Below are 41,024 nucleotides of genomic sequence, written 5' to 3' on the forward strand. Positions count from 1 at the left end.
CCCATCGCGCCGTTTGGCGGGCATGGCCTCTCCGGCCACGGCAGAGAAGGCGGAATACAAGCCGCGCTGGATTACACCAAGGTCAAATCCGTCTGGCTGCGAACCAGCGACGACCCGATCCCAGACCCCTTCATCATGCGGTGAGGCTCGGAGGCGCTAAGTCGTGCTTAACTGCGCATCCGGATGAAATCGGGATCATAGGGCGAGGGCGCGATGACCTCTGCCTTGATCATATCGCCACAGAGGTCCAGCTCCATCTGCACGCTCTCGGCGGCAAATGCGGGATCGATAAAGGCATAAGCCAGGTTCATCCCGACCCGATGACCCCAGTCGCCGGAGGTCACCGTGCCGACAACCCGGTCACCCTGCATAAGGGACGCTCCGGCATGGGCGGGGGCATGGTTGGCATCAATGCGCAGGGTGACGAGCCGTTTGCGCGGTCCATCGATCCGGCGCTGCAACAAGGCGGTTTGGCCGACAAAGTCGATTTCCTTGTCCGGTCGGACGAACCGATCCAGCGCCGTTTCAAACGGGTCGAACTCGGTCAGCAGGTCGGCCTTCCAGTGCAGGAACCCTTTTTCCATTCGCATCGACTCCACCGCACGCGCGCCGAAGAGTTTCAGCCCATAAGCTTCGCCAGCGTGCCGCAGCGCTAGGTATGCGGCATAAAGCGAGGCGTTCGGGACATGGATTTCATAGGCAAGTTCCCCCGAAAAGCTGATGCCCATCACAACAGCCGGGGCAATCCCGACAAAACATTCGCGCGCGCTGAGCCAGGGGAAGGCCGCCGCCGACCAGTCACCGCGCGCACAGGAGGATAAGACCGCGCGCGCGTTGGGACCGGCAAGCACCAGAATGGTGTGATCGTTGGTCAGGCTGCGCAGATGAACATCGTCGTCCTCCGCGATATGGGCGCTGAGCCAGTCCATATCGTGATACTCCGCCGCCGCCGCTGAGCCGAACCAGACCCGTTCGGGGCCACGGTCGCTGGCGGGCAGGTTGGCGATGGTGGCCTCGCTTTTGATCGTGCCGTGATGGTTCAGCAGATAGCCCAGCCCGACCCGGCCCGCGCGTTTGGTCGCCGCCCCGCAAATCATCCGGTCGAGGAAGCGATGACGATCCGCACCGGTGATCTCGACCCGAGTGAAACCGTTGACCTCGCAAAGGCCGACATTGTCTTGAACGTTCTTCACCTCTGCCGCGACAAGGTCGAAGGCCTCGTCAAAATTGAAGCTGAGCGTGGGGTGAAACTCGGCGCTTGGCTTGATGTAGTCGACCCGCTCCCAGCCGTTAACAACGGTGAATTCCGCCCCTTCCGCCGCCAACACCGGGGTCAGGGGTGTGGTCTTGGCAGGTCTGCCTGCGGGGCGGTGTTCGTGGGGGAAATGAAAGCGGAACTCGTTCTGATAATCCTCGATGGCTTTGAGCGCGGTCAGTTCCACATTGGCGTGGCCCGTGAAACGGCGCGGGTCCAGAACCCAGGTGTCATAGCACGCTTCACCATGCACAATCTGCTGGGCCAGCAGCCAACCGTGCCCTCCGCCTTCGCCCAGTCCCGCACGCAACCCGATGATGCAGAAGGCGTTGCGCTTGCCCGGGATCGGGCCAACCAGAGGCGCGCCATCTATTGTGTAGGTGATTGGGCCGTTCACAACGGTGTGGATGCCCACCTCTGTCAGGGCGGGCATGCGCTCAAACGCGCCCTCCAGTACGTCGGTGATGCGGTCCAGATCATCCGGGCAGAGCGCATTGACGAAATTCGGGTCGATCCCGTCCATGCCCCAGGTCTTGCAATCCTGTTCGTAGAATCCGACCAGCAGCCCGTTCTTTTCCTGACGGCAGTAGTAATCCGAGATCGGGCAGCGGATCAGCGGCATGCGGTGACCGGCCTGTTTGATGGCGGGGATCTCTTCGGTCAGGAAGTACTGATGTTCCATCGAGGCCACGGGATGATGTACCCCCATCATCGCGCCGACCTCGTTGACCCGGTAGCCGCAGGCGTTGACGACAATATCGCAATCGATGTCACCCTGATCGGTATGTACGGTCCAGGTGTCATCCCTGTGCTGCGTCAGCGCCGTCACCGGCGTGTTGCGATAGACCTCGGCTCCGGCCTTGCGGGCCCGTCTCGCCAGCGCCTGACACAGCTGCGCCGGGTCGATATCGCCATCGAGCGGGTCCCAAAGACCGCCGAGCAGGTTGTCCGTCGAGATCAGCGGATGCCGTCGCGCACATTCTGCGGCATCGATCACCTCAAACTCCACGCCCATGCCGCGCGCCATTGAGGCGAAATGCCGATAGCCCTGCATCTGCGCGTCTGTATTGGCCAGGCGCAGGCCGCCATCGCCATGGTGGTAGTTGATCGGATAGTCCGGATCGTCTGCCAATTCCTTGTAAAGATTGATCGAATGGGTCTTCAGACCAACCATCGTCTGGGTCATGCCGAAATTCGTGACCTGAGCGGCAGAATGCCAGGTCGTGCCGCTGGTCAACTCGTTGCGCTCGACCAGCACAACATCGCTCCAGCCCTCTTGCGTCAGATGATAGAGCGTCGAACAGCCCGCGATGCCACCACCGATAACCACAACTCTTGTCCGGGATTTCATAAGTCCGCCTCCGAGGTTTGAGCCGACTCCGAAAGAGAAACGCGGCACTGGGCAACAAGATGTTCATAAATTCGATAAATCGGGAAATATATTCTGTATATTTCGAAATTAAGTTCCGGTGCATTGCTATAGCCCCGGAACTGCGGTTTTTGAGGACCAGCGCAGTCAGAGGATGCCGGAGATTAGTGGAACGCGGCAAAAGAAGCGGACGGAATGCGAGGCTGGCGCAGCGCGCAGCCAAGCCGCAGTTTGATCCCTGTCCACCGGGGCAGATCGGTGGTGCCTATCAGCCGCTGACGACCGATGAGCTTCAGCGCATCTTCGACACCGCTTTGAGCCTGCTTGACCGGCTGGGGATGGGAGAGGTCCCGCATCGCCTGCGTGATGATCTGCTGGCAGCGGGCGCAAGGGAGGGTGGCAATGATCGGGTGGTCTTTCCCCCCGATCTGGTCGGCAAGGCCATAGACAATGCCGCAAAGACCTTTGTGCTGCATGGGCGCGATGAAAGCCGGTCGATCGAAGTTGGCGGAAACCGCGTGTTTTTCGGCACTGGTGGGGCTGCCGTGCAGACGCTGGACATGGAAAGCGGCCTCTACCGCCCCTCCACGCTCAGGGATCTGCATGATTTCACGCGGTTGCAGGACACCCTGGCCAATGTCAGCTGGTTCACCCGCTGTTGTGTGGCCACCGATGTGCCTGACCCCTTCGATCTGGACGTCAACACCGCCTATGCGCTGATCAGGGGAACCACCAAGCCCACGGCCACCGCCTTTACGCTGGCCGACCACGTGGCGCCGATTGTCGAGATGCTGGACATTGCCGCAGGTGGGTTCGGCGCGTTTTCCAGGCGGCCTTTCATGAAGGCCCATATCAGCCCCGTGATTTCCCCGATGCGCTTTGGCGAGGATGCGGTCGATGTGGTCTATGAGTGTATCCGGTACAACATTCCCATCTCCTGCATCACCGCCGCCCAGGCTGGCGCCACGGCCCCTGCAACGCTCGCGGGGTTTCTGGCACAATCCCTGGCCGAAACGCTGGCCAGCCTGGTGATGGTGCATGCCATCCAACCGGGCTTTCCGATGGTGTTCTCGAACTGGCCCCTGGTCGTCGACTTGCGGACCGGCGCGTTTTCCGGCGGCAGCGGAGAGACCGCCGTGTTGAACGCGGCATCCGCCCAGATTTCCAACTGGCTGGGGCTGCCCTCGGGCGTGGCCTGTTCGATGACCGATGCCAAGGCGATCGATGCACAATACGGGATGGAAAAAGGCCTCACCTCGCTTGCGGCGGCGCTGGCAGGGGGGAACCTGATCTATGAGAGCTCGGGCATGACGGCCTCGCTGCTGGGCGCGAGTTTCGAGGCCTTTGTTCTGGATGACGAGATGCATTCCCACACCTATCGCGCCCTGCGCGGGATCGAAGTGACCGAGGAAAATCTGGGCTTTGAGGCCATCTGCGATGCGGTGCTGGGGGACGGGCATTTCCTTGGCAGTCAGCACACCTTTCAAGCGATGGAGCAGGATTATTTCTATCCCACACTCGCCGACCGCGCCGCGCCGCGCAGTTGGGCTGAGGGCGGCGCGCACGACGCCTGGTCCCGAGCAAAGGCACGGGCAAAAGACATTCTGCAAACCCACACTCCGGCCTATCTGAGCGATGAGCAGGACGCAGCCATTCGGGCGCGGTTCAGGATTTTGTGATGCCATGGTCGTCAGCTTCGCAGCACGAAATCATCCTTGAGCCAGGGCGCGATCCCGATAAGCGGGCGGATTGCGTCTTCCTCGATCAGTGACCGGGCTTTTGCGTCAATCAGGTCGACGACCGAGCGGGAACAATCCGGTGTCGTGACCAGGGCCAGTTCCCGCGCGAAGCTTTTGCCGGGGAAGGCATGCATGCTCAGCCGGGATTGAAACCGTTTGGCGCGTGCGAACAACAGCGGCGTCGTTATGGTCCAGCCGGCCTCTGCTGCGACCATGGCCATCAGGGTCTGGTTGTTGCTGCATTCAAAGGAATGCGACGCGTTGATACCGATCCGGCGCAGATGCGCCTCGATCTGGCGCGCGATGATCAGGTTGCTGGAAAACCTCAAGAACGGCAGTTTGGTGCGCCCTTCGACGATATCTCTTAGCGACCCGTCTGCCCTGCGCGGCAGCACCACAACAAACGGATCCCGCAGCAGCGGGCGCTCCAGCAAATCGGCATAGCGCTCGGACGGGCTGGCAGTGATCCCGAGGTCAAGCTGCCGGTTGCGGAGCATCTCGATCAGGGTGTGGCTGGTGTCGGTGTGATAGTGGAAATCGCAACGTGGCATCGACCGCGACAGGTACACAGCAAGTTCGGGCACAATGTCACTGTCCAGATCTTCGATGGTGCCGATCCGCAGAGAGCTTGCCTCGGTCACCCCACCCGCCGAGGCCTCGGCCTTTGCCCGGCGAATGGTCCGGAGCGCGTCATCGATATTGCGCAGAAACACCTTGCCCTTAGGGGTCAGCACCATCGGCTTGCGATTGTGGTTGAAGAGCTCGACGCCAAGATGCTCTTCAAGGCTGCGCAGGTGATGCGAAATGGTGCTGACGGCCAATCCGCTCTCATCCGCCGCGTCCTGCAGCGATCCTTTCCGGGCGCAAATCTGAAACAGTTCCAGCCCTTTGAGGCTCAGATCCTTTCGAGTCGAATTTGGACGCATCAGAGTGTTCCGGTCAGTTGAGCGAGAGGGGGGCGGGTTCATCCGGTATCGTCAACGATCAGTGTCTTTTCTGCCTGGGATTTGTGACGAGTAGTAATAGGCGATCGCCTGAGCGCGGTTCTTGACCGACAATTTTTCATAGATGTTGGACAGGTGGAATTTCACCGTATTGGTCGAGATTTGCAGCGCTTTCGACAGGTCACGATTGGACATGCCCTTGGACAGAAAATCCAGTATCGCGCGCTCCTTGCGCGACAGGCTGTAGATCGGGTCCTGCTGCATCTGGCGCACATCGACAAAGGGAAAGACCATTTTTCCGGCAGCAACATCGGCGCAGGTATCCAGCAGCCCCTCGACGGGTCCCGAGCGGGGTGCAAATCCTGCCGCCCCGGCCTGCATGGCCAGCCTTGGCGTGTCACCGGTCGCCTCACCATAGACGACCAGACGGGGCGCTGCTTCATGCTCGCGCAGCACTTCGATCAGTTTTGCTGCCCCCAGCACCGGCAGATTCCAGTCAACCACACCAAGCTGAACCGGCACCCGCATGACGGTCCCCAAAAAGCCCTCGGCAGTGGAAGATGTCGCCACGAGAGAGAAACGCGGGTCCTTTTCGAAGATTTCGGACATGGCTGACAGGACGAGCGTGTTGTTGTCGGCGAGCATGATGTCGATGGGGGTGTTGGGTGCGCCAAGCATTTGGAATCTCTTTGTTTATTGGCATAACCTACCCATAAGGATGGGGCATTTGCTGGTATACTTTGGGATACTTACCTTTTTGGGTAGGATTTTACCTATCCATTTAGATGCCCGAAAGCAGTAGTAACTGACGTTGCGTCACGGGGCAAGCCTGGGCTTTGCTGGGGCTCGGAACGTGAACCGGGGCTGATGCCCCTGCCAAAACCGAGAGGCATCCGATGACAGTCCAGATTTTTCCCAGCCTCGACATCCCCGAGACGCTTGCGGCCGGGCCTGGACCCGGCAATACCGATCCGCGCGTGCTGCGGGCCTTCAGCGGCGCCGGTGTGGCTGATCACATGCAGCCCGATGTGCTGCGCGGGATGATCGAGTGCAAGCATATGCTGCGCGCGGTCTGGGGCACCGACAACACCTATACCTTTGCAGTGGCGGGCACCGGCTGGAGCGGTTTGGACGCGATGTTCTCGGCGGTGATGCCGGGGGACCGGGTGGTGGCATTTGCCAATGGCACGTTTTCCGGCATCGACGCGCTGACGCTGCGGATCAAGGCGGCCACCCCGGCCGAGCATGCAGCGGATCCGCTGGACCCGCAGGCCGCCAGTGTGACGGTGATCGAGGTGGCGCATGGCCAGCCGGTGACCGGTGCTATGGTCGAGGCGGCGCTTGCCGAACACAAACCGAAATGGGCCTTCATGGCCCATTGGGAGACTGGTTCGGGCCGGGTCAATGATCTGCGCGGTTTCTCGGATGCCTGCGCGCGTCACGGGGTGATGGGGCTGGTGGATGCGGTGTCCTCGCTGGGTGTCGATGATTTCTCGATCGATGATTATCCGGGCGTCGCGGGCTGGGCCTCCTGTCCCCAAAAAGGCCTGTGCTGCCTGCCACTGACATATGCGCCGGTCAGCTTCAGTGATGACTATATAGCGGCGCTACAGGCCGGCGGCACCTATAGCTATGTGCACAATCCGATCTTCGAGGCCCGCCATTGGGGCATCATCGAGGGTCAGGATGTGGAAAAGGGCAGCTATCACAGGACACATTCGGGCTATGCCGTGGCCGCCTTTCACGAAGCGTTACGCCTGACCTTGCAGGAAGGGATGGCCAAGCGGGCCGCCGCCTATCGCACCCATGAGACGGTTCTGCGCGATGCGGTCACCGCGATGGGCTGCACCGTCACCTCGGACATGCCCAGCCTCGTGGTGCTGACCTTGCCGCCTGATCTGGCGGGCCGCGAGATGGAGCTGGTGCAGGCCTGCCGGGCCGCAGGCTTTGGCATCTGGCCGACGCTCAGCGCGCCGGTTCAGGTGCGGATCGGCATTCTCAATCAACTGAACCGCCAGGCCATCAGTGAGATCGTGCGCCTGTTTGCCGAGGCGCTGGCCGGGTTGGGCGGCGCGGTGGATCGCGACGCAATCGAAGCGCTGCTCGAAAGCCGCTACGGCACGTCGATCGCGGCGTGAACGGGAGGGATACAGATGGACATTCATGAATATCAGGCCAAGGAAATCCTGTCGAACTTTGGCGTCGCCGTGCCAACCGGCGCGCTGGCTTACAGCCCCGAACAGGCCGCCTATCGCGCCCGCGAACTGGGTGGCGACAAGTGGATCGTCAAGGCGCAGGTCCATGCTGGGGGCCGGGGCAAGGCGGGCGGCGTCAAGCTCTGCAATTCCGAGGGCGAGATCTATGAGGCTTGCGATGCGCTCTTCGGGCGCAAGCTGGTCACCCATCAGACCGGCCCCGAGGGCAAGGGCATCTACCGGGTCTATGTGGAATCCGCGGTGCCAATCGATCGCGAGATCTATCTGGGCTTCGTGCTGGACCGCACCAGCCAGCGGGTGATGATCGTGGCCTCCTCCGAAGGCGGCATGGAGATCGAGGATATCTCGGCGCAAAAACCCGAGAGCATCGTGCGCTCGACGGTGGAACCCGCCGTGGGCCTGCAGGAATTCCAGGCCCGCGAGATCGCCTTCCAGCTGGGGCTGGAGCCGGGGCTGGTCCAGCAGATGGTGCGCACGCTGCAGGGCTGTTACGCCGCCTTCAGCAAGCTTGATGCCACCATGGTCGAGATCAACCCGCTGGTGATCACCGGCGATAAAAGGGTGCTGGCGCTGGATGCAAAGATGAGCTTTGACGACAACGCGCTGTTCCGCCACCCGCAGGTCAGCGAGCTGCGCGACAAGTCCCAGGAAGACCCGCGCGAGGCCCGCGCCGCTGATCGCGGCCTGTCTTATGTCGGTCTTGACGGCCATATCGGCTGTATCGTGAATGGCGCCGGTCTGGCCATGGCCACGATGGACACGATCAAGCTGGCGGGCGGCGAGCCGGCGAACTTCCTCGATATCGGCGGCGGCGCCTCGCCCGAGCGGGTCGCCAAGGCGTTCCGGCTGGTGCTGTCGGATGACAATGTGCAGGCGATTCTGGTCAATATCTTCGCCGGTATCAACCGCTGCGACTGGGTCGCCGAAGGCGTGGTGCAGGCGCTGCGCGAGCTGCAGATCGACATCCCGGTGGTGGTGCGACTTGCGGGCACCAATGTCGAGGAGGGCCAGAAGATCCTGGCCAAATCCGGCCTGCCCATTATCCGCGCCACCTCGCTGATGGAGGCCGCCGAGCGCGCTGTGCGCGCCTGGCAGAACGATCTGACCCAGAACACCAAGATGAGGGCCGTCTGATGAGCATTCTTCTCGACCGTGACACCAAGGTCATCGTACAGGGCATCACCGGGCGGATGGCCCGGTTCCACACCAAGGACATGCTGAATTACGGCACCAATGTCGTGGGTGGCGTAGTTCCCGGCAAGGGCGGCGAGACCGTCGAAGGCCTGCTGGTCTTTGACACCGTCAAACAGGCGGTCGCGGCCACCGGTGCCGAGGCCAGCCTGGTCTTTGTCCCGCCTCCCTTTGCAGCGGATTCGATAATGGAGGCGGCAGATAGCGGCATCCGCTACTGCGTCTGCATCACCGATGGCATCCCGGCGCAGGACATGATCCGTGTGAAACGCTACATGTATCGCTACCCGCGCGACCGCCGCATGGTGCTGACCGGCCCGAATTGTGCTGGTACGATCAGCCCCGGCAAGGCGCTTTTGGGGATCATGCCCGGCCATATCTACCTGCAGGGGCCTGTTGGAATCATCGGGCGCTCGGGCACGCTGGGCTACGAGGCCGCAGCCCAACTGAAAGAGCGTGGCATCGGAGTCTCGACCAGTGTCGGCATCGGCGGCGATCCCATCAACGGCTCGTCCTTCCGCGATATCCTGGAACGGTTCGAACAGGATGACGAGACCAGCGTGATTGCCATGATCGGCGAAATCGGTGGCCCGCAGGAGGCCGAGGCAGCCGCCTTCATCCGCGATCACGTGAGCAAGCCGGTGGTGGCCTATGTGGCCGGTCTGACCGCCCCCAAGGGCCGCACCATGGGCCATGCGGGCGCGATCATCTCGGCCTTTGGCGAAAGCGCCTCGGAAAAGGTCGAAATCCTCTCGGCCGCCGGGGTCACCGTGGCCGAACACCCCGCCGCGATCGGCGAGACGATAGCTCATGTCATGGAAAGGGCCGCGTGATGGTCAAACCTTCCGTTCTTGTCACCCGCCGCTGGCCCGCCGCCGTCGAAGCACAGCTAATGGACCGCTATGACGCGGTCCTGAACCGGGGCGACACACCGATGACCCCTGCCGAGATCCGCGAAGCACTGAAAACCTATGATGCGGTGCTGCCGACCGTGACCGACCAACTCAGCGCCGAGGCGCTGGACGTGCCTGCTGCAAAGACAAAGATCATCGCCAATTACGGCGTCGGCTATAGCCATATCTGCGAACCCGCCGCGCGCAGCCTGGGCGTCACGGTCACCAACACGCCCGACGTGCTGTCGGAATGCACCGCCGATCTTGCGATGACGCTCCTGCTGATGGTCGCACGACGCGCCGGGGAGGGCGAACGCGAGGTCCGTTCCGGCAACTGGACCGGTTGGCGCCCGACCCATCTGGTCGGTACAAAGGTCAGCGGCAAGACACTGGGCATCGTTGGCTTTGGCCGGATCGGTCACGAGATGGCGCGGCGCGCCCATCATGGCTTTGGCATGAAGATTCTGGTGCAGAACCGCAGCCGGCTGGACCCGGCGGTGCTGGCCCGCTTCGGTGCCGAGCAGGTGGATGATCTCGACGCGCTGCTGCCGCGCTGCGACTTTGTCTCGCTGCACTGCCCCGGCGGCGCGGCGAACCGGCACCTGATTAATGGTCGCAGGCTCGAACTGATGAAGCCCGGCGCCTACCTGATCAACACCGCCCGCGGCGAGGTGATCGACGAGTTCGCCCTGATCCAGGCGCTGAGCTACGACCTGATCGGCGGTGCCGCGCTGGACGTCTTCGACGGCGAACCCAGGATCAGCCCTGACCTCATGCAGTGCGACAACCTCGTCATGCTCCCCCACCTCGGAAGCGCAACAAAAGAAGCCCGGGAAGCAATGGGAGAAAGAGTCCTTAACAACCTCAACGACTTCTTCAACGGACGCGATCCAATCGACAGAGTCATATGATGCAAGCGCTGGCCAGAGATATTGACCCCGAACAGGGGCCTATGGATTACGCGGAGGGGCTGCGATCCGAGTTGCGTGTGCTTTGGCGTAACATCTTGCTGAAGCGCGCGCCACATGTGGTTGCCTGGGCCGAGGCTTGCCCGCTCGCCTCGATTCCCTCAGGTCCTGCTGCGACACCGTATCTGCAGGCCTTGTCGATCTGGTTTCAGCTGTTGCGCATCATCGATGAAAACGCAGCGGTGCGGACCCGTCGACTAACCGAGACCAAGGATGGGGTCGATGCGGTGGAAGGCGGATTTGCCGAGGCGTTGTCGGACCTGTCCCTGAGTCCAAAGCAAACCCGGGAACTGACCCGTGAGCTTTTGGCCGGACCCACATTGACGGCGCATCCAACAGAAGCAAAGCGCGTCACCGTACTGGAGATCCACCGGCGCATTTACCGCAATCTGGTCAGCCTGGAAACCCAACGCTGGACTCCGACCGAGCGGTCCGAGCTGTTGGGCGCTCTGGAAAGTGAGATTGACCTTTTGTGGCTGACAGGGGAATTGCGCCTGTCCCGCCCCAGCCTGCATGATGAGATCGAATGGGGCTTGCAGCTCTTCCGCGATGCGATCTTTGGCGCCGTGCCTCAGGTGATGGACCGGTTCGATCAGGCCTGTCTGCACGTTCTGCGCCAGACCCTGAATGTGACTCCCAACATTCGTTTCCATAGCTGGATCGGTGGCGACCGGGATGGCAACCCCAACGTCACCACCGAGATGACCTCGCTCGCTCTGAAGCGCGGGCGCGAGACGGCTATTGATCTTTACCTCCAGGCGATCGAACAGGCCGCCAGCAGGTTGAGCATCAATGCCTTGATCCTGCCGCTGCCCGAGCCCCATGCCACGCGGTTGAAGACGATCATCGCCCGAGCGCCAATGAGCGAGCGCAACCCCAATGAACCCTTCCGCCGGGCACTCAGCGCCATTGCTCATCGATTGGCCGAGGATCATTACGGTCACATCTCGCAATTCGTGAGGGATCTTGACGCGCTTGACTCGGCGCTCTGTGCGATCAATGCCGAACTGCTGGCGCGACAGCATGTCCGCCCACTGCGCCGGGCCGCATCCGTGTTCGGGTTCCGTACAGCGACGCTGGACATTCGACAGAACTCGACTGTGACGACAAGTGTGTTGGCAGAACTCTGGGCGTTGTCCGGGCCGGTCCCCGATTTCGGCTCGCCTGAATGGTCCAGACGTCTGCGCACAGAGCTGGCAGATCAGAACCTGAAATGCCCTGCCAAGGACCAGTTGAGTGATCAGGCAAAGGAACTACTGGCGCTGCTCGCGCTGATGCATTCCGTGTGCAACGGGCCTGATCCCAAGGCAATGGGCCCTTTCATCCTGTCAATGACCCGGTCGGCGGATGACATTCTGGGGGTTTACCTGCTCGCGCGCTATGCGGGCTTTGGTGCAGAGACGCTGGATATCTCGGTGGTGCCGCTGTTTGAGACCATCGCCGACCTGCGCAATGCGCCTGCGATTTTGCAGGAGGTCCTGAAGGTCCCCCTTGCCCGGCGCAGCCTTAAGACCGGGGGCAACCTGATCGAGATCATGCTGGGCTATTCCGATAGCGGCAAGGATGGCGGGTATTTCTGCTCGACCTGGGAGCTGGACCGTGCGCAGCGCCGAATTGTCTCAGCATTGGCATCGCAAGGTTTTAGCGCTGCATTTTTTCACGGCCGCGGCGGCTCGGTCAGCCGGGGCGGTGCCCCCACCGGCCGCGCCATCGCCGCGCAGCCCGGTGGAACGATCTCGGGTCAGTTGCGCCTGACCGAACAGGGCGAGGTCGTCTCGGCCAAATATGCCAATCGGGGCACGGCGGCGGCGCATCTGGAACTGCTGCTGTCCAGCACCCTGCGCCACACAGCCGACCAGAACGAAACCCGGGCCCGTCCAGAGTTTGATGACGCGCTGGACGCGCTATCCGAACTGTCCCAAACAACCTATGTGTCCCTGCTCGAAATGCCCGGGTTTCTGACCTACTTCCAAGACGCAAGCCCGGTCGAGGAACTGGCCCGCCTGAAAATCGGCTCCCGCCCGGCCCGTCGATTTGGCGCGGCCAGTCTGGACGATCTGCGCGCCATTCCATGGGTGTTCGCCTGGTCTCAAAACCGCCATCTTATCGCCGGGTGGTACGGATTCGGCGCGGCGATGAGCAGTTTCCGCCGTTTTCGGGGCGCGCGGGGCGATGAGGTGCTTCAAGATCTCTTCCGGCAGTCCCGGCTGTTCCGACTTGCCGTCGATGAGATGGAAAAATCACTGTATCAAACCGACATGGCAGTGGCCTCGCAATATGCCGAACTGGTCCGCGACCCCGAGACCCGCCAGCGCATCTTCGGGGCGATTACAGCCGAATACGCCAGTGCCTGCGACGCGGTGAAGTTTCTGACCGGCGGGCGGGCGATCGGAGATCGGTTCCCCCGACTGTGCGAGCGCTTTGAACGCAAACGGGCCGAATTGGGCCGCATTCACACGCTTCAGGTGGATCTGTTGCGCCAATCTCGTGACAAGACCCGAACCGGTGCTGCTGCCGTGCCGCTCCTTCAATCCATGAATGCCATCTCTGCCGGGTTGGGCTGGACTGGTTGAACCTCGTGAGGATTATTGACATGAACGCCCCCCATCGTAGTGACGGTTTTTTCACCCAATCCCTTGCCGACCGCGATCCTGAGCTGTTTGGCTCGATCACGTCCGAGCTGGGGCGCCAGCGCGATGAGATCGAGCTGATCGCGTCCGAGAACATTGTCAGCGCCGCCGTGATGGAGGCGCAGGGCTCGGTGATGACCAACAAATATGCCGAAGGCTATCCGGGGCGGCGCTATTATGGCGGCTGCCAGTTTGTCGATATCGCCGAGAACCTCGCCATCGACCGCGCCAAGCAGCTCTTTGGCTGTGGCTTTGCCAATGTGCAGCCCAATTCCGGCAGCCAGGCCAACCAGGGCGTGTTCCAGGCGCTGATCAAGCCCGGCGACACCATCCTGGGCATGAGCCTGGATGCCGGTGGCCACCTGACCCACGGCGCGCGCCCGAACCAGTCGGGCAAGTGGTTCAACGCCGTGCAATACGGCGTGCGCCAGCAGGACAACATGCTGGACTATGATCAGGTCGAGGCGCTGGCGAAAGAACACCAGCCCAAGCTGATCATCGCAGGTGGTTCGGCCATCCCGCGCCAGATCGACTTTGCCCGCATGCGCGAGATCGCCGACATGGTCGGCGCCTATCTGCACGTGGACATGGCGCATTTCGCCGGTCTGGTGGCCGCAGGCGAACATCCCAGCCCCTTCCCGCATGCGCATGTGGCGACCACCACCACCCACAAGACCCTGCGCGGTCCGCGTGGGGGCATGATCCTGACCAATGATGAAGATATCGCTAAGAAAGTGAATTCAGCGATCTTTCCCGGCATTCAGGGCGGCCCGCTGATGCATGTGATCGCCGCCAAGGCGGTCGCCTTTGGCGAGGCGCTGCGGCCCGAGTTCAAGGGCTATATCAAACAGGTCGTGACCAACGCGCAGGCGCTTAGCGATCAACTGATCAAGGGTGGTCTGGACACCGTCACCCACGGCACCGACACCCATGTGGTGCTGGTCTATCTGCGCCCCAAAGGGGTCAAGGGCAACGCCACCGAGAAGGCTCTGGGCCGGGCGCATATCACATGCAACAAGAATGGCGTGCCGTTTGACCCGGAAAAGCCGACGATCACCTCCGGCATTCGCCTCGGCAGCCCCGCCGGCACCACCCGCGGCTTTGGCGAGGCCGAGTTCCGCCAGATCGCCGACTGGATCATCGAGGTGGTCGACGGCCTCGCTGCCAATGGCGAGGACGGCAACGGCGAGGTCGAGGCCAAGGTCAAAGCCCAGGTCGCCGACCTCTGCGCAAAATTCCCAATCTATCCGAACCTGTAAGACGAAGGACCACCAAACCATGAGCTTTCATCCCATCGAACAAGCCCCCCCACGTCTCAATCGCAGCGAGTTGGCTGTGCCCGGAAGCCAGCCGGCCATGTTTGAAAAGGCCGCGCAGTCGGATGTTGATGTCATCTTCCTGGACCTCGAAGACGCAGTGGCGCCAGACGAGAAAGAACAGGCGCGCAGGAACATCATTCAGGCGCTTAACGAGATCGACTGGGGCGACAAAACTATGTCGGTGCGCATTAACGGGTTGGACACTCATTACATGTATCGCGACGTGGTCAATGTGGTTGAACAGGCAGGCGAGCGGCTGGACCTGATCATGATCCCCAAAGTGGGCACCGCTGCGGATGTTTACGCGGTTGATATGCTGGTGACCCAGATCGAAGACGCCAAGGGTCTGAAAAAGCGGATCGGGTTCGAACATATCATCGAAACCGCGTTGGGGATGCAGAATGTGCATGAGATCGCGCAGGCCTCCAAGCGCAACGAAAGCCTGCATTTCGGGGTGGCGGACTATGCCGCTTCGACCCGGGCGCGGACCACGATCATCGGCGGGGTAAACCCGGATTATTCGGTCCTGACCGATGCCGCCGCCGATGGCGGGCGTGACACCCATTGGGGCGATATGTGGCACTATGCGCTGGCGCGCATGGTGGTCGCGGCCCGTGCCAACGGGTTACGCCCCATTGATGGTCCCTTCGGCGACTTCCAGGATCCCGACGGGTATCGCGCCGCTGCCAAACGGGCGGCGGTGCTGGGCTGCGAAGGCAAATGGGCCATTCACCCCAGCCAGATCGCATTGGCCAACGAGGTCATGTCACCGAGCGAGGCTGAGGTCACCAAGGCGCAGCGTATCCTGGTTGCGATGGCGGATGCCGAAACCGCGGGCAAGGGCGCGGTGTCGCTGGATGGGCGCCTGATCGATTACGCCTCGATCCGGCAGGCCGAGGTTATGGTGGAAAAAGCCCGCCAGATTGCCGCCGCCTGATCGGCTCGCTGATCGCATTTACCGGCCCGCAGGCGCATGCCTTGCGGGCCGAGTTTGTTTGGACTTCTGGGTCATGCCACTGCGCTGTCTTTTCATTTCACCACTACGATGTCAGGGTCGCCTCAGACCATCGCTCGTAGGCATGGCGGACCAAGGAGGGAGCGTTTCGGGGTGTTCGACTTTGTGATCATCGGCGGCGGTGTCGCGGGGTTGAGCGCGGGCGCAGTTCTGTCCGAACAGGGCAGCGTGCTGCTGCTGGAGGCCGAAAGCGCATTGGGGTACCACGCCTCGGGCCGGTCAGCCGCGATGTTTGAGCCGAATTACGGGGCCACCCCGATCAAGGCGCTAAGCCGCGTAAGCGAGGCCTATCACCGGTTCGAAAACGGCGGCTATCTGACGCCGCGCGGTCTGATGCTGGTGGCGCGGGCGGATCAGAAAGCTCAATTCGACGCGGATGTCGCGGACCTCGCAGTGCGCCCCATTCCGGTTGCGCAGGGGATGGAACGCGTGCCGATCCTGAACCCTTCGGTTCTGGCCTTTGCGGCCTATCACGACACGGCTGAGGATATTGATACAGACCGCATGCTGCAGGATTTTGCCAAGCGTATCCGCGCCAATGGCGGTCAGGTTGTCACCGGCGCGCAAGTGAGTGGGATCGCGGGGCAAGGTCCGTGGCGGGTCACGGCTGGCGAGGTCTATGAGGCGCGCCTGGTCGTCAACGCGGCAGGGGCCTGGGCGGACAAGATCGCGGCATTGGCAGGTGTCGACCCCATCGGGCTGGTCCCGCATCGCCGATCCATGGCGCGTATTCCGGCACCGGGTGGGCAGGATGTGCAGGGTTGGCCGATGCTGATGGGCGCAGGCGAGACGTGGTATGCCAAGCCGGATGCGGGGAAACTGCTGATCTCACCCGCCGACGCCGAGCCGGTCGCGCCGCAGGATGCCTATGCCGATGACATGGTTCTGGCCGAAGGGATTGCACGATACCAAGAGATGGTCACCGAACAGGTCACCCGCGTCGAAAACAACTGGGCGGGCCTGCGCAGTTTCGTCGCTGACCGGGTGCTGGTGCTTGGGCCGGACCCGGATGTGGCGGATTTCATCTGGTGCGCGGGGCAGGGGGGCTACGGGTTTCAGACCGCGCCTGCTGCGGCGCGCTTGCTGGCCGACATCGTGACCGGCGCACAGCCTGAGCTGGACCCGGAGATGGTGGCCGCGCTCAGCCCCGGAAGGTTGCGCCGATGACGCGCCGATTGCCTCCGACGGCCAGCGTTGCCACCTCGGGCGAGGGCGCGCGGATGGTTGCGCCCGCAGCAGAGCGCAACAGCGATGCGATCTGTGATCTGCTGGTGGGGGTTGCGCCCTCAACGGGTCGCGCGCTGGAGCTGGCCAGCGGCACCGGCCAGCATATGGCCGCCTTTGCGACCCGGATGCCTGGCCTGCACTGGCAACCCAGCGAAGTGGAGGATGATCGCCGCGCCAGTATCGAGGCCTATTGCAGCGCACTTGCCAATGTTGCGCCCGCCCTGCATCTGGATGCCACGCGGCCCGGCTGGGGCAAAGCTCATGTCGGGCAGGATCTGATCGTGTTGATCAACCTGTTGCATCTTATCAGCGCGGATGAGGTCGCCTGCCTGATCGGCGAGGCGGCGCAGGCCCTCGCTCCGCACGGTCGTATGCTGATCTATGGTCCCTTCATGCGTGACGGAGTTCTGACAAGCGCGGGCGATCAGCGGTTCCATGACTCGCTGACCCGTTCGGACCCGGCGATCGGGTACAAGAATGACCGCGATGTTCTGGCGCTCATGATTGCTGCGGGGCTGGTTCCTGCCGATCCGATAGACATGCCCGCAAACAATCTGGCGCTGTTGGCCGAGCAACCCGCCTGACGGGCTTACACAGGTAGGGTTGACAAGGTCGCCGCGATGCAGCATACGGGCCGCTGTTGTGTTGCCGCGTGAGCAGGCCGCGCCCGGCGGACCGGGCCAAAAGCACGATATTCCACCTGATCCCCATCACGCAGGGTTCTTTAGGCAGGATCGGACCAGTCGGGATGCGCCTGACTGGCCGAGGTTCTGCTTGACCCGCGTGCGCCACCTCAGATGTGGCGGGAAAGATACATTTTGTTCGAATTTGACACGCTTGGCCTCGCGCCGGCGCTGACCGGTGCTTTGAAAAAGTCCGGTTTTTCACAACCCACTCCCATCCAGGATCAAGCGATCCCGCTTGCGCTGGAGGGGCATGACGTCCTGGGTCTGGCCCAAACCGGCACCGGCAAGACGCTGGCCTTTGGCCTGCCGCTGATCCATCGCCTGCTGGAGGCACCGGGCAAACCCGCGCCCAAGACGGCCAAGGCGCTGATCCTGGCGCCCACCCGCGAGTTGGTGAACCAGATTGCCGATAGCCTGCGCAACCTGACCAGCGATACAAAGCTGCGCGTGACCATCGTGGTTGGTGGCCAGTCCCTGAACCGTCAGATCAGCACGTTGGCGCGTGGCACCGATATTCTGGTGGCGACGCCGGGCCGCCTGATCGACCTGATGGAGCGCCGCGCCGTTGACCTGAGCACGGTCCGGCACCTGGTGCTGGATGAGGCCGATCAGATGTTGGACATGGGCTTCATCCATGCGCTGCGCAAAATCGCGCCCGCGCTGGGAACGCCGCGCCAGACCATGCTGTTTTCGGCGACGATGCCGAAACAGATGGAAGAACTGAGCCGCGCCTATCTGGACAACCCGCGCCGGGTGCAGGTCTCGCCCCCGGGCAAGGCCGCTGACAAGATCACCCAGTCGGTGCATTTCGTCGAGAAGCCGCAAAAAGGTGCCAAGTTGCGCGAAATTCTGTCGCGGGACCTGGATGCCCTGACACTCGTGTTCGGCCGCACCAAGCACGGTGTTGAGAAGATGACGCGGCAGCTGGTCGCGGATGGCTATAACGCCGCCTCGATCCACGGCAACAAAAGTCAGGGTCAGCGCGACCGTGCGATCAAGGCGTTCCGTGATGGCACGGTGACCACTCTGGTCGCCACCGATGTTGCCGCGCGCGGCATCGACATTCCCGGCGTGGCCTATGTAGTCAACTACGATCTGCCGAACGTGCCCGACAATTACGTCCACCGTATCGGACGGACCGCGCGGGCCGGCCGCGAGGGGGAGGCGATCACGCTTTGTGCCGCTGATGAGGTTGATCTGCTGCTGCAGATCCAGAAGGTCATGAAGATCGAGATCCCGGTCGCCAGCGGCGAAATGCCCGAGGCCGTGGCCCCGGCCAAACCCAACAGTGGCGGCGGCAATCGCCGTGGTCGGGGAAAGCCACAGGGTGGTGCGCCCAAGGGCGGCAACGGGCAAGCCAACAAACGCCGCCGCCCGCGCCGGCGCGCGGCCTGAGGTCAAGAAAAAGGCGGGATCATCACCCCGCCTTTTTTGTTGTTAGCCGTCCTTGCGGATAACCTCGTTCTTGGGATCATAGGGGCTGTCGCATGTCACCGTCGCATCCCACAGCTTGTCTTGCATCTTGACCTTCAGCTTGGTGCCTTCATCCGCGAGGTCTGGGGTCACGTATCCCATGCCGATGGATTTCCCGAAACTCACCGAATACCCGCCTGAGGTCAGACGACCAACGCGCGTGCCTTCCGGTGTATAGAGCACCTCGCGACCCCAGGGGTCGGCATCGTCCGGCCCGTCGATCAGCAGGGTGCAGCATTTCACCCGCACGCCGGTCTCTTCCAGCTTGGCCTTGCCGTGGAAGTCCTTGGACAGATCCACAAAGCGCGGCAGATCGGCCTCCAGCGGGGTCGCGTCGCGGCCGAGTTCGGTGCCGAAGGCGCGATAGGATTTCTCCTGACGTAGCCAGTTCTGCGCGCGCGCGCCGACGAGTCTCATACCGTGCTTTTCCCCCGCCTTCTCAAGCAGGTCGAACAGATAGTTCTGCATCTCCATCGGGTGATGCAATTCCCAGCCCAACTCACCGGTATAGGCCACGCGGATCGCGTTGACCGGACACATGCCCAGTTCGATCTGACGGGCCGACAGCCACGGGAAGCGCTTGTTGGACAGGGCGGTGTCCGGATCGGCGTCCTTGATGACCTCTTTCAGAACATCACGCGATTTGGGTCCCGCGATGGCGAAAACACCCCATTGCGTCGTCACGTCCTGAATCTCGATATAGCCGAACTCCTCCATCTTGTCCTCGGCCGCCTTGCGCAGGAAGTCGGCATCGTACTCGGTCCAGGCACCGGCGGAGACGAGGTAATAGGTGTTCTCGCCATTGCGCACGATGGTGTATTCGGTGCGCGTTGTGCCATGCGCCGTCAGCGCATAGGTCAGGTTGATGCGGCCGATCTTGGGCAGTTTGTTGCAAGTGAACCAGTCCAGAAACTGCGTCGCGCCGGTGCCTTTGATGACGTGCTTGGTGAAGGCCGTTGCGTCGATCAGGCCCACGCCCTCGCGGATCGCCTTGGCCTCTTCGACGGCATATTGCCACCAATGACCGCGGCGGAAAGACCGCGCGTCGTGGTCGAAACTCTCCGGTGCATTCAACGGGCCATAATAGTTGGGCCGTTCCCAGCCGTTGACCCACCCAAACTGAGCGCCGCGCGCCTTTTGGCGGTCATAGGCCGGCGCGGTGCGCAGCGGGCGGCAGGCTGGACGTTCTTCGTCCGGGTGGTGCAGGATGTAGACGTGGTCGTAGCATTCTTCGTTCTTGCGGGCTGCGAACTCGGTGGTCATCCAGTTGCTGGAATACCGCTTGGGGTCCAGCGAGGCCATGTCGATCTCGGCCTCACCATCGACCATCATCTGCGCCAGATAGTACCCGGTGCCACCTGCAGCGGTGATGCCGAACGAGAACCCTTCAGCCAGCCACATATTGCGCAGACCCGGAGCCGGACCAACCAGAGGGTTGCCGTCGGGCGTGTAACAGATCGGGCCGTTGAAATCATCCTTCAGACCGCTTTCCTCGCAGGAGGGCATGCGGTGGATCATCGCCATGTACTGGTCTTCGATCCGTTCGAGATCCAGCGGGAACAGGTCCGCACGGAAGCTGTCCGGCACGCCATATTCAAAGCAGGCCGGGGCGTTCTTTTCATAGACGCCCAGAATCCAACCGCCACGCTCTTCGCGCACGTAGCTTTGGGCGTCGGCATCGCGGATCACCGGGTGTTCGGGGTTGCCTTCTTCGCGCCACGCCTTGAGCGATGGGTCAACATCAGTGACGATGAACTGGTGCTCGACCGGGATCGCAGGGATTTTGATGCCCAGCTTTTTCGCGGTGCGTTGAGCGTGGTTGCCACTGGCGGTCACGACATGTTCGGCGCTGATCACGACCTTTTCGTCGCTTTCCACAAGGTTGCCGCCCTTTTCCACCATTTTGGTGCAGGTGACGTCCCAATGGGTGCCGGTCCAGTGAAACTCATCCGCTTGCAGCTTGCGCACGATTTCAACGCCGCGCTGCCGAGCGCCTTTGGCCATCGCCTGGGTTACGTCAGCGGGGTTAATGTAGCCGTCGGTATGGTGATAGAGCGCCCCTTTCAGATCCTCGGTCTTGATCAGCGGCCAGCGGTACTTGATCTCGTCTGGCGTGAGCCACTGATAGGGCACACCGCAGGTCTCGGCGGTTGAGGCGTAGAGCATGTATTCGTCCATACGCTCTTGCGTCTGGGCCATGCGCAGATTGCCGACCACCGCGAATCCCGCGTTCAGGCCGGTTTCTTCCTCAAGTGTCTTGTAGAAATCGACCGAGTATTTGTGGATATGCGTCGTCGCATAGGACATGTTGAACAGCGGCAGCAGACCGGCGGCGTGCCATGTCGAACCGGACGTCAGCTCATCACGTTCGATCAGCATCACATCATCCCAGCCCGCCTTGGCCAGATGATAGGCAATTGAGGTTCCGATGGCGCCGCCACCAACGACCAATGCTTTGACTTGGGTTTTCATAACCGGGCGCCTCTCGTTGAATGCGTTTGTCCCCATATGGCGCATTTCCGGCGCGGCACGCGACATTCATCCGACCAGTGATATGAAAAAAACGACCCGCAGGCTGCCTCGGGTCGTTTTCGCGAAGTTATGGCACCTGTTCAACTGCCGCTAAGGGCGCATTTTTTGAAGGCGCCCTTGGTCGAACAGCCGCTGCTCGCGCTGGCCCCGCCCTTTGTCACTCGAATAGTCGGGGCGCTGGTGGCTTCGTCTTGGTCGGCGAATGGCACTTGCGCTTCTTTTGAGTGGTCGGTGACGGTTTCCGCCTCAGAGGCCGTCGTGTCTTGGCTCAATTCCTTGCTTTTGGCGGGCAGGGCGGCATCAACACCTGCCTCCGGGTCCGGTTGCGCCGCGTTGACGGGCTGTACTTGTTTGGCGTCCGCTTGTGTGCCCAGAACCCTGGCCTGGATCGTGCCGGCGTATTGGCGCGCGGTCAGAACGCCATCGACCTCTTTTGATTGGCTGTGATAATCAACGCCCGCAGCGGCGATGACACCCGCTGCCAGAAATCCTGCCAAAGACATTGCGCTCATCTTGATGCACCTTGTTCGAAAACATCCGGCACTCAAAAAACCTGTGTTTTTGGACGATTTGAGGGCGCAGTCGCGACGCAAATGAGAAAATGTCAGCCGGGGAGGATTTTTCCCGGATTCAGGATGTCGTCAGGATCAAGCGCCTGCTTGATCTTAGCCATGACATCGGTAGCTTCGCCAAGTTCCTTGACCAGATAGGGCCGTTTTCCCTGTCCGATCCCATGCTCGCCCGTGCAGGTTCCATCCATCGAGATCGCCAGATCGTTCAGCCAGCTCACGAATTGCCGGGCGTTGGCGACTTCAACCTCGCTGTCCATATTGACAAGGATTAGCGTGTGAAAGTTCCCGTCGCCCACATGGCCGACAATCGGGGCCATCAGTCCCAGTTCCGCCGCCTTGTCCTGTGCGGCGGTGACGCTTTCGGCCAGCCGCGAGATAGGGACGCAGATATCTGTCGAGATGCCGCGCGCGCCGGGGCGCAGTTGCAGCATGGCCCAATACATGTCGTGACGCGCCTGCCAGAGCTTGTTGCGTTCCTCGGTCGAGGTGGTGGCGGCAAAGCCCGTGCCTGCGAACTCCTCGGCGATCTCGCGAAAGGTCTCGGCCTGTTCCAAGACGCCAGCCTCGGAGCCGTGAAATTCCAGCAGCAATAGGGGCGTTTCCGGCAAGGTCAGTTGTGAATAGGCGTTGGCGGCCCGCACGCTCTGCTCATCCAGCAGTTCGATCCGTGCAACCGGCACACCATACTGGATCGTCATGATGACTGCGCGGCAGGCGGAATCGACGCTGGGAAAGGAACAGCGTGCCGAACTGATCGCTTCGGGGATGCCCTGAAGGCGCAGGGTGATCTCTGTAATCAGGCCCAGCGTTCCCTCTGACCCGATCAGCAGCCGCGTCAGATCATATCCGGCCGATGTCTTTCTGGCGCGCTGCGCCGTGCGGATCACCCGCCCGTCAGCCATCACCGCCTCTAGCGCGAGCACGTTGTCCTTCATCGTGCCATAGCGCACCGCGTTGGTGCCCGAGGCCCGCGTCGCCGCCATACCGCCGAGCGAGGCATTGGCACCGGGATCAATTGGAAAGAACAGCCCCTGATCGCGCAGATATGTGTTCAGATCAGCGCGGGTGACGCCGGGTTGTACAACGCAATCGAGGTCCTGAGCATGGACCGCCAGCACCTTGTCCATCTGGCTCAGATCGACGGAGATACCCCCGCCGGGTGCGTTCACATGCCCCTCCAGAGAGGTGCCGGTGCCAAAGGCGATGACCGGGACTTTATGTGCCGCGCAGACACGCACCACATCGGCCACCTCTTCGGTGCTATGTGGAAAGACCACCGCGTCGGGCGACTGATTCTCGATCCAGGTGGTGGTGTGGCCATGCTGTTCGCGCATCGAGGCGCCGGTTTGCAGGCGTTCGCCAAAGCGTTGCCTGAGCACGCCGATCACCGTTTCGATCCCGTCTTCGTTTCGCGGCAACAGGGTGGCCTCGGTCATGTGGCAGGTGTCCTTGGGGTCATGGGTTGCGTCAGATCATCGAGGGGACGACCAGATCAGGCGGGCGGTGGCCATCTTCATAAGTCTTGATGTTGATGATCACCTTCTCGCCCATCTCGATCCGCCCTTCCAAGGTTGCCGACCCCATATGAGGCAGCAGCACCACATTGGGCAGTTTGCGCAGACGCGGGTTCACCTCTGCGCCATGTTCATAAACATCCAGCCCCGCACCGGCGATCTCGCCGGCGCGCAGCATCCGGGTCAGGGCGTTTTCGTCGATCACCTCGCCGCGCGACGTGTTCACAACCACCGCGCCGGGTTTCATCAGCTTGAGGCGGCGGGCGTTCAACAGGTGAAAGGTTGAGGGTGTGGCGGGGCAATTGACCGAAAGGACATCCATACGCGCCACCATCTGATCGAGGCTTTCCCAATAGCTGGCCTCATAGGCCTGTTCGATATCGGCATGCAGCCTGCGCCGGTTGTGGTAATGAACCTGCATGCCAAAGGCTGTCGCGCGCTTTGCCACCGCCTGTCCGATGCGCCCCATACCAAGGATGCCCAGTCGCTTGCCGCTGATCCGCCCTCCCAGCATTGCCGTGGGTGCCCAGCCAGTCCACTCGCCCTGTTGCATCCTGTTCCAGCCTTCGGGAATGCGGCGCGTCACCGCCAGCATCAGCGCCATAGCGATATCGGCCGTGTCATCGGTCAGAACACCGGGCGTGTTCGAGACGTGAATGCCTCGCTGCCGAGCGGTTTGAACATCAATGTGGTCCACACCTGCGCCGTAATTGGCGATCAGACGCAGATTTTCGCCTGCCTGTCCCAGCAGGCCCGCATCAATCTTGTCTGTCACGGTGGGGATCAGGACATCGGCGCTTTCGACCGCCGCGACCAGTTCTGCGCGATCCATCGGCGTGTCATCCTCGCGCAGGCGCACATCGAAAAGCTCGCATAATCTGGTCTCGACAACATCGGGCAACCGTCGCGTAACGACAACACTCAGACGATCTCTTGCCACCGAACACCTCCTGGCACTTTTCAATCAGGTCCGCGCCATGCCATCGTGGCGCAGGAACAGGCGGGGCACAAGAACCCCATGCGCGATGACGCAGCCTTTTTCGAGTGAGCGGTTGGTATTTCAGGCGAGCAGGCAGTGACAGTTTTCAACGGATCAAGGCGTGTCGTTCTGGCGCTCGCGGCACTTGCAACACTTTGCGCAGCTGGCATGGCCCTTGCCGAGCCAAAGCGCGGCGCGGTGACCAACCTGCCTCTGCCCCGGTTCGTCTCGATGAAGGCCAATGAGGGTAATGTGCGCCGTGGGCCGTCACTGACCCACCGGATCGACTGGGTGTTCAAGCGCCGCGACATGCCACTGCAGATCACCGCGGAGCATGGCCACTGGCGCCGGGTCCAGGATCGCGACGGGGCAGGCGGTTGGGTCCATTACGCGCTGCTCTCAGGGGTGCGGACCGTGCTGGTCGAGAAGGAGATGACACCCGTCTATTCCCGCCCTGACCCTGCGTCCCAGATCAGCGCTCATTTCGAAACCGGAGTGGTAGCACGACTGGGCGAGTGTTCCCGACAGTGGTGCAAAATCTCGGCGGGCGGCTACCGGGGATGGGTGCCGAAAACGGCCCTTTGGGGGGTAGGCCCAGAAGAGATTCGCGAATAAACCCGCCAATAATACGTGTGAGCGAAGAGCTTGTTTGACGTTTCCTCACTTATTTGGATCCACGTCATACGCTTCTCGAAACGCTTTGGCGTGCCTATGAGATTTTGATGCCCAAAACCTCAGAAATATCCGGTGCGAAAGGTCCAAAAAATTGAAAATGCACCCTTGATCCCCTCGCGCAAACTGCGTAGATAGCCGCTCACCGTTGGGGTGTAGCCAAGTGGTAAGGCAGCAGTTTTTGGTACTGTGTATCGTAGGTTCGAATCCTACCACCCCAGCCACCGTTCTCCGTGTTGTGTCGTCCGGTGTGAATCAAAACTTGTCCGGCTTGAAAGGCAACTTTTGTCGGGTAAGAACGCAACTTTTGCCAAATTTGGTGGTTTTAGCGGGTGGTTCTGTGTCTGTTTGGCTGGCTTCTTAGTAACCTGAAACTGCCACGCTACATTAGGTCTCGGGGCTCTGGATTCGGTGCCCAGAGTGGGATGTTCACTTGATTTCTAAAGATGGACTGGTGCGGGATGTGTGGTTGAGACGCGAGGTCTTTGACGCTGCAATCTACAACGGGGTTAGCGCTCTGCAAAAAGTCATGGATGATGGTAACGGACACTGCAAAATCTGGACATCAGAGTCAGGGTGTTTCAATTTGGACCCGACCCAACAGACGCCAGCACTGAACACCCGGAATACAATCCATACTGAACTTCAACCAGCGCTGATGGGAGGATAAATCGTGACCTCAGATCAGTTACAGCCAATCAGGATACCAGATACAACGGCCTGGCGTTACATTTCGTTCAACCGCGCACTAAACCTCAGGGCTCCTGGCGAACTCACAGGCGATTGGCACTTCAGGGTGATGTTTTTCTGCGCAAGAGATGAGCCTCGGAAGGTCGCCGGTATCGCGGGGAGAGGAACAGATATCGACACTTCGCGGAGCTTGGGCACTCACGGAATCCGCGACATGGCGGACGAATTGGCGCGCGAGAAGGTTCGACCGAACACCGGCCCGGTCTTTGTCGCCAACCACTATCGCGCAATCGCTGACCTCGCCATCGCTGAGGTTCAGGCAGGGTTCTTCCCGCGAACCGTCACGGTGCGTTGCGTGAACCAATGGCTCGACACGCGCGAACAGATAGATACTCTCAAAAATGAATATCTGCGCCACCTGCCAAAACAGTTGAGTGGAACAGAACTTGCGATTTATGAGGATTGGCTTTCCACAATTCGATATGAAGAATAGTCGATAGATCAAACTTGAGTGAAACCAACACCGCTGGTGCCGGTTACGTATTTGGGGGCAATGGCTAAGTCGAATACCCTGACTGCCAGATCGGCAGCCGACGACGCCCGCACAAACAGCACCAAGCAGACCTTTGCGCCTGCTGCGGCGATGGTCTGCAACGAGAGCCCATGGGAGACCTCTCGAATTTTCGCTGCGAGCACATGCAGCACAAGAATCGGTGCAAGCGCACAGTCATCGGCGCTGTATTGCGGCGGGGAAACCGGCCATTCGCGACCTGCGCAGCGATGATCAGCCCAGCTATTTTCAGGTCGCGGACTTTACCGATTTTCCGTTTTTGGCCTTTGCTGACGCAGCGTGGCTTCGCCTATGCGGCACCCAAGTCGCCGCCGATGCGGACGATTGCACTCGGCGTGGAAGCTAGCTTGGCAACTTTCTCAGGTACGGTAGGAATTCTGTTGTGAAAATCGCGGCGCGCACGGCTGGCCCTGGAGCGGGCGGCAGGCGATGCTTATCATCGCGGTCGGTATCCGTCTTTGGTTTTTGGAAAGCCCCACGGATTTACAGCTTCGGGGCAGATAGACCGCCGTCGTATGCCTTCGGCGGAAAACCGCGTTAGATCATAACACTACGTAGGTTTCTGGTGCAGCCTCCCTGCCCAAAGACTACCACTAGAATAAACAATGGGGTCAAACTCAGCCAGCCGAACCCTCAATCAGAAACCACTACCCTAAAGTCAGCCAAGGTTGTCTTCTTTAGGAAGAGCTCTGTGGTGCCCAACAACGTCAGGATCGGGTCACTCAAAGAGGATTTCGAGCCGCCCGGCTGAACCAGTATTACTTCGAACTCTAGCTTTGCCCGGCGGGACTTATCCTTAAAGTACGAGAGCTGCGACATATCTCCCTTCAAAAATCGCGTAGCGCCCTGCGCGCGCCAGGTGTTCTGCCGCCGTTTGAGGTTCTGGTAGAGACGAGGAATGCCACCGTGCTTTACCGAGATACACTTCTGAGCCTGACCACACACTGTGTAGAAGTTGCCAATATCATTGGTAACTTCGGCACGAACCGCGTTCTTGCAATGCACGAGGCACAGCTTGATCTTTTCAGCATTAACGTCCTTTAGGCAGACAAGATCGGCAGCTTCTCCCTTTCCGTCGTCGTTGAAAACCAAATCGTACTCGGCCTCCAAGCGCTCGAAGGTCCGGAACTGTATGGTGTCGCGTTCCATTCCCTTTCCCATTGATTCACGGTTAAGCGGAATGCCCTGCCAATCCCACGCCTCTAACTCGTCGCGTGGGTAGGGGCGCTTATCAAGACCGTGGAGGGGAAAACCAAAGACCTGCTGCACGATATCGAGCAGGCCGATTTCACAGAAGGGAGCAACGCATGACCACTTTCAAACGCCACCCTGAATGGCTCGCTGACTGGCGGGCCACCCTGGCCGAGGTCGAGGGCATTGCGGACAGCGGCCCTGAGTATCACGCCAACACAGACGAGCAGCACCGCTTGGCCTGCCTGTTGGCCGGGACGACCGCGCAGACCGCTGTTGAACTGCAAGCGCAGTTCGAGTGGTTCAACGAGCAGTTGGGCGACTATGTGCGCGATAATGTCTGTGATGAGTTGGCCATTGTCATGGATCGGCTGGGTGAGGGCATCAAGGGCCGCATCCATGTATCCGAGGAAACCCGCCGCCCCGTCTCGTTCCCTGCGCTGCACGAGCGCATGACCGAGTTGCGCGAGACCTGTCGCGTGACTGAACGCCTATGCAAAGAGGGACACATTGAAGACGGGCCAATGGAGGACATGCACGACGCCCTCTTTACCCTGCGCATGGATGTATACGGCGTTGCCAGTTCCATGGTTGCCGAGACGCCAAAGGACTTAGCCCTACAAATGGAAATCTTGATGGATGAGGCCCCCGGCGATGATATCCGCGTGACCGACACCCTTCACGGCCAGATGCTTCGCACCATCCAAGAGGGCATCAAGGCTATGGCAGAGACGGAAGGGAAGGCGGCATGAGCGCACTGATTGCAAAGACACTGGATGCCAAACTATCGAAAGCCGGTGATGATGCGGTGCTATTGCATGGCTTGTTGCAGGGGCTGGAAATCCTCACAGACGAGGTGTTGGGCCGGGATGATCCAGAGATGCGGGCACGAAACGCCCTGGCGGCCCTGTCGGGTCATGTGGTCGATATCGCAAACGACCTGACCGGCGAGGTTCAACGGGCGCAGGATATCCAGCGGCAAGCGCTGGGCGCATGAGGACCGACGCGATACCGGCTGCCCGTCTGTGGTGGCCGGTTTTTGCTGTTTTTCTGCAAAACGCACAAAAAAACGCACAAAGTTTGGTGTGCGCTGGAGCTGGGCAAGTCGTAAGTGACTGATTTTATTGGTAGCGGAGGTCCGATTTAGTCCCAAACCCCATCAGTTTGTTCTTTGTCGGCTTACTGTTTAACGCTTTGTCCAACCACAGCCACCCGAAGACAGAGGCAAGGAAAGAGCGCCTAAAACAATCTGGACACCTTCGGCAAATTCAACGCAAGACGCACCAGAAATGTTCTGATCTCTGACTGTTTGTTTGAGCTACTCAAATTCTTGAGGTCTTCCATCATCTCCATGTAGAAACACCTCGATCTTGTCGAGTAGGCTCTCGGTCGGATCGTGTCCGATTACGCATTCCCACACGATGCCGACCCGCCAACCCGAGGAGAGCAAATCGTCGACGTTGCGTTTGTCTCTCTCGACATTTTGTTCGAATTTGTCGGCCCAGAATTCGGCATTACTCGAGGGGGTGGTTGTTTTGGGACACCCCGGGTGGCGGTGCCAATAACATCCATGCACAAAGAGGACGGTCTTCCATTTCGGGAAAACGATGTCCGGAGATCCGGGTAGGTTGCGCACATTCAGACGATATCGGAGACCCCGCCGATGCAGCGCTTTGCGAAGGGAAATTTCTGGCTTGGTGTTCCTGCCTCGGATACGCGACATCATACGCGATCGAACTTCGGGTTTCACTATGTCCGCCATCGGAGCATTCCTCACTCGCGCTAAGGTCGATTTACCCTGGCACAGCACATGCTCTTGAAGATAGAAGCAAAAAACAAGAAGGGAACGGAATGAACAAGGAATACGCCATCATCGACCTGTTTGCCGGGCCAGGCGGCTTGGGTGAGGGATTTTCGGCTGCAGGACGTGAAGGCGAAGTCCGAATGAAAATCCGCCTGTCGGTCGAGATGGAAAGAAATGCAATCCAGACCCTGCGCCTTCGTTCTTTCCTGAGAATGTTCAAGGATGGCTTCCCGCCTGAGTACTATGACGCATTAAACGCGAGGAAGCCGTTGCCTGACTGGTCCAAACTCTATCCAATCCAATGGAAGCATGCGGAACAGGAAGTCCGGCAGTTGGAGTTAGGCAAGGACGGTGTATTCGAGGAAATCGCCGAAGTCCTCGACCGAACCCGCGAAGAATTCGATGGCAACACGATCCTAATCGGAGGTCCTCCCTGTCAGGCCTATTCGCTTGTCGGTCGGTCGCGGAACATGGGCAAGGACGACTATGTCGCAGAGCAGGACCACCGCCACTACCTGTACAAAGAATACAGCCGCATTCTGGATCGACTAAATCCGGCTGCCTTCGTAATGGAGAACGTGAAGGGCATGCTGTCCAGCAAGGTGGACGGCGGTGGAATTTTCCATCGGGTATTGGATGACCTTCACTCTGCCGGTGAAGGCTATAAGCTGGTGCCCCTTTCGGCACCTCTTGCAGATGCTGGCAACCACCCGCCCGCCCGCGATTTCATCCTACGTGCCGAAGAACATGGTGTCCCGCAGGCCCGCCACCGGGTCATTGTGGTTGGGATCAGAAGCGATATCGCGGAGCGCGTGGAAATCGAGACACCTCTTCTTCCCCGCCGCAACTCGCGCGCGACTACATGGGAAGCCGTGTCCGGTTTCTCCAAAGTTCGTAGCGGCCTGAGCCGTGGAGATGATCTGGAGACTTGGACACAAGCAGTTCGTGATCAGGCGAAACGGATCGCAGAATCTCCTGAGGTGCCGGAATATGTTCGGAAAGTGGCCGGAAAGGTCGCTCGCACGAATAGCCTGCCGGCCCGGCGGGTCGGGCATGTCTATTCGTTCAGCAAAGGCGGCCTGCCCGAAGATTTGGCGTCTTGGCTTTTAGACCCTAAGCTCAAGGTCGTTCTTCATCACGAAACTCGCGGACATATCCCCGGCGATCTCGGTCGCTATCTGTTTTCGGCTGCTTTTTCTATGGGCAGCGAGAAACGCGCACCAAAACTCCCGGAGTTCCCGGAATTCCTACAACCCGAACACGTGAACCGCAGTAGTGGGCATTTTGCCGACCGGTTCCGCACACAAGTTGCGGATCGCCCTTCAACCACCGTTACAAGCCACATCTCGAAGGACGGGCACTATTTCATCCACCCAGACCCCATGCAGTGCCGCTCTCTGACTGTGAGAGAGGCAGCGAGGCTTCAGACCTTCCCGGACAACTACCACTTCTATGGCGGCAGAACCGCGCAATACCACCAAGTCGGCAACGCGGTTCCTCCCTATCTGGCATACCAGATCGCCAAGGCAATCGGGCACATCCTTGCAAAAGCTTGATCAGGCCGTTTCAGCGATGCGTTCCGTCGGGAAACCCTCGGCCTCAAGTTTCGCCAAGGTTTCTATTGCTAAGACACATTGCTTCTCTGTTGGCAGCTTATTGGGCATGGACATGCAGGCTTTGATGATACCTGCTTCCTTGGGTGACAGTTTTTTTTCCGAGATTCCCCAATCGAGCACTTTACTCCAGAACTCGGCGCCTTTGTCGAAAACTGAGGTCTGTGCTTGGATGCCGGATAGGGCCCTCTGTTCTTTGCGATCTTCCTGCACCACAACCTTGGCGTCTTCGGGGTCAATCAGGCATTTTCGGAAGGATGGCGAATAGGTCAGTTCTCGTGCCTGCAGGGTCGCCCAACAGGCCTGTTTTTTTGCCCATTCACTCATGTTTCTGATACCTTCGGGCGGATTGGTGATGACGTCGTGAGCCTCGGCTGCTGCGGTTACAAGCGCGTCTTCGAGCTCTTGAGGGATCGATTGAGCCCTCCAGACCACATCCAGATCTACGATCTGCTCCATCTCGCAAGCATCATGGGCGACCTTTGCCATCGAATAGGTGACAATGTTGGCGCGATAGCCCCCCTCATACCACGGCTGCATCGGCACCAGACGTTCAAGTGCCTTGAATATTATTGCTTTGGCTATCATACGCTTAAACCATATCTCTCCGAATTCGATCTCCGAGTTGGTCCAGCGTTTCCCGATAGTCTTGGCGAACTCCGCAAAGTTCTTCTGCGCGCCACGGCTGACCCATTCGGGCATCCCAGCCCATGAATTCTCAAACTTGGCCAAATCCGTTTTGGTGAAGTATTGCTTGCGCGGGTATTCGAGGTCGAATTTCTTCCTCTCAGCGATCGTGCGCCTGCCCCGCTCGTCCGGATACTGTCCCCTTGCTCGCTCGTAGAACCATTTGGTCTCGCGATATTCCTCCGAGCCGGCTGGCGCCAATATACGTCGAGAAAATTCTTCCATTCGGACATGGAAAGGGTGGTTCGAGAAGAAGTCTGCGGCATTCACTTTGTTCTGGCTGTTGGCATATTCCGATATTCTTGGGACGATGTCCTCGGCCAACTCTGGCGGCACAATACTCAGTTTCATCTGAACGAATACGTCTTTAAGTCGAGCCTTCGGCTTTCCTTTTCGCTGCTTTCTTGCTGCGTGGATTGACGCAGTTGTTTGTCCCCCATTCACGATTTGAAGATTGCCCGCAGATATTAGAACAGGTCCTGAATCGGTCTCACGTATTTCAACGTCATTTGCGGTGGCCGTGATCCCGTTGTTGTAGGCGAAGAACATTTCAGGCTGCTCTTCCAAGGTATCCCGGATTTTCTGGTTCACCTTACCCCGCGCTTGTAGGAAGCTGCGGACGTTGGCTTCCAGCAACCGAGTACCCCAACGTTCGTAGATTTCGCCCAATTGATCACCGGGCACCACTGCGATGTAGCTTTCCAGCGCAGCTTCTCCACCCGATGCGAGCAGAACCGGCACAGGGCCACCAAAATCCTCCTCGAAGTTGATTTCGAGGTCTTCTCGAGCTTGTCCCGATTCTATGTATTTCTGGATCCGCTTGAGATCCCAAACATTGTAAGTCACGGGTTTTTCATCGATGGATCCAGCGGAAATTCCATCAACCCGCGATCGGTTGTCGGCATTCGTCAGGATGATGAGCTTGATCTTGCTAATGCTGTTCCAAGTAGTCGCGATCAGATCGGCCAACCCGAACCCAGCACTGGTCTCTTCGAGGGCCTCTCTAAAGTCAGCCTGCCGAGCATGCCGAAGGAACCCCACCAATCGTTTGAAGCGTTTCTTTATGTCGTCGGACCGGAACTGTCTTGGCTCTTCCGACACAGCAAAGTCACACAGGATCAGACTTAGAATCCCTGCTGCATTCCGTGGATCCCCTCCGAAACCATCGACCTGCAGAGTGACGCCCTTGGCGCCCGAACCTTCGAAATAGGCACGATCCGCGCCATCCAATTCACCGGCCTCGGTCAGGATATCGCCCATTTTCTCGAAGAACGCCTCGACTGTAATAAGCCCCATGGCGTCTGCGTCGCCTTGGATGTCGGCGATCAGTTCCCTGTGAAATTCCTCAAGACTCGCCATCGATCACTCCTGCACCAAATTGGTCTCGAACTCACTTTGTTCCACAACGAAAGGCTGGCAGGCGTCCAGAGACACCGCATACTTGAGGTTCACAACGCCCGCAGGAATTGGGTGTGCTATTCGTGGAAATCCATCGTGCACACTGAAAGTGGATACGCTTCCTATCGACCAACGACGGTCGGAATAATCGTGCTCCCATTCAAACCCGGTCGCCGACAATGCGCTTTCCCAAAGCTGATAGGACTCGAGATCCGAATTCTGGAAGAGTGTATCGACGTCCTTCACGTGGTCTGTCAGTGTTTTCCCTTCGGGCCGCACCGCAGCGTCGACTTCTTGGACACGCAGAAAAACCCGCGAGCCTTCGACATCGCTAAGCTGGTCTTCCGATGAAATCTGAACGTAGGGCCTCGCCGCCCCGCGTCGAGCTTTGACCTCCACACATACCTTGTGGAGTTCAAAATCCTTAGCGGCGCCTTCGGGGCCTTTCCATGTTTCCACGGCCGCACGCGGAGTCAATTTCTCGCAGAGCTTTTCAAGGAACTGCAACTCTCCAATCAACCCACGTTGTTCTTCTACACTCAGACGCCCTGGCGCACCGCCTCGGAGCAGGTGATGCCAACGCAAAGTTCTTCGGAGGCTACGGTTCAACGCGTCGGCGTTGTCCGAGGCCTCCTCTCCTGCTTGAACCACGTCCCTGCAAAGGGTTGCGAAGAGGTCGATATGTTCCTGTTCGCGCAATACGATCAGCAATGCGGAAGATGTGCCGACAGTGCCATAACGGACGTCCAAGCTTCTGATCTTGGGAAGAGGTAGGAGCTGATCCGTTTCTGGAGCGAGTAGAAGCACTACCGCCGGAGCATTGTTTTCAACAACCGCCCAGAAAAAATCTTGCTTCCCATTTCGGTCGACCCGTCGCGCTTGGTCGAAGGCGAGGCCAAGCCATGGAAGTTCTTCACTCGTCATCGAACATCTCCTCGTCCGTGTCATCCTCACCAAACAGTTCGCGCAGTTTCGTGGTGTTCATGACGTATTCAACTTTCTCATCGGGTCTCGCCGAAATAGGGAAGCTGATGCCCCAGGCCACCACTGGCGTTTTCGGCAGCATGGATTGCAACTCTTCCTTCTTCTCGGTGTCCGTGAGACGAACATTCAGTAAGTAGAGGATGAACAGCGGTTTGCTTCGCGCCGCACGATAGATTCGGTCGGGAAAATTGACCTTGTCCGGGTTGGCGACCTTCTCAGCGTCGAGAAAGCGTTGCTCCGCGGCTTGGGCGACTTCAGCAGCGAGCCCCGTTTTCTCGATACCTCTTGAAGCGACACGCGCACGGCTACCAGAAATCGCCAAGACTCCGTCTCGGAGGTCTTTTGCGCCCACAGATCGATCCGCCGGACCCAACGGCCAGCCGAGTGTTTCGACTATGCGCCCTGACTCATGTTCTTTCACGCTGACAACAAGAACGTCCCATTTGGACAGCTCATCTGCTGATCGATCTTCAATGTATCGGCGAATTGGCTGCGTTGATGTCTTGATACTGCCTCTGTCATTCCTGAACCGAAGCAGAAATTCGTCGATGACATCCACGGGCACGTCCTGGAGGAGGTATCCTCCTCCTTCACGGGTCACTGTGCTCTGGTTGAAGCCCAAGCGATCCATCTCCGCCAGCAAGGCCTTGGCCGCATCACGATTTGCTGAGAGGATATTGCTGTCATTCGTCAAACGGGTTGTTTCTACAAACCCATTGGACAGGCCAATCTTCACATGCTTTTCACCCGACCCAATCTTGTTCCGGGCGGTCACCAAGAGAGAACTCGGGTGGCTTCTGACCGCAAGACCGAACTGCTCTGGCGTCGCACGAACGTGTTCCATACGCTTGAGCTCGTCGAAAAGCTCATTGGTTGCCTCTGCAATGTGCGCATACCAGCCTACGGCATGATAGGGCATCCAGATCCGGCACACATCCTCGTAGTCGCCGCGGTAACCAAACCAGCGCCCCATTTGCATGAGAGTGTCATACATCTGTGAATTGCGGAGGAAATAGGAGACCGTCAAACCCTCCAGGGTCAGACCTCGGGAGAGTGAAAAACCGCCGACCGCAATGACGGTCAAGCCAAGCTCACCTGCCTCGTCATAGTCGAGATCGTTGTTGCGGCTGTTCACTTCGACTACTTTGGCCAGTCTTAGAGTGTCCAGGAGGTTGGACTGGATTTCGCTCCAATCTGACCAAGCGTCTGAATACTCTTCTTCCCAGACGTCACGCAACATTGCAATCTCAGGGTCACGCAGCCCAGCTTCGCCCAAGCTCGCGTTGATACCAACGGCATCCCTGATCCTCTCGAGCTGTTCGTGCAGTCGATTGCGGATTTTGCCTTGGATGATCGTAAACCGGCTGGCATTCACCAGCATTGAGGCATGTTGAGCAGAATGGCCTCGCAGATTGCGGATAGTCCGGGCAACGATGAATGAACGCATGGCTCGGATCATACTGTTCGGAAGCTCACCCAGATCGTGGTCGATCTTGTGCTTGATCGGCAGGACGTCCTCATTGTCCGAAATATATCGCAGGAAATCCGGCTCGCCGTCTTCGGGAATGCCGTCGAGAAACACCTTTGACGGCCCGAAATAGTTCTTCGGTGCGTCAAGGCCGATGATGAAATTTCTCGGGAAAAGGTCCTCCTTCAGAAGCGCGTCATCCTGATCCGGATCGATAAAGATGTTGGCAAATGGGGTTGCGGTGTATCCAACGTAGCAGCTCCTGCGGAACACGTTCAGAAGATCCCTTATCTGACCGTTGATACGCGAAACCTCTTCCTTGCCATATTTTACGTTGACTGACGCGTTGTCGGCCTCATCGTCGATCAACAACATCGGCTGATCAACCATATCAGCGTCACCTCGAGCGCTGTGCTCTCTCAACCATTCGATAAGATTGCGCAACGTGTGTGAGTTTTTCTTAATGACCAGGACGACGGGGACTGCGTAGGAGGCGATCTGGCTGGTGTTCGAAGTCGCCGTCGCCTTGTTGAAATCCTTGATGGTGTTCGTGAGACTGACCGGCACCTTCCTGTCGTCGTAAATTCCAACGCCGACTTTCTTCGGCTTCTCCTTTGTTCCCATCGTCGCAAGTCGGCCGGTATCCCTGCCGATGAAACCCTCGTCGATCCTGGATTGGGTCTGGTTGCGCAGGTTATTGTGGACCCCTGCAATCACGACGATCAAGCGATATCCTGCATCTGCTGCCTTGCAGATCAGCCCCGTATAATTCGCCGTCTTGCCGCTCTGAACATGACCTACGACCATTCCGCGGCGATCCCACGAGGAATTGCTGTTGGGATCCCCGAGGCGGCTCAGAATTCGTTCGGTCACCTCATCGGTGCCGGTGATCACATCTCGAGGGAGCTTTTTTGAAACGAGTAATTTCTTATATCGGTCCCAATAGTAGGGTTCGATCGTAGCCTTTGCGTCGTTGAACCAAGGTTTGAAATCCTTGTCATCGTCTTCCACGATGGCACCGAGACCCATGGTGATACCGATGCGCTCTTCCAATTCCCGTGCAAGCGCCTCTACATCGTCCTCGGAAACGGCTTTGAACTGCGGAAGAGCGTTGCAAAGGGCCCGGATCATTTCCCTAATGCCTTCAGGCGTCTGGTTCCCCTCTTCTGCAATCGCGTGCGACACCATGTTGTCCAAGATACTGATATGCTCATTCATCAATTTTCTTCTTCATTTAACAAATCATTCACGATCTTTTCGGCTTCTGCCCTATACGATCGAAACAGGTCCGATCCCTTGAGCATCGCCTTGATGGCATCGACGCCAACTCCCTGTTCCAGCAGCCGGGGAACCATCGAATGCAATGCCTGTTCTATAGTCTCGTAATCCGCGTCATCAGCTTTCACACTCTCGGCGTGCCCAAGCATGTCTGCATGCAGTGCTTCCACCGGCAGACTTGAACCGAGAAGAGTGACGCAATTTCGGAATCCGTGTTTCAGACTGTCTGGAAGGCTTTCCGCGAAATCCGCGATGGCCGGGTGCTCAGCGTTGGGGCTATAGACGATGGCGCCGTCTTTCAGGATGCGATTCCAGAGAGGCATCCTGTTTTCATCTGTGAGCTTCTGACCCTTCTTGGTATATGTCCGCTTTGAAGTCTGAGCGAAGCGCTCGACAATCCGCTTGAGGCGTTCACGGACGGGTGGCGGCAACTGCGCTGACGCCTTCTTCACGTCGATCTTCCAGTCCGCATCCATCGTGTTAGGTATATCTACCCTGATGCGGCAAAGCTTGGTCAATTCGGTTTGTTTGGCCAGCCCCAACCATCCTCCGCTGATGATTAACCGGTTGCCACGATAGACATAGAACCCTTGGGATTTCAGGTGACCTTCGGGGCCTCCAAGCTCGTCCCACTCGGCTTGGCTTAACTCCTTGTGGTGCGGGAGAGTGAAGCAATTGATCCAAACGGTGCCCCCTGGCAGAGAGAGGGTATCTTCGGGGTCTTTCTGTGTCTTTGGATGTTTTGAGGCAAATGGATCAATTGGTTCGAGTTCTCTTCCGTTAACGAACAACTTCAAAGACGATGACCCACCTTCCATGAAACGGTGGAATACAAGCCGCAGATGACGTTCTGCATTCGAAAGCGCGGCGTTGATGTGCGCTGATCGGCGAACGGCGTCATTCTCGATCCCGCCTGACAACCGATCAAGCTTCTCCCAAATCACTAAAGTGCCATCGCCCGTCAGTTGTTCGCTCCATCGAGACTCGGCGGGATCGTCGTGCATTGTGATCTGCCAGCGATTTGTCTCTGCAACGCGATCCAGATCCCACGATGCTCCCGAGGAAACCCCATCCTTTCTCGTTATTACTGTGAGACGCTTGCATTGCGAAAAGCTGGCGCTTTTCAGACCGAGGCCAAACCGACCGAGATCGTTGCATTCTCGACTCAACCTCGGGTTTTTGCTTCCCGGTCGCATCGCTTCAATAAGTTCAGACTCCGACATCCCAGAACCGTCATCGAGAAGTGCAATCGCTGGCTCGTCACCAACTGTGTCGGCGAATAGTTGGACCGTTTTTGCTCCAGCAGTAATTGAATTGTCGATGATATCAGCGAGAGCGGTATCAAGAGAATAGCCAATATCGCGTAGGCTTTCGACAAGAGAGGCTGCGTGCGGGGTAGCATCCGCAGTGCGCTCTTGTCGAAGCTCTTCTTCTGTATCCATTGGGCTGTTCATCTCTATATCAAACGGACTATTCATGCGGAGCACGATAGCGGAAAGGTCAGCAACTCCAAGGCGATAATTCAAAAACTGATTCTGCTTCTGGATTTTTCTCTCGACGCGGTTTCTTTGCCCCGAAAGCCGCTCAACCACAATTGACTTCTAATAGGTCTCTCCCCTACCAAAAGAAGGGCCAAATGCGGTTCCATATGCTTTTGCGTTGGGTTTCATGTTCCAAGCTATGTGTAGGGCCGGGTGTCCTATTCACAGTTGGCTGGTTGGCGTAGTGTCGAGATTTCGCCTTACGATCGCGCAATCGTTCAGCCGCGACTTGCTCATCCGTCCACGGCCCAGCTTCAACGACGCGTCCTCGCTTGATCACGTAGTGCGATCGGCAGTCTAACGTCCAATTCCCGATGGAAGGTCTTAGAGACACGGTTTCACCGTCAAAGATCATTTTCCAATCAGTCGGTGTGAACGGCGTGATAACCTCCTCGCCGCACCCGCAGCAACAGCTGTGTGCAGCTGTCCCGTACTCCATCGAGATGTAGAGAATACCTGGCTCAATCGTTTCCGGAATATGTTCAACGAAAGCGTGTTCCAGTCGATCATGCCGCATCATTTCGTGTCACCGTTCAGCAGCATGTTGCCGTCCGTGGTGTATGTGCAGTGATGTTCTCGCTCGAGGTCTCGATAAAAACCGCGAAGCTTCTTCCACTTCACGACAGCAAGCACGGCATTCAGCGCGTTCAAGTCCGCAACCTGAATATTCGAAGAGTAAAGATCCTTTTCCCCACCCCCGGTAAAGGACACACGACCGTTGTGAACGTGTCTCCGCATGTCAGGGGTGCTTGCAGTAACGCGGAGAATGCCTCCAAGGGATCCCGCATCAAGCTCAAGGCCCATACCAACATCGATGAAGGATGCACCGATCGCCTCAAGTTTCTCGACGACGAGCCGCTTTTCTTCGCCAGCATCCATTGACAGAAAGGCAAGTGTCACGCCGTCGAGCTTGTCCAGATTGGTTGCACCCATGGCTTCGTTGCAGGTGACGATTCTTCGGTGCATCTTTGAATAGGCCGCTTTGAAGTAGTCCACCTTCTTAGACACCTGCCGTAACTCCTCTATGGAAGCAGCTCCGGGCGCACGAAACGCGTTGTGCTGAAGAAACTCGTCAGAATCGAACAACCTGATCTCAGCGACCGGGGTTTTGGCAACCAAGTCCAAAATGTAACCGCCTGTTCCCCCCAAACCGATAATCGCGATGACATCAGATTTCAGAAGATCAGAAAGCGCGCCAATGCCAACTCGGTCAGAAGCGGTTTCGGTGTAGTTGAAGACACTTTCTTCTTCCGGTTCCGGATCTTTCATCGTCCTTGGCGTGGCATTGCCATCTACAACTTCAGCCGGACCGGAGAGAATCGCCGCATATGTCGTCATCTTGTGAAAATAGTCTTCATACCCACCCTCCGGTTTGCTTGAGAATGAATGTTTGGCGACCAGGCCGTTCCCGAGATCAGTATTCTGGCTCTGATGCCGGATTTGGTCGATCGGGCGGCCGTCTGCAGTACACGGGTATTCACCATCAAAGTGAATGACGTGCGTATCTGGTCGGCGGGTCTGATCCCCAGCCAATGTTAGACTGGAGATCAGTGTGCCGCTACGAACCTCACGGCTGTTATCGACATATGGGACATTCCGCATTACCAGAAAGCCGCCCACAATTTGCACGACGTAACCTTCATTGCGCAGGCGCTTGAGATCGTCATTAAGACTGAACAGTGCGTGTGACATTGAATACAGTCCCCTTCTTTTTGACTTTCACAGAACCGCCCGCGGCAAGTTCACCCGCGTGGGGCTTTGAAGCAGCGTGGCGGAACGTCATCGAAAAAATGACGTTCGGGTCGTGCGTGCCTGGAAAAGCCAATTTCACGACTTCCTCAAAAGTCACGTGACGGTCTTCGACCTCACGGGGCCGAGAGTTAACGACGATGACGCAAGTCGCACCGGGGCGCGGCGCAGTGATGAAACGTTCGATTCCGGGCTCGTTCAAATCCGTCAGGTCATCCGGCTCGACGAGCTGGTCTGTACCGCCGCGTTTTTGGAGGAAAATAGCCTCGTCATCATTGATGTCGGCAAGCTTGTAGAGAGCATTTCCGGAGATAGCAGGCTTGCCCCACTCGATCTGCCGATTATCAAGAGTCAGTTTGAAATCGCGATCAGTCTGGAATGCGACAAACCGCTCGGCACCCCGTGCCCGAAGGTCGAAAGGTTCGTCGAGCCGAATATCCTCGAAATCACCCGAGGCGAGTATGGCAAAGAGACTGAAATCGTCATCCGGATTGCACCCCGCCGCGGTAAGGATCTGCCGGCCAAGGGGAATTGGGTCCGGAACGTCCAGTTTCCGGAATTTGAGGTCGTTGAGCGCGAAGCGGATACGATAAGCCCGCGCCTTGTAAAGCGGGCGGTCTTCGCTCAAGGCTTGAGAAAGATCATCGTGATCGGGAATGTCGTCGAGAGTCATCTTGATTTGGTCCTTAGCTTGTGCCGGACCCATGCCCGGCTTCTAGGCTCCAGACTCATTGATTTACAGCCAGAATAGGACTGTAGCAGCGAGAGCGATGGCCGAGAGGAATACCTTTGGGCATCTGTCATATCGGGTGGCGACGCGCCGCCAATCCTTCAGGCGTCCGAACATGATCTCAAT

The 41,024-nt window shown here is 58.9% G+C and carries 33 protein-coding genes, 1 tRNA gene and 1 pseudogene; 17 read left to right on the plus strand and 18 right to left on the minus strand.

All coding sequences use genetic code 11. From position 1 onward, the window contains the following. Window positions 1-167 precede the first annotated feature (167 nt). Window positions 168-2,606 (minus strand): GcvT family protein, encoded by a 2,439-nt coding sequence (locus AB1E34_RS23960; protein WP_372574822.1) that lies wholly within the window; start codon window positions 2,604-2,606, stop codon window positions 168-170. Window positions 2,607-2,791: 185 nt separating this feature from the next. On the opposite strand from AB1E34_RS23960, the gene AB1E34_RS23965 reads away from it, so the two are divergent. Beyond that, window positions 2,792-4,303 carry a trimethylamine methyltransferase family protein gene (locus AB1E34_RS23965; protein ID WP_372574823.1) on the plus strand — a complete coding sequence of 504 codons (1,512 nt, stop codon included), beginning with the start codon at window positions 2,792-2,794 and terminating at the stop codon, window positions 4,301-4,303. 11 nt (window positions 4,304-4,314) lie between these two features. Here AB1E34_RS23965 and AB1E34_RS23970 read toward each other — a convergent pair whose 3' ends face one another. Beyond that, entirely contained in the window at window positions 4,315-5,289 is a 975-nt protein-coding gene (locus AB1E34_RS23970; protein WP_372574824.1) for a LysR family transcriptional regulator, read from the minus strand. A gap of 51 nt (window positions 5,290-5,340) precedes the next feature. Beyond that, on the minus strand, window positions 5,341-5,985 hold the full coding sequence (locus AB1E34_RS23975) for a response regulator transcription factor (RefSeq protein WP_372574825.1): 645 nt from the start codon (window positions 5,983-5,985) through the stop codon (window positions 5,341-5,343). Between the two features lie 218 nt (window positions 5,986-6,203). Between AB1E34_RS23975 and AB1E34_RS23980 the strand changes: the two genes are divergently transcribed. The 10 genes from AB1E34_RS23980 to AB1E34_RS24025 all read left to right on the plus strand — a co-directional run bounded on the left by AB1E34_RS23980 (window position 6,204) and on the right by AB1E34_RS24025 (window position 18,847). Further along, complete coding sequence (locus AB1E34_RS23980) at window positions 6,204-7,445, plus strand: pyridoxal-phosphate-dependent aminotransferase family protein (protein ID WP_372574826.1); 1,242 nt, start codon at window positions 6,204-6,206, stop codon at window positions 7,443-7,445. A 15-nt stretch (window positions 7,446-7,460) separates the two neighbouring features. After that, complete coding sequence (locus AB1E34_RS23985) at window positions 7,461-8,657, plus strand: malate--CoA ligase subunit beta (RefSeq protein ID WP_372574827.1); 1,197 nt, start codon at window positions 7,461-7,463, stop codon at window positions 8,655-8,657. Continuing rightward, window positions 8,657-9,547 carry a succinate--CoA ligase subunit alpha gene (gene sucD / locus AB1E34_RS23990; RefSeq protein ID WP_372574828.1) on the plus strand — a complete coding sequence of 297 codons (891 nt, stop codon included), beginning with the start codon at window positions 8,657-8,659 and terminating at the stop codon, window positions 9,545-9,547. Before AB1E34_RS23985 ends, sucD begins: the two co-directional genes overlap by 1 nt. Continuing rightward, a complete protein-coding gene (locus AB1E34_RS23995; RefSeq protein ID WP_372574829.1) occupies window positions 9,547-10,518 on the plus strand; it encodes a 2-hydroxyacid dehydrogenase in 972 nt (323 codons plus the stop codon). The genes sucD and AB1E34_RS23995 overlap by 1 nt, the downstream gene beginning before the upstream one ends. A 41-nt stretch (window positions 10,519-10,559) precedes the next feature. Beyond that, window positions 10,560-13,148, plus strand: a complete 2,589-nt coding sequence (locus AB1E34_RS24000) for a phosphoenolpyruvate carboxylase (protein ID WP_372574830.1) — start codon at window positions 10,560-10,562, stop codon at window positions 13,146-13,148. Window positions 13,149-13,168: 20 nt separating this feature from the next. Then, the gene (gene glyA / locus AB1E34_RS24005; protein ID WP_372574831.1) at window positions 13,169-14,464 is read left to right on the plus strand and encodes a serine hydroxymethyltransferase; all 1,296 of its coding nucleotides are present in this window, start codon (window positions 13,169-13,171) and stop codon (window positions 14,462-14,464) included. Window positions 14,465-14,483: 19 nt separating this feature from the next. Next, window positions 14,484-15,461 carry an HpcH/HpaI aldolase/citrate lyase family protein gene (locus tag AB1E34_RS24010; protein ID WP_372574832.1) on the plus strand — a complete coding sequence of 326 codons (978 nt, stop codon included), beginning with the start codon at window positions 14,484-14,486 and terminating at the stop codon, window positions 15,459-15,461. Window positions 15,462-15,632: 171 nt separating this feature from the next. After that, on the plus strand, window positions 15,633-16,706 hold the full coding sequence (locus AB1E34_RS24015; protein WP_372574833.1) for an NAD(P)/FAD-dependent oxidoreductase: 1,074 nt from the start codon (window positions 15,633-15,635) through the stop codon (window positions 16,704-16,706). Next, entirely contained in the window at window positions 16,703-17,350 is a 648-nt protein-coding gene (locus AB1E34_RS24020) for a DUF938 domain-containing protein (protein WP_372574834.1), read from the plus strand. The genes AB1E34_RS24015 and AB1E34_RS24020 overlap by 4 nt, the downstream gene beginning before the upstream one ends. A 234-nt stretch (window positions 17,351-17,584) precedes the next feature. Next, complete coding sequence (locus tag AB1E34_RS24025; RefSeq protein ID WP_372574853.1) at window positions 17,585-18,847, plus strand: DEAD/DEAH box helicase; 1,263 nt, start codon at window positions 17,585-17,587, stop codon at window positions 18,845-18,847. 42 nt (window positions 18,848-18,889) lie between these two features. On the opposite strand, the gene AB1E34_RS24030 is transcribed toward AB1E34_RS24025, so the two are convergent. The 4 genes from AB1E34_RS24030 to AB1E34_RS24045 all read right to left on the minus strand — a co-directional run bounded on the left by AB1E34_RS24030 (window position 18,890) and on the right by AB1E34_RS24045 (window position 24,483). Next, a complete protein-coding gene (locus AB1E34_RS24030; RefSeq protein WP_372574835.1) occupies window positions 18,890-21,397 on the minus strand; it encodes a GcvT family protein in 2,508 nt (835 codons plus the stop codon). Between the two features lie 140 nt (window positions 21,398-21,537). Next, complete coding sequence (locus tag AB1E34_RS24035; RefSeq protein ID WP_372574836.1) at window positions 21,538-22,050, minus strand: hypothetical protein; 513 nt, start codon at window positions 22,048-22,050, stop codon at window positions 21,538-21,540. 11 nt (window positions 22,051-22,061) lie between these two features. After that, window positions 22,062-23,465 carry an FAD-binding oxidoreductase gene (locus AB1E34_RS24040; RefSeq protein WP_372574837.1) on the minus strand — a complete coding sequence of 468 codons (1,404 nt, stop codon included), beginning with the start codon at window positions 23,463-23,465 and terminating at the stop codon, window positions 22,062-22,064. Window positions 23,466-23,496: 31 nt separating this feature from the next. Continuing rightward, window positions 23,497-24,483 (minus strand): 2-hydroxyacid dehydrogenase, encoded by a 987-nt coding sequence (locus tag AB1E34_RS24045; protein WP_372574838.1) that lies wholly within the window; start codon window positions 24,481-24,483, stop codon window positions 23,497-23,499. A gap of 207 nt (window positions 24,484-24,690) precedes the next feature. On the opposite strand from AB1E34_RS24045, the gene AB1E34_RS24050 reads away from it, so the two are divergent. From AB1E34_RS24050 to AB1E34_RS24060, 3 genes are all read left to right on the plus strand, one after another. Continuing rightward, window positions 24,691-25,137: an SH3 domain-containing protein gene (locus AB1E34_RS24050; protein ID WP_372574854.1), complete on the plus strand. Its 447-nt coding sequence runs from the start codon at window positions 24,691-24,693 to the stop codon at window positions 25,135-25,137. A gap of 206 nt (window positions 25,138-25,343) precedes the next feature. Then, window positions 25,344-25,418, plus strand: a tRNA-Gln gene (locus tag AB1E34_RS24055). Window positions 25,419-26,098: 680 nt separating this feature from the next. Then, window positions 26,099-26,377 carry a hypothetical protein gene (locus AB1E34_RS24060; RefSeq protein ID WP_372574839.1) on the plus strand — a complete coding sequence of 93 codons (279 nt, stop codon included), beginning with the start codon at window positions 26,099-26,101 and terminating at the stop codon, window positions 26,375-26,377. A gap of 8 nt (window positions 26,378-26,385) precedes the next feature. Here AB1E34_RS24060 and AB1E34_RS24065 read toward each other — a convergent pair whose 3' ends face one another. Next, on the minus strand, window positions 26,386-26,589 hold the full coding sequence (locus AB1E34_RS24065) for a hypothetical protein (RefSeq protein ID WP_372574840.1): 204 nt from the start codon (window positions 26,587-26,589) through the stop codon (window positions 26,386-26,388). 499 nt (window positions 26,590-27,088) lie between these two features. Continuing rightward, window positions 27,089-27,724, minus strand: a complete 636-nt coding sequence (locus AB1E34_RS24070; protein ID WP_372574841.1) for a hypothetical protein — start codon at window positions 27,722-27,724, stop codon at window positions 27,089-27,091. Between the two features lie 38 nt (window positions 27,725-27,762). Between AB1E34_RS24070 and AB1E34_RS24075 the strand changes: the two genes are divergently transcribed. Together AB1E34_RS24075 and AB1E34_RS24080 are read left to right on the plus strand one after the other, a co-directional pair. Next, entirely contained in the window at window positions 27,763-28,398 is a 636-nt protein-coding gene (locus AB1E34_RS24075) for a hypothetical protein (RefSeq protein WP_372574842.1), read from the plus strand. Beyond that, the gene (locus AB1E34_RS24080) at window positions 28,395-28,643 is read left to right on the plus strand and encodes a hypothetical protein (RefSeq protein ID WP_372574843.1); all 249 of its coding nucleotides are present in this window, start codon (window positions 28,395-28,397) and stop codon (window positions 28,641-28,643) included. Before AB1E34_RS24075 ends, AB1E34_RS24080 begins: the two co-directional genes overlap by 4 nt. A gap of 321 nt (window positions 28,644-28,964) precedes the next feature. Here the strand turns inward: AB1E34_RS24080 and AB1E34_RS24085 are convergent, their stop codons facing one another. Next, window positions 28,965-29,408, minus strand: coding sequence for a very short patch repair endonuclease (locus tag AB1E34_RS24085; RefSeq protein WP_372574844.1), 444 nt, complete (start codon window positions 29,406-29,408; stop codon window positions 28,965-28,967). An 89-nt stretch (window positions 29,409-29,497) separates the two neighbouring features. On the opposite strand from AB1E34_RS24085, the gene AB1E34_RS24090 reads away from it, so the two are divergent. Continuing rightward, complete coding sequence (locus AB1E34_RS24090) at window positions 29,498-31,006, plus strand: DNA cytosine methyltransferase (protein ID WP_372574845.1); 1,509 nt, start codon at window positions 29,498-29,500, stop codon at window positions 31,004-31,006. On the opposite strand, the gene AB1E34_RS24095 is transcribed toward AB1E34_RS24090, so the two are convergent. From AB1E34_RS24095 to AB1E34_RS24130, 8 genes and pseudogenes are all read right to left on the minus strand, one after another. Then, window positions 31,007-33,109: an AIPR family protein gene (locus tag AB1E34_RS24095; protein WP_372574846.1), complete on the minus strand. Its 2,103-nt coding sequence runs from the start codon at window positions 33,107-33,109 to the stop codon at window positions 31,007-31,009. Between the two features lie 3 nt (window positions 33,110-33,112). Continuing rightward, on the minus strand, window positions 33,113-34,072 hold the full coding sequence (locus tag AB1E34_RS24100; RefSeq protein ID WP_372574847.1) for a PD-(D/E)XK motif protein: 960 nt from the start codon (window positions 34,070-34,072) through the stop codon (window positions 33,113-33,115). Continuing rightward, entirely contained in the window at window positions 34,062-36,818 is a 2,757-nt protein-coding gene (locus tag AB1E34_RS24105) for a Z1 domain-containing protein (RefSeq protein ID WP_372574848.1), read from the minus strand. The genes AB1E34_RS24100 and AB1E34_RS24105 overlap by 11 nt, the downstream gene beginning before the upstream one ends. Next, window positions 36,818-38,470: an ATP-binding protein gene (locus AB1E34_RS24110; RefSeq protein WP_372574849.1), complete on the minus strand. Its 1,653-nt coding sequence runs from the start codon at window positions 38,468-38,470 to the stop codon at window positions 36,818-36,820. Before AB1E34_RS24110 ends, AB1E34_RS24105 begins: the two co-directional genes overlap by 1 nt. Window positions 38,471-38,495: 25 nt before the next feature. Then, window positions 38,496-38,939: a ubiquitination-like system serine protease family protein gene (locus AB1E34_RS24115; RefSeq protein ID WP_372574850.1), complete on the minus strand. Its 444-nt coding sequence runs from the start codon at window positions 38,937-38,939 to the stop codon at window positions 38,496-38,498. After that, complete coding sequence (locus AB1E34_RS24120; protein ID WP_372574851.1) at window positions 38,936-40,111, minus strand: ThiF family adenylyltransferase; 1,176 nt, start codon at window positions 40,109-40,111, stop codon at window positions 38,936-38,938. Before AB1E34_RS24120 ends, AB1E34_RS24115 begins: the two co-directional genes overlap by 4 nt. Then, window positions 40,086-40,841 carry a multiubiquitin domain-containing protein gene (locus tag AB1E34_RS24125; RefSeq protein WP_372574852.1) on the minus strand — a complete coding sequence of 252 codons (756 nt, stop codon included), beginning with the start codon at window positions 40,839-40,841 and terminating at the stop codon, window positions 40,086-40,088. The genes AB1E34_RS24120 and AB1E34_RS24125 overlap by 26 nt, the downstream gene beginning before the upstream one ends. 63 nt (window positions 40,842-40,904) lie before the next feature. After that, window positions 40,905-41,024, minus strand: a pseudogene (locus tag AB1E34_RS24130) (IS5/IS1182 family transposase); the annotation flags it as partial.

Source organism: Ruegeria jejuensis, assembly GCF_041537905.1.
Classification (GTDB): domain Bacteria; phylum Pseudomonadota; class Alphaproteobacteria; order Rhodobacterales; family Rhodobacteraceae; genus Ruegeria_C.

What these genes read in the sequence shown, in the direction of transcription:
- AB1E34_RS23970 (WP_372574824.1), bottom strand. Translation starts at nt 5,289, where the DNA reads ATGCGTCCAAATTCGACTCGAAAGGATCTGAGCCTCAAAGGGCTGGAA.
- AB1E34_RS24095 (WP_372574846.1), bottom strand. Translation starts at nt 33,109, where the DNA reads ATGGCGAGTCTTGAGGAATTTCACAGGGAACTGATCGCCGACATCCAA.
- AB1E34_RS23975 (WP_372574825.1), bottom strand. Translation starts at nt 5,985, where the DNA reads ATGCTTGGCGCACCCAACACCCCCATCGACATCATGCTCGCCGACAAC.
- AB1E34_RS24115 (WP_372574850.1), bottom strand. Translation starts at nt 38,939, where the DNA reads ATGATGCGGCATGATCGACTGGAACACGCTTTCGTTGAACATATTCCG.
- AB1E34_RS24125 (WP_372574852.1), bottom strand. Translation starts at nt 40,841, where the DNA reads ATGACTCTCGACGACATTCCCGATCACGATGATCTTTCTCAAGCCTTG.
- AB1E34_RS24085 (WP_372574844.1), bottom strand. Translation starts at nt 29,408, where the DNA reads ATGGCGGACATAGTGAAACCCGAAGTTCGATCGCGTATGATGTCGCGT.
- AB1E34_RS23995 (WP_372574829.1), top strand. Translation starts at nt 9,547, where the DNA reads ATGGTCAAACCTTCCGTTCTTGTCACCCGCCGCTGGCCCGCCGCCGTC.
- AB1E34_RS24075 (WP_372574842.1), top strand. Translation starts at nt 27,763, where the DNA reads ATGACCACTTTCAAACGCCACCCTGAATGGCTCGCTGACTGGCGGGCC.
- AB1E34_RS24050 (WP_372574854.1), top strand. Translation starts at nt 24,691, where the DNA reads ATGGCCCTTGCCGAGCCAAAGCGCGGCGCGGTGACCAACCTGCCTCTG.
- AB1E34_RS24000 (WP_372574830.1), top strand. Translation starts at nt 10,560, where the DNA reads ATGGATTACGCGGAGGGGCTGCGATCCGAGTTGCGTGTGCTTTGGCGT.
- AB1E34_RS24010 (WP_372574832.1), top strand. Translation starts at nt 14,484, where the DNA reads ATGAGCTTTCATCCCATCGAACAAGCCCCCCCACGTCTCAATCGCAGC.
- AB1E34_RS23985 (WP_372574827.1), top strand. Translation starts at nt 7,461, where the DNA reads ATGGACATTCATGAATATCAGGCCAAGGAAATCCTGTCGAACTTTGGC.
- AB1E34_RS24120 (WP_372574851.1), bottom strand. Translation starts at nt 40,111, where the DNA reads ATGTCACACGCACTGTTCAGTCTTAATGACGATCTCAAGCGCCTGCGC.
- AB1E34_RS24030 (WP_372574835.1), bottom strand. Translation starts at nt 21,397, where the DNA reads ATGAAAACCCAAGTCAAAGCATTGGTCGTTGGTGGCGGCGCCATCGGA.
- AB1E34_RS24020 (WP_372574834.1), top strand. Translation starts at nt 16,703, where the DNA reads ATGACGCGCCGATTGCCTCCGACGGCCAGCGTTGCCACCTCGGGCGAG.
- AB1E34_RS23960 (WP_372574822.1), bottom strand. Translation starts at nt 2,606, where the DNA reads ATGAAATCCCGGACAAGAGTTGTGGTTATCGGTGGTGGCATCGCGGGC.
- glyA (WP_372574831.1), top strand. Translation starts at nt 13,169, where the DNA reads ATGAACGCCCCCCATCGTAGTGACGGTTTTTTCACCCAATCCCTTGCC.
- AB1E34_RS24060 (WP_372574839.1), top strand. Translation starts at nt 26,099, where the DNA reads ATGGCGGACGAATTGGCGCGCGAGAAGGTTCGACCGAACACCGGCCCG.
- AB1E34_RS24040 (WP_372574837.1), bottom strand. Translation starts at nt 23,465, where the DNA reads ATGACCGAGGCCACCCTGTTGCCGCGAAACGAAGACGGGATCGAAACG.
- AB1E34_RS24090 (WP_372574845.1), top strand. Translation starts at nt 29,498, where the DNA reads ATGAACAAGGAATACGCCATCATCGACCTGTTTGCCGGGCCAGGCGGC.
- AB1E34_RS24100 (WP_372574847.1), bottom strand. Translation starts at nt 34,072, where the DNA reads ATGACGAGTGAAGAACTTCCATGGCTTGGCCTCGCCTTCGACCAAGCG.
- AB1E34_RS23980 (WP_372574826.1), top strand. Translation starts at nt 6,204, where the DNA reads ATGACAGTCCAGATTTTTCCCAGCCTCGACATCCCCGAGACGCTTGCG.
- sucD (WP_372574828.1), top strand. Translation starts at nt 8,657, where the DNA reads ATGAGCATTCTTCTCGACCGTGACACCAAGGTCATCGTACAGGGCATC.
- AB1E34_RS24105 (WP_372574848.1), bottom strand. Translation starts at nt 36,818, where the DNA reads ATGAATGAGCATATCAGTATCTTGGACAACATGGTGTCGCACGCGATT.
- AB1E34_RS24080 (WP_372574843.1), top strand. Translation starts at nt 28,395, where the DNA reads ATGAGCGCACTGATTGCAAAGACACTGGATGCCAAACTATCGAAAGCC.